Origin of the sequence: Spirosoma soli, assembly GCF_042684525.1 — a bacterium.
Lineage (GTDB): Bacteria > Bacteroidota > Bacteroidia > Cytophagales > Spirosomataceae > Spirosoma > Spirosoma soli.
Genome location: NZ_JBHULN010000025.1, coordinates 56921 through 109971, shown reverse-complemented (window position 1 = coordinate 109971; position 53051 = coordinate 56921). Strand labels below are relative to the sequence as shown.

The window sequence follows — 53051 nt, the reverse complement described above, 5'->3', positions numbered from 1 at the left end:
AAAATCGTATGTTAGTTCTAAACGCTGTACGAAATAAGCTAATTCATCGCGTTTATGCCGTTGTGCGCCGGAACGAAAAATATGATAAAAATTATACGCCAATCCTTGTTTGAACCATAGAAATCGGCCCGGCAAAGATGTACCCCACAGACCTGACTGATTCTGCCTGGCAAGTTATCCAAGAAATTCTAGCTGACAAACGTAAGCGCAAGTATTCGCTTCGTGCCATTCTCAATGCGTTATTATACTTGACCAAAACCGGACGGTTCGCCGTTGCGATGCCAATGGCGACAGTTGCCCAATGATTTACCGCCCTGGCCCTTGTGCTACTACTATTTCTGGAAATGGCGCAACAACGGCACTTGGGAAGGCCTGAACAAGGCCTTAGTCCAACGTAGGCGACGAAAAGCCAAGCGAGAGGCTTCGCCCAGCGTGGGCGTGATTGATTCGCAAAGCATTAAGTGCAGTGAGTGGGGCGTCGTACCCAAAGGATATGATGGCTACAAGAAGATTAATGGACGTAAACGGCACATCATCGTTGATACATTAGGCTTAGTTCTAGTAGTCGTGGTTCATGCTGCTAATCAGCACGATAGTCCAGCGGCCAGAGCGGTACTGACCCGCTTAATGAACCAGGGCTATGAGCGAATGAGCAAGATCTTGGCTGATAGCGCCTACGGTAAAAAGTTGGCTCGTTGGCTTAAGAAGTCGTATGGACTGATCTTAGAAGTGGTGAAGGTGAGCGAATTAGCTGGTTTTCAAACCGTACCCATGCGATGGAAAGTGGAGCGGACTTTTGCCTGGATGAATTGGTCCCGCCGGCTAAGTAAAGATTATGAGTGTGGAGTTAACTCCCATGAGTCGTTTGTCTATTTATCCAATATCAGCCGAATGCTCAAGCATTTCTAAACAGGCTCTTAGTAGTGGCCGAAGAAGCGTACAGAAGCTAATACACATCATACGAAAGGATGACCTACCATGAGTTTATCCAGTAACAAGTCGAAAATTTGCCTTAACGGTTTAGATATAATCATCGTTCCACCAACAGTATCAGTGCCGCACAGTAACCTTAGGACGGAGATATTCGTACAAGACCTGAATAGCTTCTTTCGACGTTTCGATGCCGTGACCTGTATTTGCCAGCACCCGACTGCCGCGCAGGGTTGGAATGTGTTTTTCGGCTAACCGGATCGTTTCCTGGGGAGGAAATAGCAAGTCTTTCTCCCCTAAAACAAGATAGATGTCGGTGCTTAACCGTCGTAACTCTTGGGTAGACAGCGGAGCCGGATAATCGCCCTGAAACTTATGGTTCTTAAGGGCATATAGCAGGTAGCTGCTTATCAGATGCCGATACACCGGTGGTACCGTATGATACGGTGGGCAGAAGATCGCCGTGTCCAGAAAGGCAGCCAGATTCTCCTGACTTGGCCACACCATCGGTAGCAGGTTATAATATAGATTCCGGACCGACGACGAGAACGGTTGAATACCGGCAGGATTAAATAGTATTGCTTTATTTACTCGTCTGGGCGACTCCAGGCATAATTTCAGGCAAATGAGCCCGCCCAGCGAAGCACCCGCAACGGTTGTCTTTTCCAGGCCGAGTCCGTTCAACACTTCGGTTGCCCACCAGCCATAGTCATTGGTTTTCACGTTTGGGCATTGCCCATCGCTCAGGCTGGGCTGGCCGTTCACATCGACAATATAGTACCGATACGTTTCCTGAAACGGTAGTAGTGCATTGTCCATATCCCAAAACAATCCACAGGTTCGCGCACCCGGAAAAAATACGATGGTTGGAGCAGAAGTCAGATGCTTGTTGGCCGCCCAAACTCGTGTGTTACCAAATGACGTCCGTACCGTGATTCGCTCGTACAAAAATCCATTCAGGGCTTCTACCCGTCTGTTCCAGCTCTCCAGGAAAGAAGTTGCTTCAGTCGGGCGTTTAAACGTTGATACACGATGCGGTTTCATAGAGGAGAGGCTGTGTAGAGTATGAGGGCCTTAATGACCAGTCAAAAATAGTCGTATGTAACCGAGCCGAATACATCAAACCGACAACCGGTAGCCATGAACCAATAACTGGTCAGTATCGATGAATAACCGGAGAGTCGACTATACACCCCTCTGGCGCGCGCTTAGATCCGTTCCAGCAGGTTCAGAAACTCTTGTTTCTTGTTACGCGATACCGGAATGTTTTTGTTGTTTGCCATCACAACTTCTCCTCCATCGCCCCGAATGTATTTCTGAACGTAACGTACGTTAATCAGGAAGCCATGATGCACCCGGCAGAATCCTTTGCTTTCGAGTACCTCTTCCACTTCTTTCAACGTTTTGGAAATCAGCACGGCTTTGCCATTGGTCAGAAAAAAATGGGTATAGCCTCCATCCGATTCACAATAATAAATCTCTTCGCTTTGCAGAATCTGTAGCCCTTCCATGGTCGGTAAGGCAATGCGGTCGCCGGTTTTCTGGCGGTTGAGATAAGCGACAAACTCATCGACCTGCGACGCTGACCGGACCGAGATGGCCTCTTCGGCTTTGGCAACCGCCTGACGCAACTCATCTTTATCGACCGGTTTGAGAATGTAATCCAGAGCGTTATGCCGAATGGCCTGGATGGCATATTCATTATAGGCCGTTGTAAAAATGACCCGAAAGCCCGTAAACCGACACGCCTTAAGCAAATCGAACCCGCTCATGCCCGGCATTTCGATGTCCAGAAAAACCAGGTCAGGGTGATGAAGGTCAATAGCGGCTACGCCGTCGGGGCCGTCGGCGCAGGATGCCAGCAGTGTGATTTGGGGGCAATATTTGGCCAGAAGCAACGCCAGTACGTCGCGGCAGTGTTTTTCATCGTCAACCAGAACAGCAGTCATGAGTAAGGAAGTTTTAGCGTAAAATACACGCAGGTGCCCGCCGAGGCTCCCCCTGCGTCATATTGATCAGCAATATCGATCCGAGCCGCTACGCCGTACATTTCATTCACCAGCTGGAGCCGCTCTTCGGTCAGCTTAACTCCCTGAGCCTTATGATTGGTTAAGGGATTACTACGTAGCTGGGCCGAAGCTACCCGGCCAATTCCGTTATCATTGATCTCAATGGTCAGGTAATCCTGTTGTTTTCGGCAACTAATTTGCAACATGGCCGACCCTTCTTTTTTGGGAAGCAGACCATGCCAGATGGCATTTTCAACGTAGGGCTGAGTAATGAGGGGAGGCAAGTGAATGGTGTCCAGATCGAGGTCAGGGTCAACGTACAGCCGGACCTCAAACTTGTTATCGCACCGGAGCTGCTCCAGTTCCAGGTAAATCTCCAGCGCTTTGAGCTCATTACGCAACGACACCCATTCCGTTTTGGAATTATCGAGTACCTGCCGCATCAACCGCGAAAACTTAGTCAGCAGGTCTGAGGCATGATCGGCATCCTGTTGCAGAATGAATTTGTTGATGGAATTCAGACTATTAAAGATGAAATGTGGGTTCATCTGCGTTCGCAACGCCAGCAGCTTTGTTTCGGCAACCCGTTTGTTGGTTTCCATAAGTTGCCGCTCAGCCTGCCGGTAGGCCTGTTCGACTTCTACCTGCTTAATCTTCTGCGCGCACAAGGCGGCCACCGTCATTAAAACCGTTACGTGGCGGTTTCGAAAGAACCGTTTCTGCGGATGTTCGGCGTCGATAACTCCCAGGACTTTCCCATCCAATAGTATGGGTACAGCGATTTCCGAAAACCGCATTGCATCGTCCTTAATATAGCGCGGATCTTTGGATGTATCCTCAACAAGTTCAGGCTGGCCCGTTCGGGCAACGGCCCCGACAATGCCCTCCCCCACCGGAATATCTATCGGTTGAAATATCTCGAAGTTTATCGGATTTTTGGGGCCATGCGCTGCTTTCTGTACAAGCATACTACGCTCGTGATCAAGCCAGTAGACCACACAATCCACGAAATTAAGCCGGGCAATGCAATTCTTGGCCACATCCCAGAGTACTTCGCCAACGGTGTTCTGATTCAGCAAAGAGGTGGCGAAAAACGTAATGGCGCGCTCAGCTTCCAGATCTTCCCGCAAGGTTCGAATCTGCGAGGCCGCACTAGGGCGAGCTGATGGAGGTGCCAAACGCTTCATTCGTGAACATTTCTCATTCTCATTGTGTCCAAATTACTTTTATTTTCGCTTCATTGGAAAGCCGTAACCAATAACAAGTCGTCTACAGGGAATAACCACCATGAAAAGCAGGATAGCTGGCGTAAAGACCCTTCGTACGAATCGCCAATTATGTCGGCGCTATCAACTGTTGCTGCTCACCCTACTTTTGCTGGCCAATCAAGGCTATGGCCAGTCGCCTACACTGCTGTTCCAACGCCTGACGCTGAGTCAGGGCCTCAGCACGAACTACGCCACATCGTTCGCCCAGGATACGCTTGGCTTTCTCTGGATTGGGACCATCAACGGGCTGAACCGATTCGACGGCCTGCGCTGCGTAACCTACACGCGTCAGGTTGGCAACCCACACTCGCTGTCGAACCGCATTGTCCGCTGTGTGTTCAAAGCCCGCAACGGTACCCTCTGGATTGGTACCCAACGGGGCCTTAACCGGTTCATACCAGAGAAACAGGCGTTTCAGCGCTATTCTTTCGCTACGCTGGGAACGGGCTGTGATCTCGTTCGGGCAGTTGCCGAAAGCTCCGACGGCCTGCTTTGGCTGGCGACAAGTGGCGGAGTTGTGGTATTAAACCCCAAAACGGCCAACGCAAAACGACTAGCCATACCAGCCGACTCGACCCTGCTTCAGTCGGCCAATACCATCCGACGCGTGTTGATCGACGGCCCTACCCTCTGGATTGGTACTCAGGCTGGCCTCTATGCCTACAACCGAACAACGAAGCAGTTTCGCCTTTTTCGTCATCACGACTCAGCCGCCACGTCATTGCCTAACGATTACGTATCAACGCTGGTGCTGCACCCCCGCACGAATGAGTTGATTGTTGGCACGCGTATGGGTCATCTGGCCGTGCTTGATCAAGGCACTGACACCTTCCGTCGATTACCACTAGCCGCCAAGAACCAGGAAGTTTCGTCGGTTGTCTTTACGCAGACAGGGGCAATGTGGGTTAGCGTGGCTGGCGGTGGAATTCATCGTTACGATGCGGCCAAAAACCGTTTTTTCACTTACCTGAACGACGAAACCAATTCGAGAACCCTTGTTTCAAATTCAGTAAAAGCCTTGTTTGAAGACCGAAGCGGGGTGATCTGGGCCGCTACCGACGATGCCGGGATCAGCTGGTTTAACCCAACAGTCAAGAAGGTCCATTCCCTGTTTGATGATGTAGGCTACCGACCCGCGTCAACCCTGGGGTTCGATGCCGGGCAACTTTCCTTCGATTCCCAAAATCGTTTGTGGGTATCTACCCGCGATGGACTGGCTTGCATAAACCCACAAGCGCAGACCTACCGCATCTATCGACACGATCCTAAAAATCCGCATAGCCTCAGCGATAACTGGACATATGCAGCACTGGCCGACCGCTATGGGTTCGTGTGGGCCGGTATGCCTACGGGCCTTAACCGACTTAACATCAGCACCGGACGTTTTGAGCACATCCGGTGTCTACCCTCTCCGGAGAGTCCGACGCGGTATCCGGCGTTTGATCCCAAGCGTCGGGATTTCGTCGCGGGAAGTCAGGTGTTTATTATAACTGAGTCGCCAGACGGTCGACTATTCATTGGCACAAACGAGAAACTAACCATTTACGACCCCCGCACTGGTTTGTTCAGCAATCAGTTCAATGACGAGCGGATTCGACAATTGCCGGGTAAGAACTACAATACCCTGTCCTTCGACCGTGCGCATAACTTGTGGGTGGGTGGTCTGGGCCCAGTGTACAAGATTAGCCCTGACCTGAAACTACTGGCCCAATACGACCATAAAGAAGACGATCCTTACAGCCTGCCCGATGAAGGCGTTACCGATTTTGTGGAAGATAAGCGCGGCCAGATCTGGATGAGTAGTGACAATGGCCTTGCTTGCTTAAATCAACGTACCGGACGTTTTGCCGTTTATACCACCCGACATGGCCTGCCTAACAATGACATTGCAGCACTGCAATTGGTTAATGACAGCCTCTGGGTTAGCACCAGTAAAGGACTAGCCTGCCTCGACACCCGTACCCTCCGTTTCACAACGTTTGACGAAGCGGACGGCATCCCCTCCTCCGAGTTTGAGTCAGGCTCAGTAGTCCGTGATTCGAGCGGGCGAATTTATTTTGGGGCTATGCGGGGGCTGGTGTACGTTGAACCCAATCAAATTCGGCTGAACCGTTTTGTGCCGCCAGTTTATCTGACGTCGTTTCGGGTTAACGACCGCGAGCTCCTGCGCGGGTCACCGGACAGACCGCCCACTATTGTACTTGATTACAGCCAAAATGGGTTTTCCTTCGATATGGCCGCACTTAGCTTCGACAACGCCGACGGCAACCGGTATGCGTACCGGCTGGAGGGATTCGAAGATCAATGGAACCAGGCTACCAACCGGGCGTTTGCGAGTTACACCAACGTTCCCCCCGGCGAATACGTATTGCACGTTATTGCGGCTAATAACGACGGGGTCTGGAACCGACAGGGTTACAAACTACCCTTGACCATTCGACCGCCTTTTTGGCAAACCTGGTGGTTTCAGATCGTGGCTTTCGGTTCATTGCTTACCCTGGTGATTTCGGTAGCTCGTCGCAGAGAAGCAAGGCTGGTGAAGGAACAGCGCGAAAAAAGCGAATTACGTGAGCGCATTGCGGCCTCTGAAATGAAAGCCTTACGGTCGCAGATGAACCCTCATTTTCTGTACAATTCACTGAACGCCATCCGGCTGTTCGTACTTCAAAACGACAGCGACAACGCCGACAAGTACCTGGTGAAGTTCGCGCGGCTCATGCGACTCATTCTGGAGAACTCCCGATTAGAGTGGGTAACGCTGGCTAGTGAGTTAGAACAATTGGCGCTATACCTGGAGCTGGAGCAGCTCCGATTTGGGAACAAGTTCGACTTCAAGGTTGATGCTGATCCCGCCCTGGACAGGGAAAATACGTCGATTCCTCCCATGATTATTCAACCTTACATCGAGAATTCTATTCTCCACGGCATAGCTCACAAAAAAAACCGGGGAACAATTCAGGTATGCATCAAACCCGTCGATGATCGGCTGGAATGCACCGTAGAAGACGATGGTGTGGGGCGGCTGAAAGCCAGCGAGCTGAAAAGCAAGACGGTGTCGTCGCACAAAAGCGTAGGGCTTAAGGTTACCGAAGAGCGGCTTCAGCTCATCAGCCAACGTAGCGGTAAAGAGACCCGAGTGACTATAGTAGACAAAGTAGGCGACGATCAGCAGCCGCTGGGCACGAAAGTAATTATCCAGTTGCCCCTTATGACCGCTCAGGAAACCGCCTGACCACCGGCCCGGTTGTATCCGGCAAGTCCTGGCGTCAATCGGTTAATGCAGTAGTGCCATTGATCAATCAAACGCATCTGGCGGAGTGGCTACCTACTCTATTTTTGCGGGTAAATACAAAAAGAAACTACGTAGAAACTTCAGCTTAACCGCTTACAACTTATGCCAATTGATACCATTGTATTTGATTTCGGGGGAGTACTCATCGACTGGAACCCAAGGTACCTTTATAGAAAACTCATCGCCGACGAGCAGCAGATGGAGTGGTTTCTTTCAAACGTCTGCACCGACGAATGGAATGTTCAGCAAGATAAAGGACGCTCGTTTGCCGAAGCGACCAGCGTACTTCAGAACCAATTCCCTGACCACAAAGACCTGATTGCCATGTTCTACGGGCGCTGGGAAGAGATGTTGAATGGCGAAATCTCTGAATCGGTAGCTATCTTGCGCGAGTTGAAAGACAAGCATTACAAGCTGTACGGTTTAACGAACTGGTCAACCGAGTCTTTTCCGATTGCTAAAGAGCGCTACGAATTTCTGAATTTGTTTGACGGTATCCTGGTATCGGGCGAGGAGAAGCTTATTAAGCCCGACCCAGCCATCTTCCATCTCTTGCTCAAGCGCTATAACTTAACCCCTGAGACCTGCGTGTTTATCGATGATAACCTGAACAACGTTAAAGCGGCCAGCAGCCTGGGATTCACAGCCATACATTTTCAATCCGGCGCACTCCTGCGCGACAAACTGGTTGAGTTGAACGTGTTGGCGGACGAAAACGTAGCGTAGTACTTCGTAAAGCGCATCGAAATTTACCAGATTCAGCTATCACAAGAAAAGCGTCGGACTAGGTAGTCCGACGCTTTTCTTGTGATAAGCCTAAGGGTATTAAGGCCGTCTCAAACGCGTTTCACTACATATTGGCTCGACTTACAAAAGAAGTCAGGCAATTATTCGACGACCGGACCAATAGCTTATTTCTAAGCCATTACTAGAACCTTCGCTAGCTCGCCATGTTCATCAACGTATCCATACAAAATATGGACCGGCTACTTACAACCCCACAATAACGTGTTATCGAAACAGGCATATCAGTCCGTTGATCCTCTTGGCTCAACTCTTCAAATCTGGGAGCTTGACTGGGTACTGCTCCAGTTCAAAGCCGACAAGTCCCGTGAGCAACTTAGGCTGACCGCTTTGTGCCAATCACGCCCTAAACGTCTATTCACGGCTCCTGGCCATACCCGATAGAAAATGTTATGTTTCATGGCCATAGTCACGATTGTTATCTACTCTATTACTCTACTATTCCTAGTGATCAGCAGCCTAATTCAAGCTCGTCTGGCCTGGCATTTTTATCGGCGTCAAAAGCAAGTCTCAAATCATGCCATGGCATTTTCGGGCTTCCCTCTGCCTAGCATTACCGTACAATTACCCCTGTACAACGAACGATACGTAGTCGAACGCTTGCTGGCCGCCGTAACGGCCCTCGATTATCCCCGCCATCTTTTAGACATCCAGGTACTCGACGATTCGTCGGACGAAACAACCAGCCTCATTGATAACCAGTTAGCTTTAATTCGCCAACGTGGCATTTCTATTGCTCACATTCGACGCGCCGAACGAACTGGCTTCAAAGCCGGCGCACTAGCCCAGGGAACCCGGCAGGCCCAAGGAGATTTCATTGCTATTTTCGACGCTGATTTCTTACCGGCTCCGGATTTTCTACTGCGGCTGATTCCTTATTTCACGCATCCAGAAATTGGGCTTGTACAAGCCCGTTGGGACCATTTAAACCTCACCGACTCCTGGCTTACGCGTTTCCAGGGCTTCTTTCTGGATGCCCACCTCTTTGTGGAACAGTGGGGGCGGCACTCGGCCAACCACCTGATTAATTTTAACGGTACGGCTGGCATCTGGCGAAAAGCCTGTATTGAGGATGCCGGAGGTTGGCACGCCGATACGCTTACTGAAGACCTGGACTTGAGTTACCGGGCCCAACTGCGGGGCTGGAAATTTCAGTATGCGGGCGAGGTGGGCGTACCGGCCGAACTACCCTTGTCCATGCAAGCCCTCAAAACCCAACAGTTCCGTTGGATGAAAGGCATTGCCGAATGTGCCCGCAAACACCTTGGCTCTACGTTGCAATCGTCCCGGCTCCAGATATCCAACAAAGCATATGCCTTATTTCATCTGCTCAGTAGCCTACCGTTCTGCTGTTTGTTCATCCTTGGGCTGAGCAGTGTGCCGCTGCTATGGTTTTTGCAGCAGCCAGTCTATCAGCTCTGGGTTGAACGAATCTCGGGATTAACGCTGCTTTCAGTAGCTTCCGTATTCTTGTATTGGGTTGGCTTCATGCATCGTCAGCCGTTTAGCAAAACTCGGTTACTTAGCTTCTTGGGCCATTATCTACTATTTATGGTCTTGTCGATGGGGCTTTCTTATCATAACACGAAAGCGGTTGTGGAAGGATTTGCCGGTCGAAAAAGCTCTTTTATACGCACACCCAAGTTTAACCGGGGAACTCAGCAGACGTCCTGGCATACTAACGTGTATGTATCGAAGCAAAGTAGGGAGTTACCGTGGGCAGAGATCTTGCTCTGCCTGTACTTTCTGGGCGGCATCGGACTTGCGTTCCACCTGCACATCTTCAATTTACTTCCGCTCCACCTATTGCTGGTAGTAGGTATGGGCCTGGTGGTCTGTTACCCAGCCTGGCAGGCCGTACCGGAGAAAGCAAAGAAAAATAAACAGGCAAGCCTGGACACACGTGAATTGAGCCCTGCGGAATAACTACACGCTGTAGAACTGGCTCATCCAGTAGGCCTCCTACACTGATGACACTTGTTGACCTCCGGCTAAATCAAGCCGTTCGCGCTGGTCTGTCCTAAAAGTGAGTGTTTATGTCTCATTTTTGAGCGTTTTCGCCTGCTCAATAAACCACCTTTGCATAGTCATTGACGCACAAACACAGTCCCAGGTGTTTACGTCTACTCTTCATTCATTATATCCTCTTTAACCCCTTATTCTTATGGCTTACCCAGTTATTGATCAGAAAACCGAGTCGCACAGTTATGTTGTCGAGAAAGTAACAACCACCTTAACCCTGGTAGAAACAGCACCTGGCCAGTTTGGTATCCTCTACGAAGCCAAGTATTCCGGCGTGAAAGATGGGCATGTTTCCGGCGGACCGCTCAGCGTCAGCGGAAACGGTGAATACGTGGTCAACAAGAATCCGGAAATCACGGTGACCATCTCAAACTACTCTAACACGGGGTCGAACATCTCTATGCAAATCAAGATTTACGTGAACGCTTACGGTGGCCATACGATTTTCAATCAGGCATTGGGAGGTAGTTTCGGAGGAGATCCCGTCAAAGCTATCTTCGACAATATGACCGAGTTGTACGAGAAAAATGCATTGAAAACGGCATAAGCACCGCTAAGGCCAGTGTATATACAGCGCTTCCTGAAACCTTAGGGAGCGCTGTTTTTTCTACTCAAGCTCATTCGTTTTTACGAAGCTGCTTTCAGTACAAATCCTTTTGCAGTAAGTTTCCCGAGTGTGCCCCTCGTTCGTTTCTACATTCAAAAACTTACTTCACTCATTAATAAACAGGCTGACTATTGAGCCATTCTAGTAAACGACTTACGGTGCATACGGCAATGGTAACAATGCCAAAGACAATCATGGTGATGCCAGCAAAGCCCCGAAGCTGCCAGACAAAGTGAGATCCAGGCTGGCTCTCGTCTAGCTCCTCGGGCACATAGGTAAGCCGGGTAGTGGCTCCTTCGCTCAGCTGAAACCACCGGCGAGATCGCATGCTGACGTCTACCTCGCGCGCCAGTCCCGTAGCATCCTGGAACGAGCAACGGACGTAATAGTTTATCATCTCCCCCATCAGCCCCTGATCCTCTTTTCGAAATTTTTCCAGCACGATTGCCGTAACCGTCAGGCCACTGCTCCGAATGTCACGCCCTTCATACCAAAGGTACCAGCCAATCAATATGCAAACTATTCCAACGAATAAGCCGCCAAAGGCGACAAGTAAAGGCAAAATGGTAGCCGATGAACTAATCATAGTCGAGGATTTGATCTGAGTGCAAACAAATTTGCTGAACACAACACAACTCCACTATACTCACTTGACAATCGGTGGATTTGAGTGAATAACTTACCGAATAAAGACATAAGTGGCTGACGAACACCGTCCAACAACTACTACCAGTTATTTACTCAACACTACCGGCTGTTGATTTAACTTGGCTTACGGGTTCACAATACGCTACGTTTGCCTAGTTACTCGCCGGCGCAGTATGTCACCTTTAGCCGCATTGCATAACGTTTATCTCATGAAAATTATTACGACCACGAACTGGGTATTGATTAGCCTCTACGCAATACTCCTTGTCTTTACGCTATTCAATATCAACCGTTCAGGTAACGATGCGGCTGGGCGCGGCATGGAATCGGGCTTCCTTTTTATTGGCATTATCCTACTGGCCGGGCTGGTCGGGCTTAATTTGATGCCCTATCGAGCAACCAAGATTACGGCTTTAGTATTGGCAGGGTTACCGCTCATAATAGTCTTGTATAACTTCCTGTCCGACTACTTCATGGCTAGCCACCAACAACATGAAGACAACACCTAACTTAAGGTGCTTTCTTAGCCTGAGCTTCCATAATTAATTGAATATTAGCATTTTCCTGAGTGATGTGGGCGTAGTTCCCCTTACCCGATAAGGCGATTCTCTTGAGGTTAGCGCCCGTGATGGCGTTGCGACCGAAGGTAAAAACGGTCAGGTAGATAGCTTGTTGAGCACCATCACTTACGAGTTGGTATACGTCGTTACTAATGGGAAATTCGCCGTCCGTGGCGAGTATAATTCGGTTGTTGCCCGCCCGGATGTAGTGCTTGTCTGCCAGCTTATAAGCCAGACGAATACCTTCATCCCCATCGGTATCGCCCTTGGACTGAAGGTCGTCGATCACGCGGGCAATTTCGTCGGCGTTGGCCCCAGAAGTGGGTTTTAACGCCACCCGTGCTTTACCCGAGTACACCACCACCGAAACCTGATCTTCGGGACGGAGTAGTTTCAGCAACGATTTAATGGATCGCTTCAAGAGGGGCATTTTATAAGGCGATTCCATTGACGCTGATACGTCCAGCAGTAACACCATATTGTTTGCCGCAAAACCTTTCAGGGTAAGATTGTCGGCTCGTGGGGCGGTTCGGTCAACGTATATGGTGTCTGTTCGCGTTCGTTCCACAAATACGGTGTCATGTTCAACTGTCTTGCCGTTTGTTATTGGCTTTACCGGAGGGTCGCTACTTTGCTCTGGCGTAGCCCGGATAGACTTGGGCGCAGTGCTTTCGGGTTTCGATTGAGCCAGCAAGGACTGGTTTGGCGTATCAACTTTTTCGGGTAATGCCTGACTTTCTTTAGCTGGCGTCGCCCGGCGGAAGATGAACATATCCGGTTGGTTAACGGCTTTCAGAATGCCAGTCTTAGCCAGTTCGCTAAACTTGTTGTATTGGTAAATTAACTCGTTGTTATAAAAATAGTAGATCGACTCGTAAGGATGCGAGGTTGCCGAGCTGACATTTACATGTTGCGTCTTTTCGACAAATCGGATTGAGTTTTCTGCTACGTCTTCGTAAGGCGAGTACGGGCATAAGCCATTACTCCGGCCAAATCGCTTCAGCCCTTGCAGGTTTTTGTACTCGTCCGCAATCAATGCGCGGGCATTGGCAGCTAGCTTGTCCGTCATGGGCAGGTGCGCCACCTCTCCTTTCAAGTACGCCTTTATGCCAAACAGCACGTCGTGGTCGTCGTCCAGGGTTTTCAGAAGAGCTTTTCCTGCAACGTGCCAGGAGTCGGCGGGGTTAGCAACCGGGTAGCTCTCGTGAACGCGTCGCACGTCCTGATAAAGACGCTCTTTTTTCTGGTCGAACAAGTCAAATAGATAAGCATATCGGTTCAAAATGGCGTCGGAGCGTTGTAATCTATCCTGAAGGTATCGTTTCTCGGCGGTGTAGTTAATTAACTCAATACTGAGCGCATCCATCTCTTTCAGCATAGCGAGCAGCACGTCGGCCTGGCCGTTGATAGACGCTCGATAAGGCGTAGGCACCTCCCGGCTGCTACTAACCAGAAGCTGATATTCGGAAAGAGGCACTTTATAGGCTTCATGGGCGTAGGTCAACCCCGCTCGCTGGCGGCTGCGGGCAGGATCGCGGTAATACTCAGCCGAAGCCTGGTAATTGCGGAGCAGCACCTGGAGCGTATGCATCTGTCGGAGCGATTCATTAATAAACTCCACATACCCATTCAATGCCTGGAACGTAGCGTTACTGGCCGAAGCAGGCGCCGGTTTAATGACAAACGCACCAGGAGGAACATCCCGGAAAGGCATGGCCTGAGTAACTGACTGTCCGGCTGACGCGGGCGGTTCAATGGCAAATACCGGACAGTACTTAGGATAACTCAACAGCCGTTTGGTCGACTGACTATAGTTGACAAAAGCCTGATGACTAGCCAGCAAGTCCTGGTTGTAGTGCGCCAACAGCGAACGATACACCTCATTGCCATGCGCAGAGGTTTGACGTGCCGCAAACGTATGGTCGTCAACGGCCCGGCGTTTTATGTCTTGTAGTGACCGTAGCGCCGTTTTAAATGCGGGCACCATATCCGAAGCCGGATAGTCTAACGCTGTTTGCGCTTTTCCCAGCTGAGTCAGCAGTCGCTCGTCGGCCAGCATAGCCGCCTGAACCCGGCCGACGGGCCAGTCTGAGCGGCTTTCCTCTTTTAAATAGAAAGGTAAACTATCGAGCAACTGCTTCTGACTAAGCAGCACCTGTTCCATTTCCCGCTCGGTATACAAGTAAGCATCTTCGGCCAGATAAGGCTGGTATCGGCGATACACCCGTTGAATCTGCTTATAGAAGTCGTCTTTATCGCGGCTGAACTGGCCGGAGAGCGCCTGCATCTGGTTGAGCAGCGCATCCGATTGTTTTAGCTCGTCGCGCTGGTAATCTTTCAGCCGCACGTAGGTTTCCAGGGCTTTGCCGGTCTGGTCTAGTTTTGTTAGTAACTGCCAAAGCGCCTGTGCACGGGCCGTCAGGCGTTGTTTCTCGGCGGCAGTTAAGCCACTACTCGCCAGGGCTTTCTCGTAGTAGTAGGTTTCTAGGGGTCCCGAAGAAGGTAGCCGCAGGAGAACGTCAGGCCTTTGCCGATACCGTTTTACATCAGCATAGTACGTCTGTAATTGCTGAAATCGGTTAACGACCTCATCAACCGACTGGTTGATGAAGGCTACGTAGTGATTCAATGACTGCTGAGGTGGCTCCTGCCAGCCGCGGGCGGTCACATAAGCCGCCGATGAAGCTAGCAGTACACAACAAAAAAACGTTTGCATGGCCGAAATAACAGAATCTTACCCTACTCAGACAGAAGCTATTTAGTCAACGGTTGATTCAGGTTGAGACCGGTATTCGACCACAATTACCTGCTCCGTCTCCGGTGGGTTTACCAGGGGAAGTGCCCGGCCCCCGGGAGTTAGCCAGGATGCCCGGCAGGCGCTTAGTCAACGATACCAATCCGGTAGAAACCCCGTCGATTACTACTGATAGAACTACCACTCCGAAAGACATTGTCAATGTTGATTACCTTCTCCGAAGTAACCATAACGTCGAGGGTATTAAACCGGCTTGTAGGTCCTTGAAAATACGCGGCTGGAATGGTGTACGCTCCCTGCCCCGAACTTACCTCTGTGCTCAGGTAGTCGGCTTCTTCCGTGCTGCCCCCTTCGTATTGCACATGCCTCCACGGATCGACGGTACGACTACTTTTCGAGATTTTCAGCTTGGTCACTGACTCCTCTCCCCGCCAGCGCTTCCAGCTGGCCACCCACCAGTTGTCGGGTTCAAGGTCCTGCCAGTGTAGCGTCAGCGGTTGCTTTCTTGGATGGCTGACCGGGGGTAAAAACCGCGCTGGTATAAGCTCAGCCTGAGTCTCGATGGTCCCCAACGTATATCCACTACCATCGGTAAGCACCACAGAAACGGTGTATGTCGTCTCCGCATGGACAGCGAGCGACGAGTCGATACGCTGATAATAGGGATAAGCTCCGTAATAATTTGACGACCCATTATTCAGCCGAAGGCTTTTCCCATTCACCTTAACCTGGATGTTCGGATTGGCAACGGTCTTGTCAGACTTATCCCGGATAAAGGCTTCGATGGTCTGGTTTAGGCTGTCGCCGTCACCTGTTGAACGGGAGATGATTACGTTTACCCGGAGCAGAGAAGGGTCGTTTACCGAGCTGGTGGATAGCGATGAGTTACTGCAACGCATAAACAGTACGCTTACCGAAACAAGCACAAGGCGCAGGCAGTGTGGCATAGCCTTTTCTCATACCTCAAAAGGTAGCTCATATTCTTTGGCAATCACTCTAGAGCTACGGGTTTTGACCTCTACCCTGGCTTTCAGGGGCGACCCTAGCACCAGATAATTCTTCACGAATTGGTCTTCGTAGGCCATCCACGATTTATCTTCCAGCAGATAGTCAGTGGCACCCGCTTTGGAAGCCTGATACGCCAGCCGTTCGGTAACCAGCGGCTCGTAGTTTACGATGTTACCCATGTAAATCACCTGAAGGCCCGGCAACGATTGGTTACCGAGTTCGGTACAGCTCACCACTGTGACGGTTAACGATGAACCATCTTCCAAGTCCCTGACGGACCATTCGTCGATAATATTTTTTTGGTTTGCCATAGTGTTTGTGTTCATTAATGTTGTTTACTGCTCAGTACTACGCTTGATGGAAGCTTCTCCCTTAACCCTTCGTTAGATCAGCTTTAAACCGCTCACCTTTAGGTCAATTGGGTGCGTAAAAGTAGACCAGGCACCGGCCAAGGGATAGCTCGAATGAATATCTGGTAGGTTTAAGTAAATAACAGGCACCAACCAGTTTATCGACGGCTAAAAGCGAAAGAATAATGGCCCAGCAGCGTGTTACTTAAATACAATCGTAAGACGGGTGAGTAAGCTTTGTAAATCCTGGTTGATGGAACGTACGGATGATTGAAGCTGATTCAGCATGTTAGCTCGGGTCCGTAAGTCGTCGGCCTGATACAATCCACCGGTGCCAAAGTAAAGCTGCTGTTTTTCAATCGAAGCCTTTTTTAATACGTACTCCTGCCAACGTCGGCGAATGTTATACCGCACGGACGTTTGTCCGCTGTTGCTAAACACCTTTTCATTAAGCACATACCAGATAAATGGAGAGTAAGCGACCGACTGATCTGACTGACTCCAGATATCGGCGAGTAGGTTACGTTTATGCGCAAAAGACACCGTTTTGTTTGACGAAAAGGCCGCGGCTCCTCCTAAACCCGCGCTAAGAAGCCCTCCACCAATGCCAATCGTTTTATTGGCGTTGTCAGTCTGGATAAAGGCGGTGGCTACCGTCGTGGCGGCTCCAATGATGACGGAGAACAAGGTTAGATTACGGATACGACGTTGATCTTTTTGCTCAAGATAAGTAGCCAATTGATCGGCCCGCTCACCTTCGCAATCCAACTCGGCGGCTAAGCTGGCAATTTCGGTTGATGCCAGCGCTAGTCGGCTCTGAACCTGCTGGATTTTAGTAAGCCGTTCTAACCGAGCTTCTGGAGTTGTCTTGCCCTGAGGTTGACTTAATTCCTGCAACAAAGGCAGTATCCCCGTAGCGTTGGCCATCAAAAGGTCGTGCCGGGAAAAGTGATTCGTTAAACTGGTATCGGCCGGTAAAACGGTTTGCGGTCTGAACGTATCGTTGTAGGTGTAAGTCAAAGCGGGTTCGCAGTAGCCGCCCGATGAATTTGAGAAGTAATTAGGTTTGGTAGTGCTACAGGCCGAAAGCAGCCAAACAAGTATAACAGTTTTGGCAGGAGATAATATCATTGTTCACGTGTTGCGTACGGGCTAAGTTATACCAAGCTCCCGTGGTCTTTGTTTTCTGGCTTACTGCAACAGCTCAATTCGTTTTCATTTTAGAAGCGCCATAACGGCTTCATCGCCTACCACCGCTTTAGCCGGCCGAGGGTATTGAGCGTTAAACACCTGTAGAGCAGCAGACTCTAACAACGTAGTAGAGCTTTCGTCGATCTGGTTATTTTTCAGCACCTTGTTCAGATCAAGGTTGAGGTGTTTAGCCAGAAATCGATAAGCGGCTTCCCGTTTACCAGGCCCGTAATCGTGCCCTTCGTCGGGTAGGTGTTTGTTTTCGAGCTGATCCCTCACCCCAACACTCAAACAGTCAGCAATCTACTTTTGCTTCACAAAGACCCCAGTTATAAGAAGCTACCCACCCAAAACTAGCCCCTCTGTGAAAGGCCTGTAAACAGCGACGCCGGAGCAAGCCTTTATCGGTGCTTACTCCGGCGGATCAATTAGTTTTCTGGAAGCAGTTTGAGTCATTCATGTTGAGCGAAGTTTGAAACTTCGCTCTGGTGTTATCCGGTTTATGAACAGAATCTCAAATTGCTTTGATCTAGGATGTCACCGGTCAGAGATGGCCGCGGTCACCCGGCGGATAACAGTCCGGCCAGTCCGCCGGTGCAGTAGTCCGAAAACTACGCCGAACTACCCTATACAACCTTCTCTTAATTCTTCACCTGCACCGGCAAATCTTCGAGTTGAGCATAACTTAGTTTCCAGCTGTCGTCAGCGGCTTTTTTCCAGACGAAGATGTAGTTGCCTTCGCCAAAACCACGGGGGCGGTTTGGGCCATCGGGTAAGACATCAACCGAAAACGTACCGGCCTCATAGGCGGTATGCGTATCGGCCGCCGAACTTACTACGTTCGTTTTCAGGTCGCTCAGCGTTGGAAGGGTTTCACGAACCCACTTTTGCGACACTTCCGATTTTCCTTTAAAATGAGCATTGCCCTGCAGAAAATCGACGTCTTCGTCCAGAAAAGAGATAATCTTATCCGACTCTTTATTATTCCAGGCACCAATAAATTGCTTGTTAAGGTCCTGAATAGCGGCTGAATCGCCCGATTTTGAACACGAAGAGAACAGCACTGCAATCAGTGCCAGAGGCAATATCGCTTTCATACTATTAACTAGTTAGAATGGTGAATGATGTGAACAGCTGCGTTCATCCCAACTTATAAACCATTGGAACGAACGCAGAGGGGTTGATTTTACCAGCTCTTGCGTCGATATTCTGACGTTGGGTATGGTGTGTTTTGATCGCCGTAAGAGTCGTTCGGTAAGAACAAGGCGTTTGTGGTATAAGCTGCCGAAGTCACCGGAGTGGTATACGCAGCGGTTGTCACAGTGCTGGCGGCTACAGCCGGAGCAGCTGCCCGAGCCACGGCTGGCTCAGACTTAGCGGCTACCGTAACAGGTCTGTTGGCAGCAGCAGCCGCTTCCCGGCGGGCCAGAGCAGCTTCGCGTCGAGCTTCGGCAGCTTGTCGTTCAGCAGCGGCTATGCGGGCCGCCGTTTTCCGACGGTTATCAACGCCTTTACCAATAGCGTAGCCAGCAGCCCCGCCAGCAACGCCCCCAATTATACCGCCTACTACACGGTTGCGCTTATTAATGATGGCACCAGCTGCGCCCCCAACCCCTACGCCAATGGCCGTCCCTTTAGCCTGTGGACTCCAACGTCTGCCGAACTGAGCAGTTGCCGGTTGCACAAGTACGCTGGTAATCACTAACACTAAAACGGATATACTTAGGACCTTTTTCATAGCTGTACTTTTTAATAGTGGATTACAAGTCAACATTCGTTTGACAAACGTTCCACTTGAAGGTTTATTTAACATTTATCTATCAAACAACAAATAACCGTGTCGATACATCGATTGTTTGTTTTGGCGCTCCCGTGATATTACTAACTCAAATATATTATCGTGACTCAACGACAGCTTGTTAGGCATTTGATCAACCTTTCATCATCCAGATTAAATTATGCTGCTATCCCCAAAAATAAGCCGCTTGCCCTAAACACTTCAGTTTGAAAACGAGTAATAGATTCCATTACTACCCACCAACTCATGTCGCTTCTCGTCATCGTCCGGCACGGACAATCGCAGTGGAACCTGGAAAATCGCTTCACCGGTAATGTAGACACTCCCCTTACCAAGCTAGGACGGCACGAAGCCCGCGAAGCCGGTACATTGCTGAAGGCCGACCGGTTTGCCGTTGGTTTTACGTCTGTGCTGCAACGAGCCATTGAAACAATGGACATCATCGTGCACGAAACCGGCCAGACCGACTTGCCCATTGAACGTAGTGCCGCTCTCAACGAACGTATGTACGGCGATTTACAGGGCATGAACAAGGCGGAGGCCGAAGAGCGTTTTGGTGCTGAACAGGTCTTTCGCTGGCGTCGGGGCTACGCCGACCAGCCACCCAACGGCGAGAGTTTAGCGGATACCTACAGCCGGGTCATTCCTTACTTCGAGTCAGCTATCCTGCCTCATCTGCACCTACATGAAGACGTGTTAGTTGTAGCCCACGGCAACAGCCTTCGGTCATTAATGATGCGGCTGGAGAACATAAACCCGGAAGCTATTGAAAAAGTTGAATTAGCTACGGGTATACCACGGCAGTACAGTTTCGATCCGGCGTCAGGATTGTTCCACCTGTCATCGAAGTAAGCCAGACTAGGGTGTAATGTACCCTGATCGGCGTTCCAGCGGTCGGAGTATGAGCCAATTGAATAAATAAAACAAAAAAATAGATGAAAGCCGTTGTTCTAAATGATTGGGGTGGAGTCGAAAATTTCGCCATTCAAGACGTACCTAAACCCAGTATTCAGCCAGATCAGGTTCTGGTTCAGGTAAAAGCCTTTGGCGTTAACCCTGCTGATTTCAAGACCCGCACTGGTTCAACACCTTATTCTAAAAACTACACGCACCCCATCATTCTGGGTTGGGACATTGCGGGCGAAGTTATCGAAGTCGGCACCGAGGTAACATCGTTCAAGCCCGGCGACGCGGTTTACGGGATGGTCAATTTTCCCGAACCCGGCAATGCATATGCCGAATACGTAGCATCGCCAGCCGCGCACCTGGCCCTTAAACCGGCCCAATTAACGTTTGAAGAGGCCGCAGCGGCTCCACTAGCCGTGCTTACCGCCTGGCAGGGATTAACCGAACACGGTCAGCTGAAAGCCGGAGAAAAGGTGCTGATTCAGGCGGCCTCGGGCGGTGTTGGCCATTTAGCCGTCCAGTTGGCTAAAGCGTTGGGCGCGCATGTCATTGGCACAGCTTCGGGCAAAAACGAAGCATTTGTGCGGACGCTAGGTACCGATGAGTTCATCGATTACACAACAACCAATGTAGAAACCGCCGTAATCGACGCTGACCTGGTTTTTGACACGGCTGGCGCTGACACTATATTCTCCTCAGCCAAGGTGTTGAAACCAAATGGTCGACTTATTTCAATTGCGTACAGTGCCATGGATAAAGTGCTGGCGGTTCGTTCCGACATTCACGCCGAACGTATTCTGGTGCACACAAGTGGTAATGACTTAGCCATCATAAACCAACTTATCGCCGACGGAAAATTGAAAATTGAAGTCAACGAAGTCCTACCAGCCGAGAAAATTGGCGACGCCCACCACCGCCTGGAAAGCCGCCGAACGACGGGTAAAATTGTATTGACTTTTGAATAGATTAGTCATTTTGCTACGTTTTCCGCTTCTTCTTTTTTGCTGATGGAAACAGCACATTATTCAGAATCAGGCGATACCCCGGCGAATGTGGATGTAGGTTCAGGTCGGTGGGCGTTCGAAAATTGCCGCCACGATTGCCTTCGGGGTCGTGGCCGCCGTAGAATGTCCACTGACCACGACCAATTTCACCGTAGAGATAGCGGTCAGAAGTCTTGCTTTCGCCCATGACCAGGGCACTCGGCTTCACAACCGTTTTGCGAAAAGCGGTCGTCTGGCCAAAGAATTCTTTGATAATAGACTCGTGGTTTTGAGTCAACATCGCCGGGATGACATCCCATTTGGCCGAGAAGTTGAATAGTTCAAAGAAGCCCGCTGGCTGATCGTAGCTGCGTCCGCCCGCCGAATTGATGTCGGAGAACGTCGAGAAGCCCCGATAACCATTATCACTATCAATGGTGAAGTTTTCGAACGCTACCGATTTGCTAAAGTCCAGTTTTGACTGCGCATCCGGGTCGGCCCCGTCACCATCGTAACTACTGCCTACGATGTCCACACCCTCAGCGGCTAAGGCAATGTCGAACGTTTCGGCCGCAGAACACATAGCGAATAGATACCCCCCACCCGCGCAGAATTCTTTAATGGTTTTAGCCACAGCCAGTTTCATCTGCGATACTTTGGCATAGCCATACTTATGGGCAATGTTCTCCTGCGCCTTGATATCAGCCACCGTTTGCCGGTGCAGATTACGACCATACTGCCCCGTAAAATCCTCATGGTGCAGGTGCAGCCAATCATACTTTGGCAAGTCTCCTTTCAGGATTTCTTCATCGTAAACGACTTCGAAAGGAATTTCGGCGTAGGTCAGCACCAGCAAAACGGCATCCGTATTTTCAAATTCAGCTGGACCAACCTTAATGGGCGAATACACCACAATTTTGGCCGCTTTCTGAAGCTTTACTACGTCCATGTTCAGATCAGGGTCAGCCAGTTGCTGACGGATCGAAGCAGCCCTGGCATCGGAAATCACCTCGGCAGATACGCCCCGAATACGGCACTCGTTTTCGAAAGCGGTCGTATGCTTAATCATGAAGCTGCCCCCCCTATAATTGAGTAGCCATTCGACTTCCTGGTCATCTTTCAGCACTTTGTACGCAATGCCATACGCTTTCAGATGGTTGGACTGCTGATCATCCATCGGAATGAGAATGGAATTGGCCCAGCCGGGAACGAAGCGGCCGACGACAGATAGAAATACCAGCGCAAGGGAGAGGTACCGTTTCATAAAGTGCGTTACTTTTAACCCAACATTACTAATCCAACGTGCCAAACCACTCTACACATGGTCTGGAATTTATTCAGAAGCAGTCATTACGGCGTTGTTATACTCAGTACTCTTTCACTCGTTATCATGTCCTGCAGCCACCGCTCTGCACCCGTTAGTCAACCCTCAGTAGAAACGGGAGTATCGCAGACGCTGGCTCAGTTTCGCAAGCAAACGATTCGTCAGCTTACCTATGCACTCAATTTAGATATTCCGGCGCAAAAATCACAGCCAATTCCAGCCTCCGCAACAATTACTTTTGAATGGACTGCCCCGGCCGGGGGAAAAAGCACAGCTCCGCTGCAACTCGATTTTAAGGAAGAACAGACTCATTTGCAGAATGTTTCAGTTAATGAAGCCAACATCCCTATTGTTTTCAAGAGCGAACATCTGCTGATTTCTACTGCGTATTTAAAACCAGGGCGCAACACCATAACCATTCAGTTCACGGCCGGTAATTTGTCCCTCAATCGTAACGATGATTACCTCTATACGTTGCTTGTGCCCGACCGCGCCCGAACGGTGTTTCCCTGCTTCGATCAGCCGGATTTGAAGGCGTCGTTCCAGCTATCGTTGACCGTTCCTAAAAGCTGGCAGGCCATGACCAATGCCGCCCTACAGGACTCGGTCGTAACGGGCAACCGTAAGACAATTCACTTTCAACGCTCCAACATCATACCGACTTACCTGTTCTCGTTCGTAGCGGGTAAGTTCACGCCGGTCTCGCGAACGATTAATAACCGGTTTATGACGCTGTTGCACCGCGAAACCGATTCCAGTAAGATTCGGCTTAGCCTCGACACGATCTTTACCTCACACGCCGATGCCTTACGTTTTTTGGAAGACTACACCCAGATTCCGTACCCGTTTCAGAAGTTCGACTTTGCGGCCATTCCCGATTTTCAATACGGCGGTATGGAGCACGTTGGTGCCATCGACTACCGGTTATCGAGCCTGTTTCTGGATGCCGGAGCCACCCGCGATCAGAAGCTTTCCCGTGCAACGCTGATTGCCCACGAAACGGCACATATGTGGTTTGGTGATCTGGTAACGATGCGCTGGTTCGATGATGTCTGGCTGAAAGAAGTCTTCGCCAACTTCATGGCCGATAAGGTTACCGAAACCTCATTCCCGGATAGTAATTACGACCTTCAGTTTGTGGTCGATCATTTTCCGGCGGCCTATGCCGTTGACCGCACCGAAGGGGCCAACCCCATCGGGCAGCCTTTGGCCAATTTACAGGAGGCCGGTACGCTTTACGGCGGCATTATCTACCACAAAGCGCCCATCATGATGCGCCAGTTAGAGCGGCTCATGGGCAAAGACAACCTGCGCGACGGACTGCGCGAGTATCTCAAAAAATACGCCGAAAGTAACGCCAGCTGGGTTGACCTGATCGCCATTCTGGATGCCCGCACCCCTACCGACCTCGTGGCCTGGAACCAGGTATGGGTCAACCAGACGGGCCGCCCCAAGTTCAGCTACCAGCTCGATAAGCAAGATGGCAAGATCAGTCGCTTCTCAATTGCGCAACTAGGCGAAGATGGGTCTAAGCGGATTTGGCCACAAGGCTTTGAGCTGGCGCTGATCTATGCCGACCATGTTGAGGAAGTAACGGTGGCGATGAATGAAGCTAACGTTGTGGTAACCGAAGCTGTTGGTAAGCCCGTCCCAGAGTTTGTTGTATTCAATTCATCAGGCCAGGGCTATGGTTTATTTCCGGTTGACCCGGCCATGATTCCTCAGCTCACTACGCTAAAAAATCCGGTGACGCGGGCTGCGGCTTATATCAATCTGTACGAAAATATGCTTACGGGGCAGGTCGTCAAACCGGCGCAGCTGGCGGAGACTTACCAGAAACTACTAAGTACTGAATCAGAAGAGTTGAATGTACGTCTATTGACAAGTCAATTATCAGACATCGTCTGGAATTTCACGAAGCCAGAGAGTCGATTGGCTTTGGCTACATCAGTCGAGCAGGCCGCCTGGCAGGCGATGAATCGCGAAACAGCTCCTGGCAAAAAGAAATTGCTGTTCCGGTTGTATCAAAACATCGCGTTGAGTTCGGAAGCCCGTGATCGGCTGTACACCATCTGGAACGATCAGCAAGCGCCTGCTGGCGTTACGCTCACCGAAGATGATTACACCTCATTGGCACTGGCTCTGGCCGTTCGCGACTATCCTGCCGCAACCATCTTATCCCGACAACTAACCCGCATCAAAAACCCCGACCGAAAAAAGCGACTGGAGTTCATGATGCCCGCCTTGTCGGGCAACGTAACCGAGCGCGACGCTTTTTTTGCTTCACTAGCTTCTGAAAACAATCGTGAACGCGAGGCCTGGGTAACGGCAGCTTTGGGTTATTTGCATCATCCGTTACGCGCTGGGTCATCGGCTAAATACCTGCCTAAAAGCCTGGACTTACTGGAAGAAATTCAGCGAACGGGCGATATTTTCTTTCCCGAGTCCTGGTTACGTTCGACATTAGGTGCATACCAAACGCCCGAAGTAAGCCAGCTGGTACGTCAGTTCCTAAGCAGTCGGCCGAGTTATAATTCACGTTTACGAGCCAAATTACTCCAGGCTGCCGACACGCCGTTCCGGGCCAGCAAGCTATTATATTTTTGACAGGATGAACAGGATAAAACAGGATGGATTAATTTTTTGAAATCTTGTTTTATCCTGTTCATCCTGTCAAAATAAAACCTACGCCTACCCAATCCGTTACGTTTCTACAAACATCCTTGCTCAGTAACGCTATGCATTATTTACCCAATTCAGATCGCTACAAGTCAATGCCCTATCGGCGAACCGGCCGCAGTGGGCTAAAGCTTCCAGCCATTTCGCTCGGCCTATGGCAGAACTTCGGCGATGTGAATGTCCTCGAAAACTCACGCAACATCCTGCATCTCGCCTTTGATAGTGGTATCACCCATTTCGATTTGGCCAACAACTATGGGCCGCCACCCGGGTCGGCCGAAGAGAACTTTGGCCGTATTTTACACGAGGATTTCCGTAGTTACCGCGACGAGCTTATCATCTCCTCAAAAGCGGGCTATCAGATGTGGGACGGACCGTACGGTGATGGCGGCTCTCGTAAATACCTGATCTCGAGCTTAGACCAAAGCCTGCGCCGAATGCGGTTGGAGTACGTCGATATTTTTTACCACCACCGCCCCGACGCCGAAACGCCCATTGAAGAAAGCATGATGGCCCTGAATCAAATTGTGCGTCAGGGTAAGGCTCTTTACGTCGGTTTATCGAACTATAAACCCGAGGAAGCCGCCCAGGCGATTACGATCCTTCGGGAGCTGGGGACGCCCTGCCTGATTCACCAGCCTAAATACTCGATGCTGGAGCGTTGGGTAGAAGGTGGTCTATTGGATTTACTGGAGAAAGAAGGCATCGGCTGCATTCCGTTTTCGCCACTCGCACAGGGCTTGCTGACCGATAAATACCTGAACGGCGTACCGACCGACTCCAGAGCGGCCAAGTCAAACAGTTCGCTCCGAGAAGATCAGCTGACGGACGAAAAATTAGCCACTATCCGGCAACTCAACGACATCGCCCGCCAACGCGGCCAAACGTTGGCGCAAATGGCGCTGGCCTGGCTGTTGAAAGATCAACGCGTTACGTCGGTATTGATCGGTGCCAGCAAACCAGAACAATTACAAGACTCGTTGAAGTGCCTGGATACTATCGACTTTAGCAATGACGAATTAAGCCGCATCGAGACTATCTTAGGGCAGCATTAACGGCTAGTTTTATGTCTTTACCCACCGATAGCTCATTCCCGGCAATTAATCCGGCTATGGCCCGCGAACGCTTCCTGATCCGAGACGAATCGTGGGCCAATCGGTTTAGGCCTAATTTTAACCATTTCATCATAACATCGCTCGAATACAGCCGTCCCGTCATCAAACTCCCCTTACCTCCTTCGCGCACCAGTAATCATGCGCTCATATTACTCACGACCGGCCAACTAACGACGACCGTTGGGCAGCATGCGTTTACGCTTACAGCGCAAGACTTACTGATTGTGCCAGCCATGCAGATTTTCTCATTGATTGATATCCCAGAAGATGCCCGAGGGTTTATGTGCTTCTTCAGTAAAGAGCTAGTCATTAATTCAACCAACGATACTGATTTTGACTTTCTGAAATTGACCAGCAATCCACTTGTTCCGTTGTCGGATCAACAAACACGTTTTATTGCTAACCTTCTTGATCGACTGACCATTGAATATTACGACAATGGTGCCGAAAAAACGGATTTAATTCGGCCTTATTTGTCAGCGCTGCTTACTGAAATCAATCGGGCGTATGTTAGTAAGACACCTGCGAAAACGGATGCAGGCGACCGGCTAATACAGCGCTTTATGGATTTGCTGACCGAGAACGTTCGCCAAAAACGATTGGTAAGCGAATATGCCGATCAACTGAACGTTAGTCCCAACCATCTCAATAAAGTAATCAAAGCCCATACGGGCCAGTCGCCATCGGTCTGGATCGACGAACGTATTGTTCTGGAAACGAAAGTTTTATTGTTCCAGACAGACCTGTCGGTTGCCCAAATCGCCGTAGAGATGGGGTTTGATGATCAATCAAATTTCGGTAAACTGTTCCGGAAGTACACTGGCTTTAGCCCCACGGATTTTCGCAGAATGATTGATTTGAACCAATTTTAGCTGAATCCAGCCTAACGACTTACGTTGGTAGCGGTGAACTTTGCGGCAAATACCAGCCTGCTATTCGTCAATGGTTTATCCAATTGTTTTAGTAATTCATAATGCCTTACGCTGGCTCGTATTGAGTAGCTTACTGGCTGCTCTAGTCAGTGGTTATTCAGGCTGGTTAGGGTCGCGCTCCTACCAACGAGCTGATCAGACGATACGCGTTGTGGCCACATCAATTGCGCATACACAACTGCTGATTGGTTTCTACCTTTACGCCATCAGTCCGATTGTTAGTTATTATTGGCGGTTTGGGGCCAGCGCTGAGGCTCCCGAGTTCAGGTTTTTCAGCTTAATTCACATTGGGCTGATGTTCACTTCGGTGATTATAATGACAGTTGGATCGAGTAAGGCAAAGCGGCAGAGCGACGCCCGGCAAAAGTTTAAAACCACCGCCGTTTACTTTACCATTGGCCTTATCTTGATTTTGATTGCCATACCCTGGCCCTTTTCACCCCTAGCCGCTCGACCCTGGACACGAGGTTTTTAACGATGAGCTTGCTCAAAAAATGACAAAATCAAAGCAGATTCGTTGCGCTTACGTAGCCCGGCCGGGCTACGTAAACATCAAACCCCAATTGCCGTACAATCCTCAACGGCTCGAACTTATATGACCGATACACTTTTTAATTCTCCGAAGATCCGCCTGCGGGTCGTGGGTCTGGCAGAAGGAGTTTCGTACCTCCTGCTCTTAGTTATTGGTGTTCCCCTGAAACGGCTGGCTGGGTATCCCGAAGTTGTGCAGATCATTGGTCCCATTCACGGCCTGCTATTTTTGCTTTACGTACTGACCGTTATTCAGGCGAAGACCGAATACGACTGGCCTCTGGGAAAAACGCTGTTGGCGCTACTGGCATCCATCATTCCGGGAGGCACCTTCTACGCCGATCACAAGATCTTTCGTCACCTACCGGGCCGCCCAACACACCAATGACAGTGCTGGTCTTTAAAACCAACATGGTTTGCGCCGGATGCAAGCAAACCGTTGGGAATGCCCTCAGCGGATTTGGTGAAGCCATCCGCTGGAACGCCGACCTCGATGATTGCGACAAAATCCTGCGTGTGGAAACGGCTGGCATCGCTTCCAGCGCTATTATCCGCGTAATGCACGAAGCTGGATTTATGTGTGAAGAGTTGGTATGATTATAAACAGACAAAGCCGGGCAAAACCCGGCTTTGTCTGTTCATGCAGAAGCATATTATTTTACAGCGTCGGCGGCTGCTGCGGCTTCGGCTGCTTCGATAGCGGAGCGATTGGCGTTTGCAAACTCATCGCGTTGGGCTTCGAAGTAAGCAAAAATCTCGGTGATGGCATCGACGTTTTGAGCAATCTTGCTGTGCATATCACCTAAATCAGTTTCTAGCCGCTTATCGTTCAGACCATTCATGTTATCTACTTCGATCTGACCAATTTTGGTGATCAGGGCCGTCTGGCTGTTTTGCAAATCCTCTAGCTCCCGAACAACCTTGTTCATCAATTCAAACTTCTTTGCCTTATCCATAACGTTTATCTTTTGTAGTGTTGCAGTATAAACGCGTTAATAGGCAGATAGTTTTCTTACGTTGACATTGTATAACGCTCGTACAGCGTTTCAACGCGTACTGTTTTCCAGCCATCTCGGGTGTAAAGCCGCTTTCGATTAACGACTTTAATGTAGCCCTTCCCTTCCACGGTTACAGCTTCGGGGGGCGCAAACCGAACGGTGTCTGAGGCTATTGGCTTTTGATCAGGCCGTATCTGGATTATCCTGATCGAACGATCAAAATCAAATTTTCGGGTAGCTGGCTGACGAGCATAATTCACTATCAAATTTGGGTCATAAGCTGTTGGCTCCCGAGTGCTGAAGGGAGCATGTACGTACTGCTCAGGCCATGTTTGCGTAAACAGAAAAGTACGCTCTTCAACGTGTTTTCCCTTATCAATGATATTTATCTCCAGATCTGAGCTAGTCAGATCGTCGCCTATCTCATGAATCAGATTGTTTGATGACCGTCCGTCGAAGTTCACATCAACGGGTTCGCTGGCCACTGAATTAATTGGTTTATACTTTCCGTGAAACCGTTCGTGTAACGCCGGTACGTTCTCGTTGGGAGCTACATCGGCTTGGCACCCAGCCAACCCAGCAAAGCATAGGAAGGTAAAGAAAAAACTGTTTTTCATAGACGTTCAGGAAAAGAAGCGAATATAAGGTGTCATGAATATGGTCTTTGTGCTTAGTTCGATTTTCTTTCTAACGGCTTAGCGGCACGCCAGACGGCTTCGTCTGGGGCGATCAAATTATGCGTTTGTAACCTCTGATATGGTCTTACTGATAAGCTTTTCGGGCAACTTCATAAACCGCACGCCAATGATGAGCAGCCACACCAGCCAGAGCGTGCTCCCCAGCAAGCCAGCCAGTCCCCAGCTCGGGAAATTAGGGATAACGGTGGCAAACAGGTCGCCCTGCGCCAGCAGATAAATACCCGACGCAAGGTAGCCGAGGTTACTCACCCAGCGGGGAAACAGGTTGATTTGAGCAAATGTCCGCGACAGCAGCACGGTATAAATGATTGTAAACAACTGCCCTAGATGTTCGCCCAAAACAACACCGCCGTATTGATGAATAGCCGAGAAGACAACTTCAATAGCTTGTTTGGTACCGGGATCAGTGGTATTTACATAGTGCGTAGCTAAAATCGGAACAACGAATGGCCACCGTAACAGCCCTATGATCTGCGTAATAGCTGATATGACACCCACCGTTGTAGCCCATCGAACGGCATGATTTTGCTGTTCGAGCTTCTGCCCGATCAGTACGTAGGCTTGTAGTAAAGGGAACCCACCAATGGCGAACAACCACCAGGTAAAAATCAGCGTTGCTCCACCTTCTTGGAATCGCGTTAAGACAATACCGGGGCTTTGTCGTAAAATATCGGGGTAATCGAAGATCATGGTTAAGGCCGTATAAGGCACCATAACGAAAATGACTCCGGCAATTAATAGGCGGCCGATCAGCCGATTTGAGGGCGTTGTGAGCGTTTTCATGATTTAATTTTCTTTATGCGATGAATTACCAGTGAAAAGAATAGCTGATTCCGGGCGTGGGATTCAGCTTGAGGTCTTTGCCGGGCGATGCCAATACAGCCGCGCCGATACGTACATTAAGGTCTTTCCAGATGAACCAGCGGAAGCCGACTTCGCCCACGGCACCATTGTCGGCTTCGTAGTCGCGGTCTAAGCCACGGACATACGAAGCCGACGCGTAGAATGAAGATGGGTTTTCGCGCCGACCAACGGGCAGGAACCAATACGTGAGGCCAGTCCGGACAAAAGAGGTGGTTACGTTCTTGCCCGCTCCATCCTGCGACACGATGGTTGGGTAATAGCCGGCATGAATGGAGACGTGGCTCCGGCGATACTCCAGGCCAATTGATGGATTACGAAAGGCGTTGATGCTGATTTCGTTGCGCGGAAAGCGTTGGGCAAATGTGGGGGCTGCTATCAGGAGCAGGCCAGCCAGCGTTATGTGCTTCATATCGTCGTTTTGTGATTACATTGACGATACAAAGGTGGCGGGGCAGCACCCCCCAAATCCTGGACAAATGTCTAAATCGCACGTCTTACCGGATATGTCCCCGGATGCGGCTTAGGTGGCGGGGCGTAACGCCCAGAATGGACGCCAGGTACTGAAGAGGTATTTCCTGTAGCAAATGTGGTTCTTCGGCCATTAAACGCTGGTAGCGTTCTTCGGCGGTAAGGGTCAGCAAATTATAGCGGCTCTCTTCAATGCAATTGATTTGGTCTTCCAGTATACCTACATAGAACGTTTCAAACGGGGGCAGGTCGTGGCGTAGTTGAGTGAAGGCCTGTTTCGTGATGACCCAAATGATACTATCGGTCAGAGCACGAATACTTTCGCGGGCGGGTTGCTGCTTTAGGAAGCTACCTAGCGATACCAAAAAATCGGCCGGACCAGCAGTGTAGGTCGTAATTTCGTCCCCGTTTCGGTCGCAGAAAAACTGAAAAATTCCTTTCTCCACAAACGCCAACTGGTCACAGATACGGCCAGCTTGTCCAAACAGTTCGCCTTTATGTAATTGGCGCCGGTGGAACTGCTTGATGACCGCCCGTTGCTGGTCAGTGTCAAAACCACTTTCGGCAAGAAAATCGCGTAGTCCATCCATTTTTCAACCTGGTTAGCCCAGCTAAAGTAGCCTCTTTTACGTCACTTAACCCAACAACCATTAGGCTTAATGATTAGCGGTTTACAGCCTCAATCGTTGGTTGGTGCATGATCCGCCTTCGGTGATTTTTCCCCCAGTCACCAAGGGCCACCATAACACTACCCAATGAATACCCGTAATCCGTCAAGCGGTAATCGACCGAGACGGGCATGGTGGGATACACCCGACGCTCGACCAACTCATTCTGTTCTAATTCTTTTAGCTCTTTTGATAGCATCCGGGGTGTAATGGTACCAATGGCCCGCTCAATTTCACTAAAGCGCATCGGACTTTCACTGTGCAATAGTGTCAGGATGAGCAGCTTCCACTTGCCGCCAATAAGCTCAAGGGTATCGGAGATTGAGCGAAGGTGTGCCGTGCAATACGTTTGTTTCATATTGATTATCAAAGACTATGTTGAAGTATAGTACTATACAAAAGTATAGCCATATACAATGTATAGCAACCTCGCTACACCTTTGTAACACACATTAGCTAACTGATTCGTCATGAATACCAATAAAAATCTTAAAGTCCTTGTGTATGGAGCTACTGGTTCACAGGCTAGGGCTGTTCCAGCGCACCTGCTGCAACGAGGTCATCAACCTTATGTACTAACCCGCACGGCTAACAAAGCTGCCCAACACGCCGAAGCCGGTGCCATCGTTGTGGAGGGCGACATGGCTGACGGCAACAGACTTCGACAACTGAGCGAAGGCATGGACGCGGTTTCACTATTGATTCCATTTTTTGCCAATCCAGCCGAAGTGTTCAATTATGGCAAACAGGCAATCGATGCCGCCAAGGTAGCTGGAATCAAACTCTTGGTCTGGAACACAAGCGGAGTCATACCCCCTGTTCGGACCGGCAACCCCGCTATTGACGTGCGCATTGACATCTGCGATTATCTACAGCAGAGTGGCTTACCTCATATTATTTTGCAACCCAGTGCTTATTTGGAAAACCTCCTCGGTCCGTGGACGGCTCCGTTTGTCGCGAACGAAAACCGGGTAGCGTACCCCGCGCCAAGCGATATGTCCGTTAGCTGGATTGCTTCCAACGACGTAAGTGCTCTAGTGGTGGCCGCTCTCGAACGGCCCGAACTGGCAGGAGCCAACTGGCCAATTAGTGGTTTAGAAAACCCGGATGGTCCAGCTTTAGCCCAGGCATTTTCTAAAGGTCTAGGCCGGACTTTAACATACTATGCGATGCCTCCGCAGGACTTTGGCGGTATTCTGGACCAGTTATTTGGCCCCGGCGCGGGAGCCGCTGCGGCCAGTGAGTATCAGCGGATGTGGGATTTCCCTGAGCAACGTCCTACGTTTAAAGCCAACATGCAGCCGGTATTAGAAAAATTACCAGTTAAGATGACTAGTATAAGCGAGTGGGTAGCCCAGCATAAGGCGGCTTTTTCGGTCTGAAACACATATAAAATAATAGCAACAGCCCTAATAGCCAGCGTTATTAGGGCTGTTGCTATTATTCATTATAAGTTGATACTCTGTATTTTTATAAGCTGGTAGACATATACCGGGAGCTCGTTGATTGTATGACAATTGATAGTTACTTAAGAAAACATCCGCAAGAATCGGGTTTCTCTCCGGCTGTGTTCTGGCGACCTTTGTAGAGGTCAAACAAGGGACAAACTAATGAACACGAACAGCACGTACACCTATCAGCAAATCGCCAGGGCCATCGAGCACCTGACAGCCAACTTCCGCGAACAGCCATCGCTGGCAGATCTGGCGGAACGAGTGAATCTGAGTGAATTTCATTTTCAGCGGCTTTTCACCGAATGGGCGGGTGTTAGTCCCAAGAAATTTAGTCAGTATCTGACGCTCGAACACGCCAAACAACAGCTCCGTAATGGCGTTCCGCTGGCCGAGGCCGCTTATGACGCCGGCCTGTCGGGCACGGGCCGGCTACACGATCTGTTTGTCAGCATCGAAGGTGTTACACCAGGGCAGTTTAAGCAGGCCGGTTCCGGACTTACGTTATCGTATGGCGTCTTCGACAGTCCGTTTGGTCGGTATGTGTTGGGGGCCATTAACGGCAAAATTGCGTTGCTACACTTTCTGAATGATGATGAAAACCCGGAAACAATTATTACCGCTGCTTGGCCTGAGGCTTCATTACGAAATAGTCCGTCTGAAGTACAGTTTCTGGCCGACCAGATCTTCCCGCTTGTTGGCGAGCCAGTGAGTAGTCCTGCAAAACCGCTTCCCATTCTCTTGCGGGGCTCAGCCTTTCAACTTAAAGTATGGGAAGCTCTGCTAAAGATTCCAGAGGGTCGTTTAGCCAGTTACGACCAGATTGCCGATGCCATTGGGCAACCTACAGCCTCACGGGCAGTTGGTACGGCCATTGGTAGTAATCCGGTCGGCTATCTGATTCCCTGCCACCGGGTCATTAAGAAAACCGGTTTATTTGGCGGATACCGTTGGGGGTCTGAGCGGAAGCAGGCTATGCTCGGCTGGGAAGCCGCACGAGTGAATGGATAAACCTGAGCCACAGAGATGCACCTAGACGCATGGAGATACACAAAAGGTATATTTCTCTCTGTGTATTTCCGTGCCTCCTCGTGAATCTCTACCGTACGCCGTTGCGGTGTCATAACTATGGAACAACTCATGCTTGACTGGACCACCTGCCAGAACACCCTCTCCGAAACGGGTTTCGCTGTTTTGCCTTCCCTCCTATCGCCGGACGAATGCCGGGAACTAGCCAGCTTATTCGACGCGCCAGATTTGTACCGCAAGCATATTGTGATGCAAAAACACGGATATGGCAGTGGCGAATACAAATACTTTAATTATCCATTGCCGCCTTTGGTAGACACACTTCGCCATGAGTTGTTTGCCCAGTTGGCTCCGGTGGCCAACGACTGGAACGAAAAGCTAGGCATTGACCTGCGCTACCCCAATAACCTTGATACATGGTTAATAACTTGCCATAAAGCTGGGCAAAACCGCCCAACGCCCTTGATTCTCAAGTACAGCGCTGGCGACTGGAACGCCTTACATCAGGATATGTACGGCGAACTCTACTTTCCATTTCAGGCTGTGTTGTTTCTGAATCAACCGGGTCAGGACTACGCCGGTGGTGAGTTTGTGATGCTCGAACAACGTCCCAGAATGCAATCGAAAGCAACGGTTCTGCAACCAGAGCAAGGGCAGGTTGTCATCTTCACCACAAAGTACCGACCAGCTAAAGGGTCACAGGGGTATTACCGAGTATCCATGCGGCACGGCGTAAGCGAAGTCCGCCGTGGTACGCGGGTTAATCTTGGGCTGATTTTTCATGACGGAGCATGATCCGGCATACGGCGCTGGAGAAGACCGAGCTTCACCGGCTATTCCGGACTAAGCAACTGACACTGGGCGGCAATCGAACGTTACGTATCTATGGCCGTTTAGACTGCCGGGCGGGCAAACGCATGAAAGCCGAGAATCGGGTCTTCTTCGCAGATGAAAGCGAAGCATTAATGAATGGCTATCGGCCGTGTGCGGTATGTTTGCCAGCGAGATACCGTGAGTGGCGACGCAGCCAATGAGCCGCCTTGCCCGTACCTTCGTTTTTCAATAACTTAACCGCTAAATCAGATCTTGCTATGACAAGCTTAGCTGAAAACAAACCGCGTCGTACTCAGCGACTGTCGGCTCGCAACATTCCTTCTGCGCTCATTTACGAGACGTGGGCTGGAAAACCCATTTACTATAAAGGGTACCGCGAGGTTTTAGCAGGAAAAAAAACAATTAGCGAGGTTATGTGGTGTTCTGATTTACAGGGAGTTTTGGTTTCTCTTCTAAACATCTATCTGGGTAATAGTATCAATCGCAAACAATACTTGTTAGCGACAAACGAGATGGGATACACCTGGCGTTAAATGATAACCTCGGCAATGATGTAGTCATTTTTGAGAAAGAAAAATTGGATAGACTCAAAGGAAAGTATTTTGACATTCCGCCCAAGATTGTCATCGAAGTAGACATTAAGGCCGATACGACCGCATTTGAGAACGGGGCTGACGGCTACGTTATGCAAAAAGCCCGGAAACTATTGGATTTTGGCGCCGAAAAAGTGTTGTGGATCATTACCAGTATGCAACGTGTCTACGTCATCGACCGCAACGACCCGACCTGGTACGTAGTGGACTGGTCCGAAACTATATCGGTACTGGATAACTGTTCACTGAATATTAAACAAATCCTTGAGGACGAGGAGATTGATTACTAACTCAGCACTTTTTTGAGCACTGCAACACTCTGCTCTAACTCACTTTCGATACTTGACGCAAATCCCAGCCGCGTGGCATTGAGCCGCTGGCCGGGTGGATTGTGTGACAAGCCATTCGACAGGAATAATCCTTCACGCCCAGCGCGTTCGGCCAGTTGATTCATGTCAATCGCCGGATCAAACCTGGCCCATACGGCCATGCCACCGTCCGGCTTTGTAAACTGCATAGCATCAGGCAACTCTTTGGTGAGCAAGTCGCAGAAGCAGTCGCGTCGGGCGTGGTAGGTACGTAGTGCTTTCCGAAAATGACGCTTCAAATCGCCGGTTTTAAATAATTGGCCAACCGCAAATTCAAGTATTGGGTCGCCCTGTCGGTCGATGATGCGCCGGAGACGGGCCAGCTCATCAATCAAGCCGGTTGGCGCAACCACGTAACCAACCCGAAAGGCGGGGGCTACCGATTTTGTCAACGATCCTACGTAGACGACCATACCTTGCGGATCAGCACTAGCCAGCGGTAGAATCGGACGACTCAGGTAATGAAAATCATAGTCGTAATCGTCCTCCAAAACAGCAAAGCCATATTGTTCCGCCAGTTGAAGCAAGCGAATCCGCCGGTCGGCGCGAAGCGTAACCGTGGTCGGATAATGATGGTGAGGGGTCACAAACACCATTCGAATAGCACCATGTTGCTCGCATAAATCAGCAAGCGCTTCAACGTCGAGACCATGCTGATCAACCGGCACGGTTAATAATGTAGCTCCGGCTTTCAGAAAATTCATGGTGGCTCCCGCCCAGGTCGTCTCTCCAGTCACGACAATATCCCCCGGTTGCAGCAACACCTGACTGACCAGGTGCAGCCCCATAATGCTGCCCCGTGTAATAAGCACATTGTCGGGCGTAGTACGTAGACCTCGCGTTTCGTTCAGGTGAATCGAGAGTTGTTCGCGTAGCAGCAAGTGCCCTTTTGTATCATTGTAGCCGAATTGTTTCTGCGGGTCGCCCCACCGAAAATACGACCGATACGCCCGGCTTAGTTCATCCATTGGAGCCAGTCGAATGTCGGGAAATCCATCGTCTAACCGGAGTCCCGACTGGTTTATAAGTACCGGACGTTTCAGGAACGGCATTTCGGCAAACGCATAACCCGGCTTTTCATTCGGAAGGTTATTTGCCGTTTCGGACACGAGTGCCTGCGGTGTTACGTCGGAGAAATGGACCGCTACGTATGTACCGCTTCCTGGCCGACTTTCGAGCCAGCCCTGCGCCAATCCTTCATCATAAGCCGCTACAATGGTTTGCCGGTGTACGCCAAGCCAATCAGCCAGTTGTCGGGTGCCCGGTAGCCGTTGTCCTGCCGATAAGGTTCCCGCCCGGATAAGCTGATTGATTTGTTCGCTCAACTGCACAAAAACAGGCGTTGACGCTGATTTACTAATTGTAAGTAATGATTTAAAAGGCAGCATAACCGGACTAGTGACTTTATAAAAACTGGACGGTTTCGACAGACCACCAAAGCAAGATATTTACAGCGTTAAAATCAAATACCATGCAAACTACCCGCACAACTCCCAGCCGTCTGGCCAAACGCGCCCATTACGATGAAGTAACCATTCACCCAATCCTGGACGAAGCCTTATTTTGCACCGTTAGCTACACCATCGAGAATCAACCGATGGCTATTCCGACGGCATTTGCCCGAAAAGGCGATAAGATTTATATACACGGTTCGGTCGGCAGTCATTTTATTCGCACGATTGAGAACGGCGCTCCCGTTTGCATTTCTGTTATGCTCACTGATGGATTAGTATTAGCAAAGTCAGCCTTTAGCCACTCGGTTAACTATCGTTCGGTTGTCATCTTCGCTACTGCTGAGAAAGTGACGGACGAAACCGAAAAAATGGAGGCCTTAGCCCTGATAACGGATCACCTCGTTCCAAACCGCTGGGCCGACCTTCGTCCGACTACCGATAGCGAAATGCGCAAAACGACCGTGCTGGCCTTTTCGCTCGCCGAAGCGTCGGCCAAAGTGCGTACCGGAGGACCGAACGATGATCCCGAAGACCTTACTTTACCAACGTGGTCGGGGGTGATTCCCCTGAAGACAATTCGGCTGGCTCCGGTTCCAGCAGAAATAAGCAAAGCGATTCCGTTACCCGATTATTTAGCATGAACCTCGTTGAGCTAACGGCTGAGCAATCGTTCAACTATCATCAATTTATGCTCAATGGCCTGCAAAAACATCGGAATTGCTTCCGGATTAGTGCAGCCGATCAGGTCAATGAGCCCTTCCCGACCCGTGCCACGCCCGATAGCTTCACGTTGGGGATATTGACAAACACAAACGAGCTGGCGGGTGTGGTTAGTTTTCAGCGCGAAGGGCAAACTCGCGAAAAGATCCGGCACAAAGGCTTACTCTTCCGGATGTACGTGGCCAGTGAATACGGCGGACAGGGACTGGGGCGATTGCTGCTTGAAGAAACCATACGCCGGGCGCGGTTGTTGCCCGCTATGGAACAGATCAACCTAACGGTTATCACCACCAATACCGTAGCGAAACGACAGTATGAAAAAGTAGGCTTTCGCTCGTTTGCCCTGGAACGAAACGCCATCAAAGACGGTGATACGTATTATGATGAAGAACAGATGGCGCTATTTTTAAATGACTGAAAATAATAGCCAATCCATGCGTATCCGACCATTCCAACCCACCGACAGAGAAGCGCTCATAACCGTTTTCCAAAAGAACGTACCGCGGGCGTTTCATCCGAGTGAGGTTAATGAATACGCTGATTTTCTGCGGACCTACACTGATCCATATTTCGTGGCTGAGCACAATGAGCAGGTCGTCGGCGCTTGCGGTCATTACCTGACCGAGGACGGCCAAACGGGTCACATTTGCTGGATATTCGCCGACCCCGACTAGAAGGGGCTAGGCATTGGCAGCGCTTTACTACGTTATAATCTGGACGCCCTACAACAGCAGCAGGGCGTCCGGTTGATTGTTTGTCGAACGTCGCAGGTGGCGTTCCGCTTTTTTGAAAAATTTGGTTTCCACTTACAATATACTGAGCCAGATTTCTGGGCACCGGGCCTGAATCTTTATTTCATGACGAAAGAAAACGCCTAGGCTACTTTCACTTGTTCTAAGTAAATTGGAAAGCGGACTATCGGCTCACCGTTTGCTAACACCTGCGTTCTCGGACACTTCGCCTGCAAAACCAGCCCAGTCAATATCCTTCACACCTTTGGCCACGGTAGCCGTCAACTGCTGATGCACAATCTGGCCAAACGGCATGGGTACGAGTGCTTTCTGGGCTTCGTCCAGTAACAATCGAATATCTTTCCGAATCAAAGCGGGCGTAGCGCCGACCGGCTGATAAACTTCCTCAGCCACAAGCTTTCCGTAATTTTTGTAAACGGGAGAATTGAACAGAGTGTCGGTGAAAAATGTCCAGACGGCCGTGCGGGAAATATTATTTTTCTCGGCCAGGGTAAACGCTTCGGCCATGGCTTCGATGGCGCAACCGAGCAAAAAATTACCAGATAGCTTCACAACATTGGCGGCTCCAACGTCTTCCCCAAAATCATAAACGCCCTGACCGATCAACTCTAGCAAGGGTTTGATTTTTGCTTTCCCAGCCTCATTACCCGACGTACAAAGCCAGAGCTTGGCCGCCTGAGCGGCTTCGGGCTTACCAAACACGGGGCAGGCCACGTAAACTGTGTTACGTTGCTGATGCGCTTCGGCCAACTGCCGGGACGTGTCAGGCGCAATGGTGCTGCACGAAACGTGAATCGCCCCCTCCAGCAAGGCAGGAAGGAAACCAAATTCGCCGGTTGTTACGTCCCGCAACGCACCATCGTCGCTCACCATGGTAAAGATAACTTCGGCACGTTCAACGGCTTCGGCGGGCGTTGCGGCCCACTGAGCGCCAGCCTGCAACAACGCATCGGCTTTTTCTTTTGTGCGGTTGAACACGGTCAAGACATGACCACCCTTGAGCAGGTTCTGGGCAATAGCCTCACCCATATTGCCAAGGCCAATGAAGGCAATATTCATCGTTGTTACGTTTACATGGTGTACCACCCCTCAATATAGAAGGTACCCCGATCCGTTATTTGGGCTGATGATAAACGAGTACGGGCACGGTCGATTTTTCGATTAAGCCAGTAGTGCGGTTGGGGTGTAGCAGTTTGTCGAGAAAGCCCGGTTGCGGATACAACTCCATAACGATCAAATCCGCGTGAACAGCATCTAACTTATCATCGGTCAATACACTCAGCTCCGCATCAAACGCTTCGATAAGCGAATCGGTTTGAGTCGCCACATCATTTTGCGTTGTGCGAGCCTGCATGGCATACGCAATAGTACGCACTTGTGCTGGTCGGACAGCCTCGCCATCGGGCGCTGTAGGCACAATCAGGACCGGACAAACAGCACCATCGGCTACGTCGGTGACAGCACTACCTGCCAGGCGGTCAAAGAACGTACTCAGGTCGCTACGTCCCATGATGATCAGGTCAGCCGAGTATTCCCGGGCTGCGTCCAGGATTTCGTCCTCCGTTGAGCCAATACGCCACTCCGTTTGGACAGAAAAGCCTTCGGCTTGCAGCTGATTGGCCAGCTCACTTAAGCGTTGACGGCTGATATCTTCAATTTCCAGCGAAGCCATCACCCCCAAGCCCGGATCGCCAACCGTTGGTAGTGTCGAGTCCTGCACTATGGGTTGGTACACGTGTAGCAACGTAATGGTCGCCCCCGTTTTGCGGGCAAAGAGCCGTACCCATTCGAGAGCAACGTTGGTATTGGTTGAAAAATCTGTGGGAAAAAGCAGGTTTGTCATGCGCGAGTGAAAATGGTTTTAACAATGAGAACAAATCAAAAGCCCAACGTTCCCGATAAATCAGCGGTTTTCTTGCTTACTGGTTACCTATTAACTTAAAGCAGATCGAATTAAAGCCATAGGATGAGCTATTTATGGCTACTTCTCAAAAAATTTAGCTTCACTTAAAATATTACTCGCTTTTAAGCGACTACCTCTGTGTAAGCAGCAATCAAAAGGCTTTAAAATAAAAACAGCCCATTGGCTTGCTGCTTTTAGTACATCATTAAACAAGATCATAACATGAACATTTGGCGAATAACAGGCGTAGCCCTGCTGGCTGGACTAGCCCTGTTTCTGGTAACTATTCTTTTAAAACTGCTGCTCATTGCCGCAGTAGTCGCGGTAATCCTACGGGTCGTAGGCGGGCGTTTGGCAGGCAGAATGTTTGGTCCGATGGGTCGAGGCCGTTTTGCGCACTCAAACAACATTATCTCCATTGATAATCCGTCTTACCGTTACCCAATGAACCGGGCTGGCTTTGAGCGGGTGATTCCGATTAATTAAACCGAAAATCAACAAATAGTAGTAACACGATTAACAAACACAACCATGGATTATAAACAAGCCTATCAATCGGAACATAGAAGCGGTTGCGGCCCGATGGGTCGGAGTAAATTTGGTGGTCATTGGGGCCGGGGTAAATGGGGTGGCTTCTGGGGTCGACATGCCGGTGGCATGCATCAGCCTCCCGTCAACATTGAAGAAACAGATACGGCATTCGTCATTTCGTTGTATGCGGCTGGCCTCATCAAAGAAAACGTGACGCTGACCATTAAAGACAACGTTCTGAAGATCAGCTATCCAGGCACCAGCCAGGATACTGATGCTGAACAGGCGCCGAAAGGCAACTTCACTTACCAGGAATACAATCAGGGTGGTTTTGAGCGGTCGTTCCAGCTCAACAACAAAGTGCTTACCGAGAGCATCACGGCGCAGTATGCCGATGGTGTTTTGAAGGTGACCTTACCCAAGAATCCTGAAACCAATCAGCCGGCGCAGACCATTACGGTTGCTTAAGAAAGAGTTCCTTCAGGAGCTCAGTTAAGCTATCGGCCTTTACACGCAGGCAGCTTATCATAAACCCATATTACCACGTATGATAAGCTGCCTGCGTTTTACGTTGCCTCTAATTGCAATAATCGAGGAGCGACACCAGGTTGTAGTTCGGATTGGCCCGGTACAACTCCTGGAGTACACCAACGTGCGTTTGGCCAAACATCAATAGCAACTTATTACCCTGACGTTCCCGCTGACGAGTTAGGGCGTTACTATAAATCTTGAGATTTCGATTGTAGAATAGACTGATGTACTCAGCACCGATATACCGTTTATCAATCTTGCCGACATCAACTGTATTGGTGGCTGTCTTAGAAAATTCACCATTAACCACTGTTGCGGGCAGATTGTAAAACAGGTTATGCGTGAGGGCAATCATCTCAGGCTGATTGAGCTTCCGAATGTAGTCATACACGGATAAGCTGTCTTGCTGAACTTGCCTTTTCAGCGGACGAGCAAAGCCCTGCAACTGCAGTAACGCTTGTTTGAACCCGTCAATATTGTCGCCTTCTGTTAACAAAGACTGCGACGTCGCTTCGTAATGATCCACACAATATACCCGCTGGTGCTTTAATCGCTTGGCTAGCGCAAATCCAACCTGATACGTTTCACCACGTCCTTCTTTAAGGTCCTTCAAGTCTAATTTACCCGTTGAGTAAAGTTTGTATAAACTATCAATACGTGGTTGTTCACTGGGTTCTAGTTCAACCATAATCATGTCTGGCGCATAGGTTTGCAGACACGTAATGAGTTGATTCAGTTCAGCTTGTTTTTTGGCGCTGTAGACATCGGATTTCGGCTGTTGGTTGTACAGTTGGCTCAGATGGTCGAAGCCAACAATCATAACTTGGGTAGAGGAAGCTCGATTTTGAGCAGTGGTCGCTGTAGCCGCAGCTACTAAGAATACAATTAGGTACTGATACACTTGAGCAATCATTCTACTTCTGGTTGCATTAATTTAATAGTCTAATTAAGCCGTTGGCGGGGTTATGATTCGCCCGTTGCCGTTGCCGCCACCGCCCGTGTTCATTTTCTCAACGGCCAGTAACTGACGCATCGTTTTGTCCATCCCATCAGTAGAGCCATCCAGGAAGATGACATTCCCCTGGCCGTTTTCGGCAAAGTGCTTAATGGCTTCGGTCCAGATTGAGAACAGAATCAGCGACGCATCCAGATCAGCCTCGGTCATTACTTTTGCTGATTCGGCCATACCTTTCGCCACTTCTTCTCGGAACAAGGCAACACCCTGACCACGTAGTTGCGACGCTGTTTTTTCGGCTTCTGCTGATATTTTGATAGCGTTTCCTTCAGCTTCGGCGGCTTTCGTTTTGGTAATCAATAACGCTTGGCCTTCGTTTTCGGCAGCGGCTTTCAGGTTCGAGGAGGCCACAACCTGCGCCATCGATCGCATAATAACTTCGTCGAAGGCGATGTCGTTCAATTGCAGATCCGTGAGGTGATAGCCCCAGCTTTCGAGCAGCGTATCGAGTTGGGCCTTTACGTGTTCGATGATTTCGGAGCGCAACGCCAGAATCTCCGATTGGCGTTTTGTAGCGACAAAACTACGTATTGAGCCTTCAATGGTACGAATCAGCGCCTGCATGAAGGATGCTTCGTCGATAAATTTGAAAGCGACATTTTTGATGGTTTCTTCTCCCTGATTCAGCACCGAGTAGACCAGCATGGCCTTGAAATTAACGTTGGCCTGATCAGCGGTGATGGCTTGAAACGCCAGTTCGACAGAGCGGTTCTGGATTGAAATGCGTCGGTAAATGACTTCTATAAACGGAATCTTGAAGTTTAGGCCCGGCGCCATGACCCGGGCATATTTTCCGAAAATAGTGATGACGGCTACTGTACCCTGCTGTACAATGACAATCGAGAGATAAATGATAATGGCGGCCAGGACGAGAAAGATGGCAAGTAAGCTCATGATATACGGTCGTTTAGGTCATTCAGTGTTGAGAGCTAAACTAGACAATCCATCGAATCATGCCTACAGAAACCGTATAAACGGAAGAAAAGTCTCACTTGCTGGCTTAATCTGGTTACAAAAAACGGACCCTGCCTTACCGGGCAGAATCCGTTTGTAAACCTAACAAGCCCTTAGAACTACGACTTAAGCGGCCATCTCGAAATTTACCACCTTAGGGCGTACATTGCGCTGGCGCAAGTAGACCATTGCGGCCAGTAAGAGACCAGAAAATGCCATAATAGCACCCACCCATTGGGGCGATGCATAGCCCAGTCCGGCCGCATTGGGCAGTCCTCCAAAATACGCACCCAAGGCATTACCAATGTTAAAGCCAGCCTGCGTAACCGACGACGCCAGCATTTCGGAGCCGTTGGCCGCCCGGATCATCAGAATCTGGATGGGTGCCCCGAGCGAGAACGAAATAGCCCCCGTCACGAACGTCATAACGAGCAGCGGGACCTTAAACGGTGAAACAACGTAAACGACAATCAAGCTAGCGACCATGAGCGCCAGGAACAGCATGGTTGCTTTGATTGGCGATACCTTGTCAGCAACTCGCCCCGAAATCAGATTTCCGACAGCCATACCCATGCCAGCCAGCACCAGAATCCACGTGATTTGGCCAGGTTGAAAATGAGCGACCTCCGTCAGCAGAGGAGCGATATAGCTAAACCAGGCAAACAGCCCTCCGGTGCCAATGGCCGTGATGCCCAGAATGAGCCAGGGTTCGGCAAACGTAAAGAGCTTCAAGTCTTTTCGGAGATTCGACTCCCCCTCCACCGGCATTTCTGGTAGCAGTTTGTGGATGCCGAATAGCGTAATCAGACCAACAACAGCTATCAGAATAAACGTAATGCGCCAGCTTAGCGCATGACCGATGTAGGTGCCCAGAGGCACACCAATAATGTTGGCCACCGTGAGCCCCGCAAACATCATGGATATGGCCTGGGCTTCTTTGCCACGCCCCGCCAACCGACTAGCGACCACGGCACCAACGCCAAAGAATGCCCCGTGCGGTAATCCCGACAACAGCCGGGTGATCATCATGATCTGATAGTTGGGGGCAAACGCCGAGAGCGCGTTGCAGAAGGTAAAGATAGCCATCAGGCCCAACAGAATCTTTTTAGGCGGGTAGTTTCCGGCAGCCCCCACCAACAGCGGAGCACCGAGCACCACCCCCAACGCATAAGACGAAATCAGGTGACCCGCTACCGGAATTGTAATATGTAACGACTGAGCCAGATCTGGCAGAATACCCATCATCACGAATTCGGTCATTCCGATACCGAAGCCTCCCATCGTAAGCGGCAGCAGACTTTTTTTCATACGTAGCGTATTATTTACCAGCCGTCAGCGCAACTGCACCAACGCTAGAAACGGGCCATATAAAGGCCCGTTTCTAGGATAAATGCAAAAAGTCTAAATTCGTTTCCGGGTCTACGAATGTTCTAATTAGTTAGTTCATTGGTGCAATTTTGGGTAAGTCAAGCCAAATAAGTAATGGAGACGGCCAGAAACTTATGGTTAGTAAGTTTCTGGCCGTCTCCATTACTATACGTAAAAATACAATTAATGCGCCAGCAGCCAGTTCGCGCCGACACCAATACCGGTTTCCATCTGGACGGCCATCGGGATGGCGTGCTTCATGATGTGATCAATGTTTTCGCGCAGATATTCGAGTTCTTCTTTGTGAGCGTCGAAGACCAGTTCGTCGTGTACCGTCAGGATCATCTTCGATTTTAACCGCTCGCGTTGCATGAAGTCGTGAATCTGAATCATCGCAATCTTAAGCATATCGGCCGCTGACCCCTGGATCGGTGCGTTGATGGCGTTACGCTCGGCAAACATCCGGTCGGTAACGTTACGCGAGTTGATGTCACGCAGGTAGCGACGACGACCTAAGATTGTTTCAGCATAGCCAAAACCCCGTGCTTTCTCAACGCTCTGGTCCATGTACGCTTTCACAGCCGCGAACTCCACAAAATATTCGTCAATGATTTGAGCGGCTTCTTTGCGCGGAATCTTCAGGCGCTGAGCCAGCCCGAACGACGAAATACCGTAGATGATACCAAAGTTGATGGTTTTAGCCTTCCGACGCATGTCGCCGGTTACTTCGGTGATTGGAACGTGAAAAACCTTGCTTGCCGTTTGGGTGTGAATATCGACGCCGTTGTTGAACGCGTCGAGCATCGTTTGATCACCGCTGAAAGCCGCCATAATCCGCAATTCAATTTGCGAGTAGTCGGCCGACATGATTAAGAACTCAGGGCCACGCGGCACAAACGCTTTACGTATTTCCTGCCCCCGTGGGGTGCGAATCGGGATGTTTTGCAGGTTCGGATTGGCCGATGAAAGTCGACCGGTTGAGGCCACCGCCTGATTAAACGAGGTATGAATCCGACCAGTACGTTTGCTAATCAGCAGCGGCAGGGCATCCACGTAGGTATTTTTGAGCTTAATCAGTTCGCGGTAATCCAGAATCTTGCGGGCAATTTCGTGCTCTTCTTCGAGCTTGGAAAGCACCTCTTCGCCGGTTGCGTACTGCCCGGTCTTGGTCTTTTTGGCGTTTTTATCGAGTTTGAGCTTATCGAACAAAATCTCACCCAACTGCTTTGGTGAGCCAATGTTGAAGGCGCCACCCGCAATCTCGAAAATTTCCTGCTGCACCTGCCGCATATCGGTCTCCAGCGTGGCCGAAAGTTCAGCCAGGGCGTTCGTGTCAATCGTAATGCCTTCCAGTTCGAGGTCGGTCAAGACCTGTACAAGTGGCATCTCGACCTGATCAAACAGTTTGTGCAGGTTATCTTTTTCCAGACGCGGAGCAAATGCTTCTTTCAGTTGGAGCGTAATGTCGGCGTCTTCGCCCGCGTATTCCACTACCTTCTGCACCTCCACATCCCGCATATTGAGTTGGCCCTTACCCTTCCGGCCAATCAGCGATTCAATCTCAACGGGTTGGTAGTTCAGATACGTCATGGCCATCATGTCCATGTTATGGCGCATTTCGGGCTCAATGAGGTAGTGCGCAATCATGGTATCGAATAGCTTACCCTGCACCTCTACCCCGTATTTTTTGAGCATCAGCAAGTCGTATTTGAGATTCTGACCGATCTTCTCAATGTTTGGATTCTCGAATACCGGCTTAAACTGATCAACTACGGCTTGAGCCTCGGTCCGGTCTTCGGGTACCGGAACGTAAAAGGCTTCACCAGCACGATAGGCAAACGACATACCTACTAAATCGGCCTCAACTGGGTCGAGGGCGGTTGTTTCGGAATCAAAGCAAATGCTTGGCTGAAGATTCAGGTAGTGCACCAGGCTAGCTCGCAATTCGGGCGTATCAACCAGCCGGTAATCATGCTTGACAGATAAGATGTTTTTCCGACGCTCGGGCTGGTGCTCGTCAATTTCGTAGTCCGGGAATACATCAAGATAGCCAGGGGCATCCGTCTCAGTCACTTCCTTGCCGCGCACATCATCGGTTGTAATGGTATCTGTTACGGCATTGGGCGTGGCTTCGGTACCAGAGGCCACCGGCGCTTTCACTTTGGTCCGCTTCGCTTTTTTAGCGGGTTCATCGGTTGGCTCTGACACCGTTGCTGGTGCATCATCTGACCCAAAATCAAACGGTAAATCATCAGCACCCGATGGATTCACGGCGCCCATGTTCGGAAAGGGCAGAAAGGCGGGCGTATCACCACCCGGCGAGTCGAACAAGTCCATTTGCGCCGGAGGGTTGTTTTTGAACGCCGTTGGCAGTGGTTTCTCGTCGTAGTTACTTCCCAGCAGCCGACTTTTCATCTGGCGAAATTCTAACTCATCGAGCAAGGCGGCCAGGCGTGGTTTATCGTATTCGGTATGCCGTAGCCGATCTTCGTTGAAATCTACCGGTACGTCCAGATGAATGGTAGCCAGTTGTTTAGACAACAGCCCCTGCTGCCCATAGCTAACGACGTTCTCTTTAAGTTTACCCTTCAGCTGCTCGGCGTTGGCGATCAGGTTTTCGATTGAGCCAAAATCAGCAATGAGTTTTTGAGCGGTTTTTTCACCGACACCCGGAATGCCCGGAATATTGTCGACCGAATCGCCAACCAGGCCAAGCATATCCGTTACCTGCTCGATACGTTCAATCTGCCAGCGCTCCAGTACTTCGTTGACACCCAGCTTCTCGGCGGGCTTGCCCATAAAGGCAGGCTTATAAATGTGAACGTGCTCTTCGACCAGCTGCCCATAATCCTTATCGGGCGTCATCATATAGACTTCAAAATCAGCCAGAGCCGCTTTCTTGGCAATCGTCCCGATAATGTCGTCGGCCTCGTAGCCATCCATGATCAGGATCGGGATGTGCATGGCCTCAATAATCTGCTTGATGTAGGGTGTAGCCACACTGATGTCTTCCGGCTGCTTCTGGCGCGTGGCCTTGTACATTGGAAACTGCTCGTGGCGGAAGGTCTTCTTCGAGGAGTCGAAGGCAACCCCGATATGGGTGGGTTTTTCTTTCGTCAGCACCTCAATCATGGCGTTCATGAAGCCAAAAACGGCCGAGGTATTCACCCCCCGAGAGGAAATCCGGGGCGACTTGCTGAAGGCAAAATGAGCGCGGTAAATCAGGGCCAGCGCGTCTAATAAAAACAGTTTTTTCTGTGGTTTGGCCATTCGATAAAAGTCACGAGTCAATGGGTCAAAGGTCGAAAGTCTTGCGGACAATCACGCATTTCGATTAGACAAATTGACGGTTAACGAGGGAATAATACTGTATAAACACAACAGCCCGACTGGGGTTTTGATTCCGCCTGAATGGGCCTTGATTACCGCAAAAAATATGAGCTACCCTGGGCGGAGTAGCTCATAAATTAATATTGATCTTATCAGATTTTAGGGCAGCAATACCCGGTCAATCTTATGAATAACACCGTTGGTGGCGTTGATGTCCCGGTTTTGTACCAATGCTCCGTTGGTTACCGTGTTTTGCAACACGTTCGCTGCGTTTGTTCCATTGCCCCGACTGAGCAGCGTGATTGCGTCATTAGCGCCAACTGTTGCGGTTACCGATCCTCCACCAAACGTAGTAACGGGGCCATTGACAATGGTGGGCGAATAAGCGCGGGCGGGGGCAACAACGTGATTAGTCAATATGGCTGTTAACGCAGCTACTGGAGCCGCCTGAATATCTGCTGCGGTACGATAACCAGCAGCATTGAAAGCTGCGTTGGTTGGCGCAAATACAGTGAGGGGCGTATTGCCACTTAACGCTCCTGTCACAGCAGTGCCTCCCAGCGTGGCAGCAGTTACCAGTAAGCTTAGGTCAGGGTCAGCTGCTACAAGCTGCAGTACGTTACCTGCGGGTGGCAGCAGCACCCGGTCAATGATATGAACAATGCCATTTGTTGCCTGCTGGTCTGCTCTTATTACCCTGGCATTGTTTACGGATATACCCGTACCAACCGAACTAGAAGTGCCAGAAGTGGATGTTGCGCGGCTTACGTAAACAGCGGCTGAGCTTAACGATGTTGGTACCGCCGTCTGCCCCGTCGTAATAGCCGTACTCGATAAAGCGGAGCCACTAATAACATGGTACGACAAGATCTGCTGAAGCGTGGCCACCGGTGCCCGGTTGATAGCTGCCGTATCAGCAAAACCAGCCGCCTGGAAGGCCGCGTCGCTTGGCGCAAATACTGTGAATGGGCCGGTTCCGTTCAGCGTTGCAGTCAGTCCGGCGCGTCGGACGGCGGCTTCGAGCAAGCCAAGCTGCCGGTTTGAAATAACGGTTGAACCAATGGTTTGCGGAGGAGGAACAATCGGATTTTCTTCGTCTTTACAAGCGACGAAACTTAACGTCATAGTAAGAAGGGTCACCCCTACCAGGCATAATTTACCCCAGGTTGTTACGTGTTGGTTAGTGTACATTGTTGGTAGAAAATAAGTAGTTTGAGAAGTAATACTATCGACTTAACGTCTTGCTGCGCTTTGGCAAAACGAATAAGGCCGAATTTTGTTTAAGCGCCAATGTAAAGAATCGGCGCTTTAGAATTCCATTAAGAGTACCGGCATCCAATTAATTCGGCATAACCTACTCAGGTGTATCTTGCCCAATTGGATACTTTATGATTACGGTAAGAGCACCCGATCAATCTTATGGATTACACCGTTCGTTGCATTGATGTTAGGCGTCGTTACGTTCGATGCGTTCGTGCCATTGCCCCGGCCGGTCACTGTTACGCCGGTTGCGCTGACACCCACTGATACCGTACCCGATTGAAAAGTTGTCAGCACAGCCCCGTTCGTGAGCGTTGGTGAGTACGCACGCACGCTAGGAATTACATGGTACGTCAGCACGCTGGTTAACCTGGCAAGATTGACGGTATCAATAACAGCGCTGGTATAACCAATAGCCCGAAAGGCCGCATTCGTCGGCGCAAAGATGGTCAATGGTGTCGTGCCTGATAGCGCCGAGACAACGGCAGTACCACCCCGTGTAGCTGCCCGTGCCAGTAAGCTAAGTGTCGTATCGCGTTGTACAACCTGAAGAATATTTCCAGAAGGTGGGGTGAGTACCCGATCGATGGCGTAAACAACGCCGTTGGTTGCTAGACCGTCTTCCTGCAACACATGCGCTTCGTTCACTGACAAAGAATTCGATGCGACTCTGGTAAGGTAAACTGAACCGGCAGTACTTACTGAAGTAGGTACGGCGAGGGCTGGTTGTCCAGTGACAACACTAGACGATGGCACTAAACTTGTCAATACATGGTATTGTAGGATTCGACGCAATGTCGTATCAGGAGCCGCATTTATGGCAGCAACATCCGCAAAGCCAGCCACCCGAAAGGCATCGTCGCTCGGAGCGAGAACCGTATAAGGTCCCGCTCCGCTTAGCGTTGTTGCTAAACCAGCCCGGTTGATAGCAGCAGTAAGCAACGTGAACCGATTATTCGATGCAATGAACTCGGCAACCGTTTGCCGGGGTGGCAAATTATCATCATTGTCAGCTGTGTTACAAGCCCAGAACGAGACAGCAAGCGCCATGAACAGAACGGATAGCAAACTTAACTGTCGCCCCCTGGGCATGCGATGTGTGAGGTGCATAGTTATAAGTTGTGGTTATAATTAAAATAAAGCAGCTTCTAGAAGCTATTCCTGTTCTGCCAACTAACACAACTTAATGTTTGTTTAACGTTGCTAAATAAAAAATTAAACAAATAACCAACTACGACTTAAATACTTTCCGAAATCCTTTTATCATTTCGGGCACGGCCAAAGCTACCGAAGCAACAGATAACAGCGAGGCTGCTTGGCAATACGCGCAGAACGCCTTGTTCTCTTGCCACTCTTCGCGGGCCAGTTGCAGGTTCGTGGCCGTATCTGTAATGGTTTTCAGTCCCATAGCGATAGGTAGCCAAGGCTGTTTTTCCGCTCGGTTTTTGCCGCCAGCCGCTGCTAACCAGGCCGTCAGACCGTATGTTACAATCATCATAACGGCGTCCGGCGTATTCAGCCGTTTATACGCATAATCGGATGCATCTACCTTATCAGAATTAACGTACGGAATCGGTGGATCGGGTAAATGCTTTATGATACCGGTTTGGTACATGGTCACTAATTGACCGGCCACAGTACCTAATAGCGATAAGCCAATGATCCAGCGTCGGTTGGTAAGGTCAGGCGATTGTCCTTCACGAAGTTCGCGACTGAGTTGAGTAGGGTTCATAACGTTCGTTTTCTTAAACCAACCCATTCGCCAAGGCATTGTTAGTGAATATCCGCATGGGTTACGGAATGGCCTTACACACACTGATCATAGACAGCAAATCCCGCTAGTGAGAAGCGGGATTTGCTGTTTATGCAGTTACTTTCTCTTCCTTCTGAGGTTGCCCAACGGGTGGGCGGTATTTTTGAAACGGAATCCTGAGCAGGCTACCCAGGTGCGAGTGTTCGTGAGGCTCGGGATGAGTGTCAACGCCATAGTGCAGGTCCCTTCCGGCCATCTCATGATACGTACCGAAGAGCCGATCCCAGTACGGAAAAATATTGCCATAGTTGGTGTTCGTTACGGGCAACACGTAGTGATGATGCACGTGATGCATGTTTGGCGTTACAATGAACAACCCAAGCAATCGATTGGCCCAACGCGGCAGCTCAATATTGGCATGATTAAATTGCGACAACATCACCGACAACGCTTGGTATAAGAACACGAGCCACATCGGCGCTCCGGTTACTAACACAGCCAGCGTCGTAAACGCAAACCGAATCACGCTCTCGCCGGGGTGATGCCGATTAGCCGTCGTTGTGTCAACATAAGTATCAGTATGGTGGATCAGGTGAAAGCGCCACAGGAATTTTACCTGATGTTCAGTCCAATGAGCAAGCCAGGCGCCAATCAGGTCAAGTGCCAACAGCCCAACGATAGCCTCTGCCCAAAGTGGCCACCGAACGTCGGCCTGGTCAATCCACGGCAACAAACCTATCTGATGGCTTACCGCCCAATCACTAGTACGCAGCAGAATAAACGCCAGCACAAAATTGACGACCACAGTTGTCAGCGTGAAAAATATGTTGATGCCCGCATGGTGCATCTTCCTATAACCAGGTTCGACCTGATTGAAGCGAAACAGCGGCACCGCACTTTCAATCAACCAAAAAATAGTGATACCGCCTACCAGGATCAGGCTCCGGTGCAGGGAGGGAATATGCTCGAAGTAATCAACAAGACGTTCCATATGCTTCACCCTATTTTTTAGTGTTATTGTACAAATATACAATGGATGTGTAACACTAATATGTATTATTATGTCGCTATAAGCTTAAATGATGCCCAAACTTTAATGTCTTGTTTGCCCATCTGAGTTTTGAGTCGTTGGTTTGCGGTATAGTCAATAGTGAGCAGCCAACAGCCATCAGTTTTCGTTATCCGTTGGGACTGTTGGCTGCTCACTGATAATTGCTAGCAGAAAAGATGCCTCAACCGAAATACGCCCGTGAGTCCATGACGGTGATGACCGAAATGGTACTTCCCAATGATACGAATACGCTCAATAATCTGATGGGCGGGCGGCTTCTACACTTCATGGACATTGCGGCAGCGATTGCCGCTCAAAAACATTCAAATCGCATTGTTGTCACGGCCTCGGTAGACAACGTATCCTTTGCCGAACCGATTCGGCTCGGCAATATCGTTACGATGAAAGCTCAGGTAACCAGAGCGTTCAGCTCATCGATGGAAGTGTTTATCGAGGTTTGGGCCGAAGATATTCCGGCGGGTGTGCGGGTTAGCACGAACAGTGCGTTCTACACCTTTGTGGCCGTCGATCAAAGTGGTCGACCCATTGAAGTGCCCGCTGTTATTCCGGAAACCGACGAAGAGAAGGACCGCTACGAAAGCGCTTTACGTCGCAGACAATTGCGCCTGGTTCTCGCCGGACGCATGAATGCCCAGGACGCAACGGAATTGAGAGAGTATTTGAAGGTGTAAGATGTCTGAACCGGGATTGAACAGATTTATGGATTTACTGGATTTTGCTTTTAG

Annotated in this window: 54 protein-coding genes and 2 pseudogenes; 27 read left to right on the top strand and 29 right to left on the bottom strand. The window is 50.0% G+C overall.

What is annotated here, in order from left to right:
* A pseudogene (locus tag ACFSUS_RS29195) lies at nucleotides 1-113 on the top strand (IS110 family transposase); the annotation flags it as partial.
* A gap of 208 nt (nucleotides 114-321) precedes the next feature.
* Nucleotides 322-909: an IS5 family transposase gene (locus ACFSUS_RS26815; protein WP_381527760.1), complete on the top strand. Its 588-nt coding sequence runs from the start codon at nucleotides 322-324 to the stop codon at nucleotides 907-909.
* 141 nt (nucleotides 910-1050) lie between these two features.
* Here ACFSUS_RS26815 and ACFSUS_RS26810 read toward each other — a convergent pair whose 3' ends face one another.
* The 3 genes from ACFSUS_RS26810 to ACFSUS_RS26800 all read right to left on the bottom strand — a co-directional run bounded on the left by ACFSUS_RS26810 (nucleotide 1051) and on the right by ACFSUS_RS26800 (nucleotide 4126).
* Nucleotides 1051-1974, bottom strand: coding sequence for an alpha/beta fold hydrolase (locus tag ACFSUS_RS26810; protein WP_381527758.1), 924 nt, complete (start codon nucleotides 1972-1974; stop codon nucleotides 1051-1053).
* Nucleotides 1975-2138: 164 nt separating this feature from the next.
* Complete coding sequence (locus tag ACFSUS_RS26805) at nucleotides 2139-2879, bottom strand: LytR/AlgR family response regulator transcription factor (protein WP_381527756.1); 741 nt, start codon at nucleotides 2877-2879, stop codon at nucleotides 2139-2141.
* Nucleotides 2876-4126: a histidine kinase gene (locus ACFSUS_RS26800; protein WP_381527754.1), complete on the bottom strand. Its 1251-nt coding sequence runs from the start codon at nucleotides 4124-4126 to the stop codon at nucleotides 2876-2878. The genes ACFSUS_RS26805 and ACFSUS_RS26800 overlap by 4 nt, the downstream gene beginning before the upstream one ends.
* A gap of 100 nt (nucleotides 4127-4226) precedes the next feature.
* On the opposite strand from ACFSUS_RS26800, the gene ACFSUS_RS26795 reads away from it, so the two are divergent.
* From ACFSUS_RS26795 to ACFSUS_RS26780, 4 genes are all read left to right on the top strand, one after another.
* Nucleotides 4227-7439 carry a ligand-binding sensor domain-containing protein gene (locus ACFSUS_RS26795; protein ID WP_381527752.1) on the top strand — a complete coding sequence of 1071 codons (3213 nt, stop codon included), beginning with the start codon at nucleotides 4227-4229 and terminating at the stop codon, nucleotides 7437-7439.
* Between the two features lie 162 nt (nucleotides 7440-7601).
* Entirely contained in the window at nucleotides 7602-8225 is a 624-nt protein-coding gene (locus tag ACFSUS_RS26790; RefSeq protein ID WP_381527750.1) for an HAD family hydrolase, read from the top strand.
* Between the two features lie 600 nt (nucleotides 8226-8825).
* Nucleotides 8826-10229, top strand: coding sequence for a glycosyltransferase (locus tag ACFSUS_RS26785; protein ID WP_381527748.1), 1404 nt, complete (start codon nucleotides 8826-8828; stop codon nucleotides 10227-10229).
* Nucleotides 10230-10467: 238 nt separating this feature from the next.
* The gene (locus ACFSUS_RS26780) at nucleotides 10468-10872 is read left to right on the top strand and encodes a hypothetical protein (RefSeq protein ID WP_381527746.1); all 405 of its coding nucleotides are present in this window, start codon (nucleotides 10468-10470) and stop codon (nucleotides 10870-10872) included.
* A 172-nt stretch (nucleotides 10873-11044) separates the two neighbouring features.
* Here ACFSUS_RS26780 and ACFSUS_RS26775 read toward each other — a convergent pair whose 3' ends face one another.
* Nucleotides 11045-11518 carry a hypothetical protein gene (locus tag ACFSUS_RS26775; RefSeq protein WP_381527744.1) on the bottom strand — a complete coding sequence of 158 codons (474 nt, stop codon included), beginning with the start codon at nucleotides 11516-11518 and terminating at the stop codon, nucleotides 11045-11047.
* Between the two features lie 271 nt (nucleotides 11519-11789).
* On the opposite strand from ACFSUS_RS26775, the gene ACFSUS_RS26770 reads away from it, so the two are divergent.
* Complete coding sequence (locus ACFSUS_RS26770) at nucleotides 11790-12089, top strand: hypothetical protein (protein WP_381527742.1); 300 nt, start codon at nucleotides 11790-11792, stop codon at nucleotides 12087-12089.
* A gap of 1 nt (nucleotide 12090) precedes the next feature.
* On the opposite strand, the gene ACFSUS_RS26765 is transcribed toward ACFSUS_RS26770, so the two are convergent.
* From ACFSUS_RS26765 to ACFSUS_RS26735, 7 genes are all read right to left on the bottom strand, one after another.
* Nucleotides 12091-14856, bottom strand: coding sequence for a vWA domain-containing protein (locus ACFSUS_RS26765; RefSeq protein ID WP_381527740.1), 2766 nt, complete (start codon nucleotides 14854-14856; stop codon nucleotides 12091-12093).
* Between the two features lie 164 nt (nucleotides 14857-15020).
* On the bottom strand, nucleotides 15021-15842 hold the full coding sequence (locus ACFSUS_RS26760) for a hypothetical protein (protein WP_381527738.1): 822 nt from the start codon (nucleotides 15840-15842) through the stop codon (nucleotides 15021-15023).
* Between the two features lie 9 nt (nucleotides 15843-15851).
* Nucleotides 15852-16214 carry a hypothetical protein gene (locus tag ACFSUS_RS26755; RefSeq protein WP_381527736.1) on the bottom strand — a complete coding sequence of 121 codons (363 nt, stop codon included), beginning with the start codon at nucleotides 16212-16214 and terminating at the stop codon, nucleotides 15852-15854.
* A 240-nt stretch (nucleotides 16215-16454) separates the two neighbouring features.
* On the bottom strand, nucleotides 16455-17384 hold the full coding sequence (locus ACFSUS_RS26750; protein WP_381527734.1) for a hypothetical protein: 930 nt from the start codon (nucleotides 17382-17384) through the stop codon (nucleotides 16455-16457).
* A gap of 84 nt (nucleotides 17385-17468) precedes the next feature.
* Nucleotides 17469-17735 carry a hypothetical protein gene (locus tag ACFSUS_RS26745; protein ID WP_381527733.1) on the bottom strand — a complete coding sequence of 89 codons (267 nt, stop codon included), beginning with the start codon at nucleotides 17733-17735 and terminating at the stop codon, nucleotides 17469-17471.
* A gap of 350 nt (nucleotides 17736-18085) precedes the next feature.
* Nucleotides 18086-18541, bottom strand: a complete 456-nt coding sequence (locus tag ACFSUS_RS26740; RefSeq protein ID WP_381527731.1) for a YybH family protein — start codon at nucleotides 18539-18541, stop codon at nucleotides 18086-18088.
* 89 nt (nucleotides 18542-18630) lie between these two features.
* Nucleotides 18631-19182 (bottom strand): hypothetical protein, encoded by a 552-nt coding sequence (locus ACFSUS_RS26735; protein WP_381527729.1) that lies wholly within the window; start codon nucleotides 19180-19182, stop codon nucleotides 18631-18633.
* A 306-nt stretch (nucleotides 19183-19488) separates the two neighbouring features.
* Here ACFSUS_RS26735 and ACFSUS_RS26730 point away from each other — a divergent pair, with 306 nt between their 5' ends.
* Together ACFSUS_RS26730 and ACFSUS_RS26725 are read left to right on the top strand one after the other, a co-directional pair.
* Nucleotides 19489-20094 carry a 2,3-bisphosphoglycerate-dependent phosphoglycerate mutase gene (locus tag ACFSUS_RS26730; RefSeq protein ID WP_381527727.1) on the top strand — a complete coding sequence of 202 codons (606 nt, stop codon included), beginning with the start codon at nucleotides 19489-19491 and terminating at the stop codon, nucleotides 20092-20094.
* A gap of 83 nt (nucleotides 20095-20177) precedes the next feature.
* Nucleotides 20178-21113 (top strand): NADP-dependent oxidoreductase, encoded by a 936-nt coding sequence (locus ACFSUS_RS26725; RefSeq protein WP_381527725.1) that lies wholly within the window; start codon nucleotides 20178-20180, stop codon nucleotides 21111-21113.
* 13 nt (nucleotides 21114-21126) lie between these two features.
* Here the strand turns inward: ACFSUS_RS26725 and ACFSUS_RS26720 are convergent, their stop codons facing one another.
* Nucleotides 21127-22395, bottom strand: coding sequence for an asparagine synthetase B (locus ACFSUS_RS26720; protein ID WP_381527723.1), 1269 nt, complete (start codon nucleotides 22393-22395; stop codon nucleotides 21127-21129).
* A 126-nt stretch (nucleotides 22396-22521) separates the two neighbouring features.
* On the opposite strand from ACFSUS_RS26720, the gene ACFSUS_RS26715 reads away from it, so the two are divergent.
* From ACFSUS_RS26715 to ACFSUS_RS26690, 6 genes are all read left to right on the top strand, one after another.
* Nucleotides 22522-25062 (top strand): M1 family metallopeptidase, encoded by a 2541-nt coding sequence (locus tag ACFSUS_RS26715; protein ID WP_381527721.1) that lies wholly within the window; start codon nucleotides 22522-22524, stop codon nucleotides 25060-25062.
* A 131-nt stretch (nucleotides 25063-25193) separates the two neighbouring features.
* Nucleotides 25194-26189, top strand: coding sequence for an L-glyceraldehyde 3-phosphate reductase (gene mgrA / locus ACFSUS_RS26710; RefSeq protein WP_381527719.1), 996 nt, complete (start codon nucleotides 25194-25196; stop codon nucleotides 26187-26189).
* 11 nt (nucleotides 26190-26200) lie between these two features.
* A complete protein-coding gene (locus tag ACFSUS_RS26705) occupies nucleotides 26201-27121 on the top strand; it encodes a helix-turn-helix domain-containing protein (RefSeq protein WP_381527717.1) in 921 nt (306 codons plus the stop codon).
* 70 nt (nucleotides 27122-27191) lie between these two features.
* Nucleotides 27192-27656: a hypothetical protein gene (locus ACFSUS_RS26700; protein WP_381527716.1), complete on the top strand. Its 465-nt coding sequence runs from the start codon at nucleotides 27192-27194 to the stop codon at nucleotides 27654-27656.
* A gap of 120 nt (nucleotides 27657-27776) precedes the next feature.
* Entirely contained in the window at nucleotides 27777-28100 is a 324-nt protein-coding gene (locus ACFSUS_RS26695) for a DUF3817 domain-containing protein (RefSeq protein ID WP_381527714.1), read from the top strand.
* Nucleotides 28097-28309, top strand: a complete 213-nt coding sequence (locus ACFSUS_RS26690) for a hypothetical protein (protein ID WP_381527712.1) — start codon at nucleotides 28097-28099, stop codon at nucleotides 28307-28309. Before ACFSUS_RS26695 ends, ACFSUS_RS26690 begins: the two co-directional genes overlap by 4 nt.
* 56 nt (nucleotides 28310-28365) lie before the next feature.
* On the opposite strand, the gene ACFSUS_RS26685 is transcribed toward ACFSUS_RS26690, so the two are convergent.
* The 6 genes from ACFSUS_RS26685 to ACFSUS_RS26660 all read right to left on the bottom strand — a co-directional run bounded on the left by ACFSUS_RS26685 (nucleotide 28366) and on the right by ACFSUS_RS26660 (nucleotide 31766).
* Nucleotides 28366-28668, bottom strand: coding sequence for a hypothetical protein (locus tag ACFSUS_RS26685; RefSeq protein WP_381527710.1), 303 nt, complete (start codon nucleotides 28666-28668; stop codon nucleotides 28366-28368).
* Between the two features lie 56 nt (nucleotides 28669-28724).
* Nucleotides 28725-29327: a hypothetical protein gene (locus tag ACFSUS_RS26680; RefSeq protein ID WP_381527707.1), complete on the bottom strand. Its 603-nt coding sequence runs from the start codon at nucleotides 29325-29327 to the stop codon at nucleotides 28725-28727.
* Between the two features lie 117 nt (nucleotides 29328-29444).
* Nucleotides 29445-30191 (bottom strand): DUF4386 domain-containing protein, encoded by a 747-nt coding sequence (locus ACFSUS_RS26675; protein WP_381527704.1) that lies wholly within the window; start codon nucleotides 30189-30191, stop codon nucleotides 29445-29447.
* Nucleotides 30192-30216: 25 nt separating this feature from the next.
* Complete coding sequence (locus ACFSUS_RS26670; RefSeq protein ID WP_381527703.1) at nucleotides 30217-30681, bottom strand: hypothetical protein; 465 nt, start codon at nucleotides 30679-30681, stop codon at nucleotides 30217-30219.
* Nucleotides 30682-30766: 85 nt separating this feature from the next.
* On the bottom strand, nucleotides 30767-31330 hold the full coding sequence (locus ACFSUS_RS26665; protein ID WP_381527701.1) for a Crp/Fnr family transcriptional regulator: 564 nt from the start codon (nucleotides 31328-31330) through the stop codon (nucleotides 30767-30769).
* A gap of 73 nt (nucleotides 31331-31403) precedes the next feature.
* A complete protein-coding gene (locus ACFSUS_RS26660; protein ID WP_381527699.1) occupies nucleotides 31404-31766 on the bottom strand; it encodes a winged helix-turn-helix transcriptional regulator in 363 nt (120 codons plus the stop codon).
* Between the two features lie 112 nt (nucleotides 31767-31878).
* Between ACFSUS_RS26660 and ACFSUS_RS26655 the strand changes: the two genes are divergently transcribed.
* The 6 genes from ACFSUS_RS26655 to ACFSUS_RS26630 all read left to right on the top strand — a co-directional run bounded on the left by ACFSUS_RS26655 (nucleotide 31879) and on the right by ACFSUS_RS26630 (nucleotide 35605).
* Entirely contained in the window at nucleotides 31879-32790 is a 912-nt protein-coding gene (locus ACFSUS_RS26655; protein WP_381527697.1) for an SDR family oxidoreductase, read from the top strand.
* Nucleotides 32791-33018: 228 nt separating this feature from the next.
* Nucleotides 33019-33870, top strand: a complete 852-nt coding sequence (locus ACFSUS_RS26650; protein WP_381527695.1) for a bifunctional transcriptional activator/DNA repair enzyme AdaA — start codon at nucleotides 33019-33021, stop codon at nucleotides 33868-33870.
* A 117-nt stretch (nucleotides 33871-33987) separates the two neighbouring features.
* Complete coding sequence (locus tag ACFSUS_RS26645; RefSeq protein ID WP_381527693.1) at nucleotides 33988-34683, top strand: 2OG-Fe(II) oxygenase; 696 nt, start codon at nucleotides 33988-33990, stop codon at nucleotides 34681-34683.
* Entirely contained in the window at nucleotides 34680-34922 is a 243-nt protein-coding gene (locus tag ACFSUS_RS26640) for an Ada metal-binding domain-containing protein (RefSeq protein ID WP_381527691.1), read from the top strand. The genes ACFSUS_RS26645 and ACFSUS_RS26640 overlap by 4 nt, the downstream gene beginning before the upstream one ends.
* Before the next feature lie 57 nt (nucleotides 34923-34979).
* Nucleotides 34980-35255 (top strand): hypothetical protein, encoded by a 276-nt coding sequence (locus tag ACFSUS_RS26635; RefSeq protein WP_381527689.1) that lies wholly within the window; start codon nucleotides 34980-34982, stop codon nucleotides 35253-35255.
* Between the two features lie 44 nt (nucleotides 35256-35299).
* The gene (locus tag ACFSUS_RS26630) at nucleotides 35300-35605 is read left to right on the top strand and encodes a hypothetical protein (RefSeq protein ID WP_381527687.1); all 306 of its coding nucleotides are present in this window, start codon (nucleotides 35300-35302) and stop codon (nucleotides 35603-35605) included.
* Here ACFSUS_RS26630 and ACFSUS_RS26625 read toward each other — a convergent pair.
* On the bottom strand, nucleotides 35602-37071 hold the full coding sequence (locus ACFSUS_RS26625) for an aminotransferase-like domain-containing protein (RefSeq protein ID WP_381527685.1): 1470 nt from the start codon (nucleotides 37069-37071) through the stop codon (nucleotides 35602-35604). The two genes, ACFSUS_RS26630 and ACFSUS_RS26625, sit on opposite strands and share 4 nt — an antisense overlap.
* Nucleotides 37072-37154: 83 nt before the next feature.
* Here ACFSUS_RS26625 and ACFSUS_RS26620 point away from each other — a divergent pair, with 83 nt between their 5' ends.
* From ACFSUS_RS26620 to ACFSUS_RS26610, 3 genes and pseudogenes are all read left to right on the top strand, one after another.
* The gene (locus tag ACFSUS_RS26620) at nucleotides 37155-37778 is read left to right on the top strand and encodes a pyridoxamine 5'-phosphate oxidase family protein (protein WP_381527684.1); all 624 of its coding nucleotides are present in this window, start codon (nucleotides 37155-37157) and stop codon (nucleotides 37776-37778) included.
* Nucleotides 37775-38275 (top strand): GNAT family N-acetyltransferase, encoded by a 501-nt coding sequence (locus ACFSUS_RS26615; RefSeq protein WP_381527682.1) that lies wholly within the window; start codon nucleotides 37775-37777, stop codon nucleotides 38273-38275. The genes ACFSUS_RS26620 and ACFSUS_RS26615 overlap by 4 nt, the downstream gene beginning before the upstream one ends.
* Nucleotides 38268-38735, top strand: a pseudogene (locus tag ACFSUS_RS26610) (GNAT family N-acetyltransferase). Before ACFSUS_RS26615 ends, ACFSUS_RS26610 begins: the two are co-directional and overlap by 8 nt.
* Before the next feature lie 45 nt (nucleotides 38736-38780).
* Here the strand turns inward: ACFSUS_RS26610 and ACFSUS_RS26605 are convergent.
* Both ACFSUS_RS26605 and ACFSUS_RS26600 read right to left on the bottom strand, forming a co-directional pair.
* Nucleotides 38781-39668, bottom strand: a complete 888-nt coding sequence (locus tag ACFSUS_RS26605; RefSeq protein WP_381527680.1) for an NAD(P)-dependent oxidoreductase — start codon at nucleotides 39666-39668, stop codon at nucleotides 38781-38783.
* Between the two features lie 55 nt (nucleotides 39669-39723).
* The gene (locus ACFSUS_RS26600; protein WP_381527678.1) at nucleotides 39724-40452 is read right to left on the bottom strand and encodes a universal stress protein; all 729 of its coding nucleotides are present in this window, start codon (nucleotides 40450-40452) and stop codon (nucleotides 39724-39726) included.
* 282 nt (nucleotides 40453-40734) lie between these two features.
* Between ACFSUS_RS26600 and ACFSUS_RS26595 the strand changes: the two genes are divergently transcribed.
* On the top strand, nucleotides 40735-40998 hold the full coding sequence (locus ACFSUS_RS26595) for a hypothetical protein (protein WP_381527675.1): 264 nt from the start codon (nucleotides 40735-40737) through the stop codon (nucleotides 40996-40998).
* A 45-nt stretch (nucleotides 40999-41043) separates the two neighbouring features.
* Nucleotides 41044-41511 carry an Hsp20/alpha crystallin family protein gene (locus ACFSUS_RS26590; protein ID WP_381527673.1) on the top strand — a complete coding sequence of 156 codons (468 nt, stop codon included), beginning with the start codon at nucleotides 41044-41046 and terminating at the stop codon, nucleotides 41509-41511.
* 109 nt (nucleotides 41512-41620) lie between these two features.
* Here the strand turns inward: ACFSUS_RS26590 and ACFSUS_RS26585 are convergent, their stop codons facing one another.
* The 8 genes from ACFSUS_RS26585 to ACFSUS_RS26550 all read right to left on the bottom strand — a co-directional run bounded on the left by ACFSUS_RS26585 (nucleotide 41621) and on the right by ACFSUS_RS26550 (nucleotide 52245).
* Nucleotides 41621-42487, bottom strand: coding sequence for a DUF5694 domain-containing protein (locus ACFSUS_RS26585; RefSeq protein WP_381527671.1), 867 nt, complete (start codon nucleotides 42485-42487; stop codon nucleotides 41621-41623).
* Nucleotides 42488-42520: 33 nt separating this feature from the next.
* A complete protein-coding gene (locus ACFSUS_RS26580; protein WP_381527669.1) occupies nucleotides 42521-43483 on the bottom strand; it encodes an SPFH domain-containing protein in 963 nt (320 codons plus the stop codon).
* A gap of 186 nt (nucleotides 43484-43669) precedes the next feature.
* Nucleotides 43670-44851, bottom strand: coding sequence for an MFS transporter (locus ACFSUS_RS26575; protein WP_381527667.1), 1182 nt, complete (start codon nucleotides 44849-44851; stop codon nucleotides 43670-43672).
* A 243-nt stretch (nucleotides 44852-45094) separates the two neighbouring features.
* Nucleotides 45095-48181, bottom strand: coding sequence for a DNA polymerase I (gene polA / locus ACFSUS_RS26570; RefSeq protein WP_381527666.1), 3087 nt, complete (start codon nucleotides 48179-48181; stop codon nucleotides 45095-45097).
* Between the two features lie 219 nt (nucleotides 48182-48400).
* The gene (locus tag ACFSUS_RS26565; protein ID WP_381527664.1) at nucleotides 48401-49366 is read right to left on the bottom strand and encodes a fasciclin domain-containing protein; all 966 of its coding nucleotides are present in this window, start codon (nucleotides 49364-49366) and stop codon (nucleotides 48401-48403) included.
* Between the two features lie 267 nt (nucleotides 49367-49633).
* Complete coding sequence (locus ACFSUS_RS26560; RefSeq protein WP_381527662.1) at nucleotides 49634-50611, bottom strand: fasciclin domain-containing protein; 978 nt, start codon at nucleotides 50609-50611, stop codon at nucleotides 49634-49636.
* A gap of 121 nt (nucleotides 50612-50732) precedes the next feature.
* The gene (locus tag ACFSUS_RS26555; protein WP_381527660.1) at nucleotides 50733-51233 is read right to left on the bottom strand and encodes a vitamin K epoxide reductase family protein; all 501 of its coding nucleotides are present in this window, start codon (nucleotides 51231-51233) and stop codon (nucleotides 50733-50735) included.
* Between the two features lie 130 nt (nucleotides 51234-51363).
* Complete coding sequence (locus ACFSUS_RS26550) at nucleotides 51364-52245, bottom strand: sterol desaturase family protein (protein ID WP_381527658.1); 882 nt, start codon at nucleotides 52243-52245, stop codon at nucleotides 51364-51366.
* Nucleotides 52246-52481: 236 nt separating this feature from the next.
* Between ACFSUS_RS26550 and ACFSUS_RS26545 the strand changes: the two genes are divergently transcribed.
* On the top strand, nucleotides 52482-52997 hold the full coding sequence (locus ACFSUS_RS26545) for an acyl-CoA thioesterase (RefSeq protein ID WP_381527656.1): 516 nt from the start codon (nucleotides 52482-52484) through the stop codon (nucleotides 52995-52997).
* Nucleotides 52998-53051 lie beyond the last annotated feature (54 nt).

What these genes read in the sequence shown, in the direction of transcription:
- ACFSUS_RS26775 (WP_381527744.1), bottom strand. Translation starts at nt 11,518, where the DNA reads ATGATTAGTTCATCGGCTACCATTTTGCCTTTACTTGTCGCCTTTGGC.
- ACFSUS_RS26580 (WP_381527669.1), bottom strand. Translation starts at nt 43,483, where the DNA reads ATGAGCTTACTTGCCATCTTTCTCGTCCTGGCCGCCATTATCATTTAT.
- mgrA (WP_381527719.1), top strand. Translation starts at nt 25,194, where the DNA reads ATGCATTATTTACCCAATTCAGATCGCTACAAGTCAATGCCCTATCGG.
- ACFSUS_RS26750 (WP_381527734.1), bottom strand. Translation starts at nt 17,384, where the DNA reads ATGATATTATCTCCTGCCAAAACTGTTATACTTGTTTGGCTGCTTTCG.
- ACFSUS_RS26550 (WP_381527658.1), bottom strand. Translation starts at nt 52,245, where the DNA reads ATGGAACGTCTTGTTGATTACTTCGAGCATATTCCCTCCCTGCACCGG.
- ACFSUS_RS26585 (WP_381527671.1), bottom strand. Translation starts at nt 42,487, where the DNA reads ATGATTGCTCAAGTGTATCAGTACCTAATTGTATTCTTAGTAGCTGCG.
- ACFSUS_RS26735 (WP_381527729.1), bottom strand. Translation starts at nt 19,182, where the DNA reads ATGAAAAAGGTCCTAAGTATATCCGTTTTAGTGTTAGTGATTACCAGC.
- ACFSUS_RS26590 (WP_381527673.1), top strand. Translation starts at nt 41,044, where the DNA reads ATGGATTATAAACAAGCCTATCAATCGGAACATAGAAGCGGTTGCGGC.
- polA (WP_381527666.1), bottom strand. Translation starts at nt 48,181, where the DNA reads ATGGCCAAACCACAGAAAAAACTGTTTTTATTAGACGCGCTGGCCCTG.
- ACFSUS_RS26555 (WP_381527660.1), bottom strand. Translation starts at nt 51,233, where the DNA reads ATGAACCCTACTCAACTCAGTCGCGAACTTCGTGAAGGACAATCGCCT.
- ACFSUS_RS26740 (WP_381527731.1), bottom strand. Translation starts at nt 18,541, where the DNA reads ATGAAAGCGATATTGCCTCTGGCACTGATTGCAGTGCTGTTCTCTTCG.
- ACFSUS_RS26690 (WP_381527712.1), top strand. Translation starts at nt 28,097, where the DNA reads ATGACAGTGCTGGTCTTTAAAACCAACATGGTTTGCGCCGGATGCAAG.
- ACFSUS_RS26695 (WP_381527714.1), top strand. Translation starts at nt 27,777, where the DNA reads ATGACCGATACACTTTTTAATTCTCCGAAGATCCGCCTGCGGGTCGTG.
- ACFSUS_RS26770 (WP_381527742.1), top strand. Translation starts at nt 11,790, where the DNA reads ATGAAAATTATTACGACCACGAACTGGGTATTGATTAGCCTCTACGCA.
- ACFSUS_RS26640 (WP_381527691.1), top strand. Translation starts at nt 34,680, where the DNA reads ATGATCCGGCATACGGCGCTGGAGAAGACCGAGCTTCACCGGCTATTC.
- ACFSUS_RS26595 (WP_381527675.1), top strand. Translation starts at nt 40,735, where the DNA reads ATGAACATTTGGCGAATAACAGGCGTAGCCCTGCTGGCTGGACTAGCC.
- ACFSUS_RS26800 (WP_381527754.1), bottom strand. Translation starts at nt 4,126, where the DNA reads ATGAAGCGTTTGGCACCTCCATCAGCTCGCCCTAGTGCGGCCTCGCAG.
- ACFSUS_RS26810 (WP_381527758.1), bottom strand. Translation starts at nt 1,974, where the DNA reads ATGAAACCGCATCGTGTATCAACGTTTAAACGCCCGACTGAAGCAACT.
- ACFSUS_RS26685 (WP_381527710.1), bottom strand. Translation starts at nt 28,668, where the DNA reads ATGGATAAGGCAAAGAAGTTTGAATTGATGAACAAGGTTGTTCGGGAG.
- ACFSUS_RS26785 (WP_381527748.1), top strand. Translation starts at nt 8,826, where the DNA reads ATGGCATTTTCGGGCTTCCCTCTGCCTAGCATTACCGTACAATTACCC.
- ACFSUS_RS26720 (WP_381527723.1), bottom strand. Translation starts at nt 22,395, where the DNA reads ATGAAACGGTACCTCTCCCTTGCGCTGGTATTTCTATCTGTCGTCGGC.
- ACFSUS_RS26670 (WP_381527703.1), bottom strand. Translation starts at nt 30,681, where the DNA reads ATGAAGCACATAACGCTGGCTGGCCTGCTCCTGATAGCAGCCCCCACA.
- ACFSUS_RS26615 (WP_381527682.1), top strand. Translation starts at nt 37,775, where the DNA reads ATGAACCTCGTTGAGCTAACGGCTGAGCAATCGTTCAACTATCATCAA.
- ACFSUS_RS26760 (WP_381527738.1), bottom strand. Translation starts at nt 15,842, where the DNA reads ATGCCACACTGCCTGCGCCTTGTGCTTGTTTCGGTAAGCGTACTGTTT.
- ACFSUS_RS26700 (WP_381527716.1), top strand. Translation starts at nt 27,192, where the DNA reads ATGGTTTATCCAATTGTTTTAGTAATTCATAATGCCTTACGCTGGCTC.
- ACFSUS_RS26565 (WP_381527664.1), bottom strand. Translation starts at nt 49,366, where the DNA reads ATGACGTTAAGTTTCGTCGCTTGTAAAGACGAAGAAAATCCGATTGTT.
- ACFSUS_RS26625 (WP_381527685.1), bottom strand. Translation starts at nt 37,071, where the DNA reads ATGCTGCCTTTTAAATCATTACTTACAATTAGTAAATCAGCGTCAACG.
- ACFSUS_RS26755 (WP_381527736.1), bottom strand. Translation starts at nt 16,214, where the DNA reads ATGGCAAACCAAAAAAATATTATCGACGAATGGTCCGTCAGGGACTTG.
- ACFSUS_RS26675 (WP_381527704.1), bottom strand. Translation starts at nt 30,191, where the DNA reads ATGAAAACGCTCACAACGCCCTCAAATCGGCTGATCGGCCGCCTATTA.
- ACFSUS_RS26780 (WP_381527746.1), top strand. Translation starts at nt 10,468, where the DNA reads ATGGCTTACCCAGTTATTGATCAGAAAACCGAGTCGCACAGTTATGTT.
- ACFSUS_RS26575 (WP_381527667.1), bottom strand. Translation starts at nt 44,851, where the DNA reads ATGAAAAAAAGTCTGCTGCCGCTTACGATGGGAGGCTTCGGTATCGGA.
- ACFSUS_RS26655 (WP_381527697.1), top strand. Translation starts at nt 31,879, where the DNA reads ATGAATACCAATAAAAATCTTAAAGTCCTTGTGTATGGAGCTACTGGT.
- ACFSUS_RS26705 (WP_381527717.1), top strand. Translation starts at nt 26,201, where the DNA reads ATGTCTTTACCCACCGATAGCTCATTCCCGGCAATTAATCCGGCTATG.
- ACFSUS_RS26605 (WP_381527680.1), bottom strand. Translation starts at nt 39,668, where the DNA reads ATGAATATTGCCTTCATTGGCCTTGGCAATATGGGTGAGGCTATTGCC.
- ACFSUS_RS26725 (WP_381527725.1), top strand. Translation starts at nt 20,178, where the DNA reads ATGAAAGCCGTTGTTCTAAATGATTGGGGTGGAGTCGAAAATTTCGCC.
- ACFSUS_RS26665 (WP_381527701.1), bottom strand. Translation starts at nt 31,330, where the DNA reads ATGGATGGACTACGCGATTTTCTTGCCGAAAGTGGTTTTGACACTGAC.
- ACFSUS_RS26730 (WP_381527727.1), top strand. Translation starts at nt 19,489, where the DNA reads ATGTCGCTTCTCGTCATCGTCCGGCACGGACAATCGCAGTGGAACCTG.
- ACFSUS_RS26660 (WP_381527699.1), bottom strand. Translation starts at nt 31,766, where the DNA reads ATGAAACAAACGTATTGCACGGCACACCTTCGCTCAATCTCCGATACC.
- ACFSUS_RS26560 (WP_381527662.1), bottom strand. Translation starts at nt 50,611, where the DNA reads ATGCACCTCACACATCGCATGCCCAGGGGGCGACAGTTAAGTTTGCTA.
- ACFSUS_RS26790 (WP_381527750.1), top strand. Translation starts at nt 7,602, where the DNA reads ATGCCAATTGATACCATTGTATTTGATTTCGGGGGAGTACTCATCGAC.
- ACFSUS_RS26645 (WP_381527693.1), top strand. Translation starts at nt 33,988, where the DNA reads ATGGAACAACTCATGCTTGACTGGACCACCTGCCAGAACACCCTCTCC.
- ACFSUS_RS26765 (WP_381527740.1), bottom strand. Translation starts at nt 14,856, where the DNA reads ATGCAAACGTTTTTTTGTTGTGTACTGCTAGCTTCATCGGCGGCTTAT.
- ACFSUS_RS26795 (WP_381527752.1), top strand. Translation starts at nt 4,227, where the DNA reads ATGAAAAGCAGGATAGCTGGCGTAAAGACCCTTCGTACGAATCGCCAA.
- ACFSUS_RS26650 (WP_381527695.1), top strand. Translation starts at nt 33,019, where the DNA reads ATGAACACGAACAGCACGTACACCTATCAGCAAATCGCCAGGGCCATC.
- ACFSUS_RS26680 (WP_381527707.1), bottom strand. Translation starts at nt 29,327, where the DNA reads ATGAAAAACAGTTTTTTCTTTACCTTCCTATGCTTTGCTGGGTTGGCT.
- ACFSUS_RS26805 (WP_381527756.1), bottom strand. Translation starts at nt 2,879, where the DNA reads ATGACTGCTGTTCTGGTTGACGATGAAAAACACTGCCGCGACGTACTG.
- ACFSUS_RS26545 (WP_381527656.1), top strand. Translation starts at nt 52,482, where the DNA reads ATGCCTCAACCGAAATACGCCCGTGAGTCCATGACGGTGATGACCGAA.
- ACFSUS_RS26715 (WP_381527721.1), top strand. Translation starts at nt 22,522, where the DNA reads ATGTCCTGCAGCCACCGCTCTGCACCCGTTAGTCAACCCTCAGTAGAA.
- ACFSUS_RS26635 (WP_381527689.1), top strand. Translation starts at nt 34,980, where the DNA reads ATGACAAGCTTAGCTGAAAACAAACCGCGTCGTACTCAGCGACTGTCG.
- ACFSUS_RS26600 (WP_381527678.1), bottom strand. Translation starts at nt 40,452, where the DNA reads ATGACAAACCTGCTTTTTCCCACAGATTTTTCAACCAATACCAACGTT.
- ACFSUS_RS26620 (WP_381527684.1), top strand. Translation starts at nt 37,155, where the DNA reads ATGCAAACTACCCGCACAACTCCCAGCCGTCTGGCCAAACGCGCCCAT.